This window comes from Methanoregula sp., from assembly GCF_049510175.1.
Taxonomy (GTDB): domain Archaea; phylum Halobacteriota; class Methanomicrobia; order Methanomicrobiales; family Methanospirillaceae; genus Methanoregula.
Genome location: NZ_JBEKZF010000004.1, coordinates 1 through 57,671, shown reverse-complemented (window position 1 = coordinate 57,671; position 57,671 = coordinate 1). Strand labels below are relative to the sequence as shown.

52 protein-coding genes and 2 tRNA genes (1 of these 54 running past the window's edge) are annotated in these 57,671 nt (G+C 47.2%); 27 read left to right on the top strand and 27 right to left on the bottom strand.

Translation table 11 applies throughout. The features are described 5' to 3' along the window. On the bottom strand, positions 1 to 6,996 hold the 5' portion of the coding sequence (locus ABSG49_RS07035) for a tetratricopeptide repeat protein (protein ID WP_424025413.1). 4,425 nt of this gene lie to the left of the window's left edge; 6,996 of the gene's 11,421 nt are visible here — the first part of the coding sequence; the start codon lies at positions 6,994 to 6,996; its stop codon lies beyond the left edge, outside the window. Positions 6,997 to 7,409: 413 nt separating this feature from the next. On the opposite strand from ABSG49_RS07035, the gene ABSG49_RS07030 reads away from it, so the two are divergent. Further along, entirely contained in the window at positions 7,410 to 7,586 is a 177-nt protein-coding gene (locus ABSG49_RS07030; protein WP_424025412.1) for a hypothetical protein, read from the top strand. A gap of 161 nt (positions 7,587 to 7,747) precedes the next feature. Here ABSG49_RS07030 and ABSG49_RS07025 read toward each other — a convergent pair. The 3 genes from ABSG49_RS07025 to ABSG49_RS07015 all read right to left on the bottom strand — a co-directional run bounded on the left by ABSG49_RS07025 (position 7,748) and on the right by ABSG49_RS07015 (position 9,790). Then, positions 7,748 to 7,821 (bottom strand) — tRNA-Thr (locus ABSG49_RS07025). Positions 7,822 to 7,971: 150 nt separating this feature from the next. Continuing rightward, positions 7,972 to 8,682, bottom strand: coding sequence for a sugar phosphate isomerase/epimerase family protein (locus ABSG49_RS07020; RefSeq protein ID WP_424025411.1), 711 nt, complete (start codon positions 8,680 to 8,682; stop codon positions 7,972 to 7,974). 76 nt (positions 8,683 to 8,758) lie between these two features. Then, complete coding sequence (locus ABSG49_RS07015; RefSeq protein ID WP_424025410.1) at positions 8,759 to 9,790, bottom strand: mechanosensitive ion channel family protein; 1,032 nt, start codon at positions 9,788 to 9,790, stop codon at positions 8,759 to 8,761. 46 nt (positions 9,791 to 9,836) lie between these two features. Here ABSG49_RS07015 and hypD point away from each other — a divergent pair, with 46 nt between their 5' ends. Next, positions 9,837 to 10,865 (top strand): hydrogenase formation protein HypD, encoded by a 1,029-nt coding sequence (gene hypD / locus ABSG49_RS07010; RefSeq protein WP_424025409.1) that lies wholly within the window; start codon positions 9,837 to 9,839, stop codon positions 10,863 to 10,865. Between the two features lie 57 nt (positions 10,866 to 10,922). Continuing rightward, positions 10,923 to 10,994, top strand: a tRNA-Arg gene (locus ABSG49_RS07005). A 191-nt stretch (positions 10,995 to 11,185) separates the two neighbouring features. Here ABSG49_RS07005 and ABSG49_RS07000 read toward each other — a convergent pair. Then, positions 11,186 to 11,659 (bottom strand): hypothetical protein, encoded by a 474-nt coding sequence (locus ABSG49_RS07000; protein WP_424025408.1) that lies wholly within the window; start codon positions 11,657 to 11,659, stop codon positions 11,186 to 11,188. A gap of 352 nt (positions 11,660 to 12,011) precedes the next feature. Here ABSG49_RS07000 and ABSG49_RS06995 point away from each other — a divergent pair, with 352 nt between their 5' ends. Continuing rightward, on the top strand, positions 12,012 to 12,515 hold the full coding sequence (locus ABSG49_RS06995) for a hypothetical protein (RefSeq protein ID WP_424025407.1): 504 nt from the start codon (positions 12,012 to 12,014) through the stop codon (positions 12,513 to 12,515). 109 nt (positions 12,516 to 12,624) lie between these two features. Here ABSG49_RS06995 and ABSG49_RS06990 read toward each other — a convergent pair whose 3' ends face one another. Then, positions 12,625 to 13,314, bottom strand: coding sequence for a metal-dependent hydrolase (locus ABSG49_RS06990; protein ID WP_424025406.1), 690 nt, complete (start codon positions 13,312 to 13,314; stop codon positions 12,625 to 12,627). Positions 13,315 to 13,576: 262 nt separating this feature from the next. On the opposite strand from ABSG49_RS06990, the gene ABSG49_RS06985 reads away from it, so the two are divergent. Further along, positions 13,577 to 14,506, top strand: a complete 930-nt coding sequence (locus tag ABSG49_RS06985) for an SDR family oxidoreductase (RefSeq protein ID WP_424025405.1) — start codon at positions 13,577 to 13,579, stop codon at positions 14,504 to 14,506. A gap of 381 nt (positions 14,507 to 14,887) precedes the next feature. Here ABSG49_RS06985 and ABSG49_RS06980 read toward each other — a convergent pair whose 3' ends face one another. Both ABSG49_RS06980 and ABSG49_RS06975 read right to left on the bottom strand, forming a co-directional pair. Continuing rightward, a complete protein-coding gene (locus ABSG49_RS06980; protein WP_424025404.1) occupies positions 14,888 to 15,439 on the bottom strand; it encodes a hypothetical protein in 552 nt (183 codons plus the stop codon). Next, complete coding sequence (locus ABSG49_RS06975) at positions 15,436 to 15,648, bottom strand: hypothetical protein (RefSeq protein WP_424025403.1); 213 nt, start codon at positions 15,646 to 15,648, stop codon at positions 15,436 to 15,438. The genes ABSG49_RS06980 and ABSG49_RS06975 overlap by 4 nt, the downstream gene beginning before the upstream one ends. A 629-nt stretch (positions 15,649 to 16,277) precedes the next feature. On the opposite strand from ABSG49_RS06975, the gene vapB reads away from it, so the two are divergent. Both vapB and ABSG49_RS06965 read left to right on the top strand, forming a co-directional pair. Next, positions 16,278 to 16,505, top strand: coding sequence for a type II toxin-antitoxin system VapB family antitoxin (vapB, locus tag ABSG49_RS06970; RefSeq protein WP_424025402.1), 228 nt, complete (start codon positions 16,278 to 16,280; stop codon positions 16,503 to 16,505). Then, positions 16,495 to 16,908: a type II toxin-antitoxin system VapC family toxin gene (locus ABSG49_RS06965; RefSeq protein WP_424025401.1), complete on the top strand. Its 414-nt coding sequence runs from the start codon at positions 16,495 to 16,497 to the stop codon at positions 16,906 to 16,908. Before vapB ends, ABSG49_RS06965 begins: the two co-directional genes overlap by 11 nt. A 123-nt stretch (positions 16,909 to 17,031) precedes the next feature. On the opposite strand, the gene hepT is transcribed toward ABSG49_RS06965, so the two are convergent. The 4 genes from hepT to ABSG49_RS06945 form a co-directional block, all read right to left on the bottom strand. Then, the gene (gene hepT, locus ABSG49_RS06960) at positions 17,032 to 17,424 is read right to left on the bottom strand and encodes a type VII toxin-antitoxin system HepT family RNase toxin (protein WP_424025400.1); all 393 of its coding nucleotides are present in this window, start codon (positions 17,422 to 17,424) and stop codon (positions 17,032 to 17,034) included. Between the two features lie 32 nt (positions 17,425 to 17,456). After that, entirely contained in the window at positions 17,457 to 17,879 is a 423-nt protein-coding gene (locus tag ABSG49_RS06955; RefSeq protein ID WP_424025399.1) for a nucleotidyltransferase domain-containing protein, read from the bottom strand. 339 nt (positions 17,880 to 18,218) lie between these two features. After that, positions 18,219 to 18,455: a type II toxin-antitoxin system HicB family antitoxin gene (locus ABSG49_RS06950; RefSeq protein WP_424025398.1), complete on the bottom strand. Its 237-nt coding sequence runs from the start codon at positions 18,453 to 18,455 to the stop codon at positions 18,219 to 18,221. A 254-nt stretch (positions 18,456 to 18,709) separates the two neighbouring features. Continuing rightward, positions 18,710 to 19,111 carry a hypothetical protein gene (locus ABSG49_RS06945; RefSeq protein ID WP_424025397.1) on the bottom strand — a complete coding sequence of 134 codons (402 nt, stop codon included), beginning with the start codon at positions 19,109 to 19,111 and terminating at the stop codon, positions 18,710 to 18,712. Positions 19,112 to 19,318: 207 nt separating this feature from the next. Between ABSG49_RS06945 and ABSG49_RS06940 the strand changes: the two genes are divergently transcribed. The 8 genes from ABSG49_RS06940 (at position 19,319) to ABSG49_RS06905 (ending at position 28,382) form a co-directional block, all read left to right on the top strand. Further along, complete coding sequence (locus ABSG49_RS06940; protein WP_424025396.1) at positions 19,319 to 20,569, top strand: nucleotide sugar dehydrogenase; 1,251 nt, start codon at positions 19,319 to 19,321, stop codon at positions 20,567 to 20,569. Between the two features lie 447 nt (positions 20,570 to 21,016). Further along, positions 21,017 to 22,063 carry a GDP-mannose 4,6-dehydratase gene (gmd, locus tag ABSG49_RS06935; protein WP_424025395.1) on the top strand — a complete coding sequence of 349 codons (1,047 nt, stop codon included), beginning with the start codon at positions 21,017 to 21,019 and terminating at the stop codon, positions 22,061 to 22,063. A 30-nt stretch (positions 22,064 to 22,093) separates the two neighbouring features. After that, positions 22,094 to 23,032 carry a GDP-L-fucose synthase family protein gene (locus tag ABSG49_RS06930; RefSeq protein WP_424025394.1) on the top strand — a complete coding sequence of 313 codons (939 nt, stop codon included), beginning with the start codon at positions 22,094 to 22,096 and terminating at the stop codon, positions 23,030 to 23,032. A 171-nt stretch (positions 23,033 to 23,203) separates the two neighbouring features. Then, the gene (locus ABSG49_RS06925; RefSeq protein WP_424025393.1) at positions 23,204 to 24,469 is read left to right on the top strand and encodes a UDP-glucose dehydrogenase family protein; all 1,266 of its coding nucleotides are present in this window, start codon (positions 23,204 to 23,206) and stop codon (positions 24,467 to 24,469) included. Beyond that, positions 24,470 to 25,336 carry a UTP--glucose-1-phosphate uridylyltransferase GalU gene (gene galU, locus ABSG49_RS06920; protein ID WP_424025392.1) on the top strand — a complete coding sequence of 289 codons (867 nt, stop codon included), beginning with the start codon at positions 24,470 to 24,472 and terminating at the stop codon, positions 25,334 to 25,336. Further along, entirely contained in the window at positions 25,333 to 26,268 is a 936-nt protein-coding gene (locus ABSG49_RS06915) for an NAD-dependent epimerase/dehydratase family protein (RefSeq protein WP_424025391.1), read from the top strand. Before galU ends, ABSG49_RS06915 begins: the two co-directional genes overlap by 4 nt. Next, entirely contained in the window at positions 26,238 to 27,122 is an 885-nt protein-coding gene (locus tag ABSG49_RS06910; protein ID WP_424025390.1) for an ABC transporter permease, read from the top strand. The genes ABSG49_RS06915 and ABSG49_RS06910 overlap by 31 nt, the downstream gene beginning before the upstream one ends. Further along, positions 27,123 to 28,382: an ABC transporter ATP-binding protein gene (locus ABSG49_RS06905; RefSeq protein ID WP_424025389.1), complete on the top strand. Its 1,260-nt coding sequence runs from the start codon at positions 27,123 to 27,125 to the stop codon at positions 28,380 to 28,382. Between the two features lie 44 nt (positions 28,383 to 28,426). Here ABSG49_RS06905 and ABSG49_RS06900 read toward each other — a convergent pair whose 3' ends face one another. Beyond that, on the bottom strand, positions 28,427 to 29,668 hold the full coding sequence (locus tag ABSG49_RS06900) for a CgeB family protein (protein ID WP_424025388.1): 1,242 nt from the start codon (positions 29,666 to 29,668) through the stop codon (positions 28,427 to 28,429). 163 nt (positions 29,669 to 29,831) lie between these two features. Between ABSG49_RS06900 and ABSG49_RS06895 the strand changes: the two genes are divergently transcribed. The 3 genes from ABSG49_RS06895 to ABSG49_RS06885 are packed head-to-tail and all read left to right on the top strand — an operon-like array spanning position 29,832 to position 33,026. Beyond that, positions 29,832 to 30,581, top strand: a complete 750-nt coding sequence (locus ABSG49_RS06895) for a class I SAM-dependent methyltransferase (RefSeq protein ID WP_424025387.1) — start codon at positions 29,832 to 29,834, stop codon at positions 30,579 to 30,581. 52 nt (positions 30,582 to 30,633) lie between these two features. Continuing rightward, positions 30,634 to 31,671 carry a polysaccharide deacetylase family protein gene (locus ABSG49_RS06890; protein WP_424025386.1) on the top strand — a complete coding sequence of 346 codons (1,038 nt, stop codon included), beginning with the start codon at positions 30,634 to 30,636 and terminating at the stop codon, positions 31,669 to 31,671. 14 nt (positions 31,672 to 31,685) lie between these two features. Next, positions 31,686 to 33,026 carry a glycosyltransferase gene (locus ABSG49_RS06885; RefSeq protein ID WP_424025385.1) on the top strand — a complete coding sequence of 447 codons (1,341 nt, stop codon included), beginning with the start codon at positions 31,686 to 31,688 and terminating at the stop codon, positions 33,024 to 33,026. Here the strand turns inward: ABSG49_RS06885 and ABSG49_RS06880 are convergent. Beyond that, positions 32,970 to 34,109 (bottom strand): Kelch repeat-containing protein, encoded by a 1,140-nt coding sequence (locus tag ABSG49_RS06880; protein ID WP_424025384.1) that lies wholly within the window; start codon positions 34,107 to 34,109, stop codon positions 32,970 to 32,972. The two genes, ABSG49_RS06885 and ABSG49_RS06880, sit on opposite strands and share 57 nt — an antisense overlap. 169 nt (positions 34,110 to 34,278) lie before the next feature. On the opposite strand from ABSG49_RS06880, the gene ABSG49_RS06875 reads away from it, so the two are divergent. From ABSG49_RS06875 to ABSG49_RS06850, 6 genes are all read left to right on the top strand, one after another. After that, positions 34,279 to 35,226: a glycosyltransferase family 2 protein gene (locus tag ABSG49_RS06875; protein ID WP_424025383.1), complete on the top strand. Its 948-nt coding sequence runs from the start codon at positions 34,279 to 34,281 to the stop codon at positions 35,224 to 35,226. A 54-nt stretch (positions 35,227 to 35,280) separates the two neighbouring features. Then, positions 35,281 to 35,811 carry an acyltransferase gene (locus ABSG49_RS06870; protein ID WP_424025382.1) on the top strand — a complete coding sequence of 177 codons (531 nt, stop codon included), beginning with the start codon at positions 35,281 to 35,283 and terminating at the stop codon, positions 35,809 to 35,811. 254 nt (positions 35,812 to 36,065) lie between these two features. Next, positions 36,066 to 37,664, top strand: coding sequence for a glycosyltransferase family 39 protein (locus ABSG49_RS06865; protein WP_424025381.1), 1,599 nt, complete (start codon positions 36,066 to 36,068; stop codon positions 37,662 to 37,664). 71 nt (positions 37,665 to 37,735) lie between these two features. Then, positions 37,736 to 38,620 (top strand): alpha-1,2-fucosyltransferase, encoded by an 885-nt coding sequence (locus ABSG49_RS06860; RefSeq protein ID WP_424025380.1) that lies wholly within the window; start codon positions 37,736 to 37,738, stop codon positions 38,618 to 38,620. Between the two features lie 89 nt (positions 38,621 to 38,709). Next, positions 38,710 to 39,687 carry a glycosyltransferase gene (locus ABSG49_RS06855; protein ID WP_424025379.1) on the top strand — a complete coding sequence of 326 codons (978 nt, stop codon included), beginning with the start codon at positions 38,710 to 38,712 and terminating at the stop codon, positions 39,685 to 39,687. A 109-nt stretch (positions 39,688 to 39,796) separates the two neighbouring features. Beyond that, positions 39,797 to 40,453, top strand: coding sequence for an acyltransferase (locus ABSG49_RS06850; RefSeq protein ID WP_424025378.1), 657 nt, complete (start codon positions 39,797 to 39,799; stop codon positions 40,451 to 40,453). Here the strand turns inward: ABSG49_RS06850 and ABSG49_RS06845 are convergent. The 5 genes from ABSG49_RS06845 to ABSG49_RS06825 form a co-directional block, all read right to left on the bottom strand. Further along, positions 40,411 to 41,883, bottom strand: coding sequence for a hypothetical protein (locus ABSG49_RS06845; RefSeq protein ID WP_424025377.1), 1,473 nt, complete (start codon positions 41,881 to 41,883; stop codon positions 40,411 to 40,413). The two genes, ABSG49_RS06850 and ABSG49_RS06845, sit on opposite strands and share 43 nt — an antisense overlap. Before the next feature lie 768 nt (positions 41,884 to 42,651). Then, positions 42,652 to 43,764 carry a glycosyltransferase family 4 protein gene (locus ABSG49_RS06840; protein WP_424025376.1) on the bottom strand — a complete coding sequence of 371 codons (1,113 nt, stop codon included), beginning with the start codon at positions 43,762 to 43,764 and terminating at the stop codon, positions 42,652 to 42,654. Positions 43,765 to 43,860: 96 nt separating this feature from the next. Next, the gene (locus ABSG49_RS06835) at positions 43,861 to 44,916 is read right to left on the bottom strand and encodes a glycosyltransferase family 4 protein (protein WP_424025375.1); all 1,056 of its coding nucleotides are present in this window, start codon (positions 44,914 to 44,916) and stop codon (positions 43,861 to 43,863) included. 185 nt (positions 44,917 to 45,101) lie between these two features. After that, positions 45,102 to 46,073: a glycosyltransferase gene (locus tag ABSG49_RS06830; protein ID WP_424025374.1), complete on the bottom strand. Its 972-nt coding sequence runs from the start codon at positions 46,071 to 46,073 to the stop codon at positions 45,102 to 45,104. A gap of 22 nt (positions 46,074 to 46,095) precedes the next feature. Further along, positions 46,096 to 47,871: a hypothetical protein gene (locus tag ABSG49_RS06825; protein WP_424025373.1), complete on the bottom strand. Its 1,776-nt coding sequence runs from the start codon at positions 47,869 to 47,871 to the stop codon at positions 46,096 to 46,098. On the opposite strand from ABSG49_RS06825, the gene ABSG49_RS06820 reads away from it, so the two are divergent. Further along, positions 47,870 to 48,040, top strand: a complete 171-nt coding sequence (locus ABSG49_RS06820; protein ID WP_424025372.1) for a hypothetical protein — start codon at positions 47,870 to 47,872, stop codon at positions 48,038 to 48,040. The genes ABSG49_RS06825 and ABSG49_RS06820 overlap by 2 nt on opposite strands. A gap of 161 nt (positions 48,041 to 48,201) precedes the next feature. Here ABSG49_RS06820 and ABSG49_RS06815 read toward each other — a convergent pair whose 3' ends face one another. Both ABSG49_RS06815 and ABSG49_RS06810 read right to left on the bottom strand, forming a co-directional pair. Beyond that, complete coding sequence (locus ABSG49_RS06815) at positions 48,202 to 49,773, bottom strand: glycosyltransferase family 2 protein (RefSeq protein WP_424025371.1); 1,572 nt, start codon at positions 49,771 to 49,773, stop codon at positions 48,202 to 48,204. A 261-nt stretch (positions 49,774 to 50,034) separates the two neighbouring features. Further along, complete coding sequence (locus ABSG49_RS06810; RefSeq protein ID WP_424025561.1) at positions 50,035 to 50,448, bottom strand: UDP-N-acetylglucosamine 2-epimerase; 414 nt, start codon at positions 50,446 to 50,448, stop codon at positions 50,035 to 50,037. 185 nt (positions 50,449 to 50,633) lie between these two features. Between ABSG49_RS06810 and ABSG49_RS06805 the strand changes: the two genes are divergently transcribed. After that, positions 50,634 to 50,837 (top strand): hypothetical protein, encoded by a 204-nt coding sequence (locus ABSG49_RS06805; protein WP_424025370.1) that lies wholly within the window; start codon positions 50,634 to 50,636, stop codon positions 50,835 to 50,837. 610 nt (positions 50,838 to 51,447) lie between these two features. On the opposite strand, the gene ABSG49_RS06800 is transcribed toward ABSG49_RS06805, so the two are convergent. Then, positions 51,448 to 51,885, bottom strand: coding sequence for a PIN domain-containing protein (locus tag ABSG49_RS06800; RefSeq protein ID WP_424025369.1), 438 nt, complete (start codon positions 51,883 to 51,885; stop codon positions 51,448 to 51,450). Continuing rightward, positions 51,860 to 52,114 (bottom strand): hypothetical protein, encoded by a 255-nt coding sequence (locus ABSG49_RS06795; RefSeq protein WP_424025368.1) that lies wholly within the window; start codon positions 52,112 to 52,114, stop codon positions 51,860 to 51,862. Before ABSG49_RS06795 ends, ABSG49_RS06800 begins: the two co-directional genes overlap by 26 nt. Positions 52,115 to 52,410: 296 nt before the next feature. Between ABSG49_RS06795 and ABSG49_RS06790 the strand changes: the two genes are divergently transcribed. Beyond that, positions 52,411 to 53,274: a PsbP-related protein gene (locus ABSG49_RS06790; protein ID WP_424025367.1), complete on the top strand. Its 864-nt coding sequence runs from the start codon at positions 52,411 to 52,413 to the stop codon at positions 53,272 to 53,274. Positions 53,275 to 53,547: 273 nt separating this feature from the next. Here the strand turns inward: ABSG49_RS06790 and ABSG49_RS06785 are convergent, their stop codons facing one another. From ABSG49_RS06785 to ABSG49_RS06770, 4 genes are all read right to left on the bottom strand, one after another. Continuing rightward, the gene (locus tag ABSG49_RS06785; RefSeq protein ID WP_424025366.1) at positions 53,548 to 53,694 is read right to left on the bottom strand and encodes a hypothetical protein; all 147 of its coding nucleotides are present in this window, start codon (positions 53,692 to 53,694) and stop codon (positions 53,548 to 53,550) included. A gap of 173 nt (positions 53,695 to 53,867) precedes the next feature. After that, positions 53,868 to 54,365, bottom strand: a complete 498-nt coding sequence (locus tag ABSG49_RS06780; protein ID WP_424025365.1) for a hypothetical protein — start codon at positions 54,363 to 54,365, stop codon at positions 53,868 to 53,870. A gap of 435 nt (positions 54,366 to 54,800) precedes the next feature. Further along, entirely contained in the window at positions 54,801 to 56,132 is a 1,332-nt protein-coding gene (locus tag ABSG49_RS06775; RefSeq protein ID WP_424025364.1) for a hypothetical protein, read from the bottom strand. A 103-nt stretch (positions 56,133 to 56,235) separates the two neighbouring features. Continuing rightward, a partial coding sequence (locus ABSG49_RS06770) for a hypothetical protein (protein ID WP_424025363.1) occupies positions 56,236 to 57,671 on the bottom strand: 1,436 nt, incomplete at its 5' end.

The window sequence follows — 57,671 nt, the reverse complement described above, 5'->3', positions numbered from 1 at the left end:
CCCGAGCCGGGAAAGGGCCAGCCCTTTCTCGTTCCATGCCGCCGCATCCAGAGGTGAAAGTGCAATTGTCCTGTTGAAGGCATCCAGCGCATCCTGCCACCGGCCAACCTGCATGAGGGAATTTCCCCGGTAATAATGCAGCTCGCTGGTGTTCATCCCCCCGGCAACAGCGAGATCGAATGCAGCAACAGCCTCATCATTGCGGTTAAGAATGGAGAGCACGAGCCCCTTCTGGTATGCCGCTTCTAAGAGGGCAGGCCGCAGTTCAAGCGCACGGTCAAGCGCCGGTATGGCATCCTCGTATTGTTTGAGTGCCCCCGATTCACGTGCCTTGTTATACCATGCGACCGCACAGGTGTCATCGACTGCAATTGCCTGTTCGAAAGCGGCACGTGCATCGTTGTGGAGATTCATTGCCGAGAGGCAGATTCCCTTGTAGTACCATGCCGGAGCGTTTTTCTGGTCGAGACTGATCAGTTTCTCGAACAGGGCGTGGGCATCTTCCCACCGGCTGATCCGGAGATATGCCTTCCCCCGGAAGAGCAGGGCAACGGGATTCTGGGATTTGCGTTTCAGCGATTTACCCAGGGATTCCACCGCCTCCTTATACCGGGAAAGCCGGTAAAGGGAGTATCCCTTGCAGGTGAGAAGTTCCGGATTGGCCGTATCGTTTTCCAGCGCCCGGTCGAGTTCAATCACCGCGTCCTCGTAACGGGCAAGTTTTACCAGCGCAGTGCCCCGTCCTTTATGTGCCCGCTCGTTCTCCGGGTCCAGCGCGAGCACCCCGTCAAATGCGGAAATGGCATCCTGGAACCGGTCGAGGTTCGATTGGGACTCGCCTTTCACCAGCATTGAACGGGAATCGCGTGGATCGAGAACAAGTGCCCGGTCTGCTGATGCAATTGCTGCTTCAAACTGACCCAGTTTGTGCAGGCAGATCCCCCGTTCGGCATGAACTTTTGCCGTATCATCCCCGAGTGCAATACAGCGGTCAAAGGCTTCAAGAGCTTCTTCGGTTTTGTCGAGACGGGTCAGGGCAAGGCCCTTTTCAAACAATATCTCTGCCGTATCCGGCCTGACGGAAAGAAACCCGTCGAAGGACTCGATCGCCTGCTCGTATTTTTCAAGGATGACAAGCGCCTTGCCCTTTTCCTGCCAGGCTTCGGCATTGGACGGATTGATCTCAAGGGCCCGGGTAAAGGTGACAACCGCATCGTCATACTGGTGACTGAGCATCTGGGCAAAACCTTTGTACAGGAATGCGCGTTCGCAGTCAGGGGAGATCCGGTTGACCTTCGCATAGGCAGCGATCGCCTCCTTGTACGACCCGAGATGGTCCAGTGCCCGTGCAAGACCATAGGCTGCAGGAAGATCTTTGGGGTGCACAGACAATACCCGTTCAAAGGCTGTTGCGGCCTCACGGTATCGCCCGAGGGCAGAAAGAGTCCTTCCATTCTCCAGGAAGGCATCGGCAAAGTCCGGCATGAGCCGGTTTGCCTCATCAAATACGACAGCAGCCTCCGGCAATCTCTTCAGGCGGAAGAGAGCGATACCCTTGTAATAGAAGGCCTCCCCGAATTCAGGAACCAGCTGGAGGGCCCGGTCAAAGGCCGTGATGGCCTCCTCGTCGTTTCCAAGGCTGATCAGCGCCCGGCCCTTGTAGAACCAGGTATGGGGGTTATCCGCTTCGATCTCCAGCGCATTGTTGTACGAGAGGACTGCCTCCTGGAACTGTTCGAGCGCGAAGAGGCAGAACCCCCTGATCAGCCAGGCATTGGCAATTTTCGGGTTTGTATCAAGGGTTTTTGTCAGGATCTCGATCGCATCACTGAATTTTCCCAGTTCGGCAAGGGCCAGCCCCTTGTGGTACAGTGCATCCCGGTTCGCCGGGTCAACTTCCAGGGCCTGGGAAAATGCAGATGCTGCATCGTCCTGTCGCCCGAGTGCCGCAAGTGCAAGACCTTTCTGGTACAGGGGCTCTGATTTTTGGGAGCCATTGGCGAACGCTGCATCAAATACCGCAATTGCATCCTCAAAATTCTCAAGCCGGACCAGTGCAAGTCCTTTCTGGTACAGTACTGATGTGTCTTCCGGGTTTATTTCCAGGGCAATATTGTATGAGAGGACGGCTTCATTGAACATCCCCAGTTCTGCAAGGGCAATACCTTTCTGGTAAAAAGCCGGGACATTGTTCGGGACCAGGACAAGAACCCGGTCGAATGCTTCTACCGCTTCGAGGAAACGCCCGAGACGGATCAGGGAAAGACCGCGATCATAATGGGTTTTTGCGAGGGCTGGATCGATCTCGATCGAGCGGTCAAATGCCGTGACCGCATCGCCAAACCGTTCAAGATCCGCAAGGACTACGCCTTTGCTGTGCCATGTTTCCGGAGACTCCGGACCGATGGAGATGGCAAGGTCAGCGGCTGCCAATGCGTCGTCATACCTGCCGAGATCGTGCAGGGCAGATGACTTGTAGAGTGCAGCGTCAGCGAGTTTCGGATCGGATTCGAGCGCACGGTCGAATGCATCGAGGGAATCCTGGAAGCGGCCGAGGGTATAGAGTGCGAGTCCCCGCTGGTAATGAGCCGGGGCATACCGGGGCGTGAGAGCCAGGCATCTGTCCAGTGCCTGGATTGCATTGTTCTGCTGTTCCAGCCGGATAAGGGCAAGTCCGTGGTAATAAGGGGCCATCGCACTCGCGGGATCGAGATGTTCAGCCTGGTCGAATTCGGGAAGGGACTCATCATACTGTGAAAGGTCCAGGAGTGAGAGCCCCTTGCGGTAATGAGTTTCGGCCGAATCCGGATCCAGACGGAGTGCAAGGGAATATTCCTCAATCGCCTCCCGGTGCTGGGAGAGATCGGCAAGGGCCCGCGCCTTGTAATAATGTGCCTGGAAATTGTTTGCATTTTCCGCAAGGGTCTTGTCAAAATCGTGGATGGCATCACGGTATTTTTCCAGGTTATACAGCGCGATACCTTTGCGGAGGCGTGCGTCGGTATATTTCGGTTTTAACTGGAGGGTCTTGTCAAAGGCAAAAACCGCATCGCTGTGCCGGTTCAGGTCGGCATAGGCTTTTCCCTTGTGATAGAACGCCAGGGCATTATCGGGGTCATAGATGAGCGCCCTGTCAAAGGCTTCGAGCGCTTCTTCGAACCTTTCGGATTTTTCCAGGGCGATCCCCCGGTTGAAATATCCGGGAGCATTGCTCGTGTCTTTTGCCAGGTTCCTGTCGAATGCGTCAAGGGCATCGGCATATTTCCCTGTCTTCAGCAGGGCTAAACCGAGATAATAAAAGGCTTCTGTGTAGGACGGCTCGATCCCGATTGCCCGTTCCAGGGATATGATGGCATCCGGGTATCTGCCGATTTCGATCAAGGATTTCCCCTTATTATACCATGCCGGAGCAAAATCCGGAAGGATGACGATGGTCTTCTCAAAGCTGGTGATTGCGTCCCGGTGATCGCCGAGTGTTGCGAGCGCCAGACCTTTATGGTACTGGGCTTCGCCGTTTTTCGGGTCGATCTCGAGCAGGATCTCGAAAACATGGATCGCGCCTTCGATACGGTTCACTTTTTCAAGAGCCAGTCCTTTGTAGTAGAACGCCTCGATGCTCCGCTGGTTCAATGAGATTGCACTGTCAAAGGCATCGATCGCATCCTGGTACCGGCCCATGTCATACAGTGCCCTGCCGTTCTTGATCCACCCGGCCTCGTTGTCGGGTTCAATTTTCAGTGATTTTGCATAGGCAATGAGGGCATCATCCGTTTTGCCAATCTGGTACAGCGCGTCACCTTTGCGCATCCAGATATCGCAGAGCGCCGGGTTGATGTCAAGGGCTCGTGTATAGGCGCCGATGGCGTCCGGGACCTTGCCGAGATCGTAGAGGGCATTCCCTTTCCTGACCCATCCTTCCGCAAGACCGGCATTGATCTCCAGCGCCTTTGTGTAGGCATAGATGGATTCCAGTTTCCGGGACTGGCTGAAGAGGGCGTCTCCTTTCTGCATCCAGATCTCAATGAGTGTCGGGTTAAGAGAGAGGATGCGATCATCCGTCTCGATCACTTCCGGGTAACGGCCGAGACTGAAGAGGGATCTGGCTTTGTAGATCATCGCTTCAATCAGCGAGGGATTTGCCGCAAGGCTTTTGTCAAGCAGCGGGAGTGCCTCCTCATGGCGTGATAGTGCAGCGAGGGCAATTCCCTGGTACATGTACCCATCGGTCAATGACGGGTCGAGTTGTGTTGCCTGCGAGAGCGCTGAGACCGCGTTCTCATACTGTTTGGACTGGAGATAGGCAAGTCCCCTATAATAATATGAGCTCGCATTGTCCGGATCCAGGGTCAGGGCGTTTGAAAAGGCCTTCACCGCCTCGTCATACCGTTCCCGCTGGATCAGGGCAATTCCCTTGAAGTGGTATGCCAGTGCACTGGATGGATCCAGTGAAAGGGAACTTTCAAACGCTTTTATCGCATCATCGAACCGTTCGCGACCGGCGTAGGCAATACCCAGATAATAGAGACCGGAAGCATTTTCCGGTTCAAGGGCAAGAGCACTCTCGAACGCCTTTATTGCATCATCGTATCGCTCTCTCTGTGCAAGGGCAACCCCTTTGCTATAGAGTATTTTGGGATCGTCCGGCGAGAGTTCAAGGGCCTGATCATAGGATACCACTGCCTCGAGAGGTTTACCCAGCCGGGAGAGCGCATTCCCTTTTTCAAAGAATGCCCGGGCGCATTTACGATTGATCTCAAGGGTCCTCTCAAACGAGCGGACCGCCTCTTCGTACCGTCCCAGCGCAGAAAGGGACAGCCCCTTGTAACACAAGGCATAGATATCACGCGAATCCTCGTCAAGTGCTCTGTTGAATATTGTGATTGCGTCGTCATATCTGCCAAGGGTGTACAAGGCAATACCTTTCCGCACGGCAGCATCAGTCAGCTTCGGGTTGAGCCCGAGGCATTTGTCGAAGGCAGCAATGGCATCTTCGCGTTGCCCGAGATGCGCAAGCGCAATCCCCTTGTGAAGCCACCCTTCGGTGAGGGCCGGGTTCTGTTCAAGGGCTTCATCAAATACCACGACTGCCTCCTGGTAGCGCAGCAGGTTGAACAGGGCAAGGGCCTTTTCATACAGGGCATTGGTATTCTGCGGGGACAGGGCAAGGACTGCATCAAAGGCAGTTACTGATTCCGTGAACCGGTTGAGGTGGGCAAGTGTCAGGCCACGGTGGTAGAGTGCAAGGGTATGGGTTGGATCGATCTCCGCTGCCTGTTCAAATGCAGAGATCGCGTCTTCGTACCTGCCAAGCTGGACCAGTACGAGGCCGCTCTGGTAATATGCATTGATATATTTCGGGTTGATCGCAAGGGTCTGCCTGAACGCATCGAGCGCCTGTTCGTACCGCCCGAGTCTGACGAGGGCCGCACCTTTGTCATAGAGGGCCTGGGGGTACGAGGGCCTGATTTCAAGACTCCGGTCAAACGACTCGATCGCATCCTCATACCTGCCGATTTTTGCCAGCTGCAGCCCTTTCTGGTGGAAGGCCTGTGCATTCTTCGGGTCGAAGGCAACGGTCCGTTCAAATTCCTGGACTGCATCCTCGTTTCTTCCGAGCTTGGAGAGCGCAAACCCCTTGTGATAGAGCGCATCGGAAAAGCCGGGGTTGATCCGGAGAGCACGGTCATACGCTTCTATCGCTTCGCTGAACCTGCCAAGGCTGGCATAGGAAATCCCCTCCTGGAAGGCAGCAGATGCACACCCGTTATCCAGACGGAGGGCTTCTTCGAACGATTCGATCGCTTCCTTATGCCTGCCGAGCCGTGTGAGGGCAATCCCCCGGAAATAATAGGATCCGACATGATCCTGCCCGATCTTGAGCCTGCGGGTAAAGGAATCGAGCGCTTCTTCGTACCGGCTCAGGTTGATACAGGCAACACCGCGCCGGAACCAGGCTTCGGCATTATCCGGTTCGAGTGCCAGGGTCCTGTCGAGATCAAGAACGGATTCCCGGTAATTTTTCAGCCGGAAATATGCGAGACCCCGCTGGAATATGGCCTCGGTATTTCCGGGATTTACCCCGATAGTCCTGGTGAACGCGTCTGCAGCTTCCTCGAACCGGCTGATCTGCACTTCGGCAAGTCCGAGATAATACCAGGCTTCAGGAAGTTCAGCGCTGAGCTCATTTGCCTGGTGAAGAGCGTAAATGGCATCCTCATATTTCCCGATTTTAAAGAGCGAGATCCCCTTGATGGCCCAGATATCGGCATGACCCGGTTCGTGGTGGAGGAAATTGTCGGCAGACAGGATGGCATCCTCATTCCGCTCCTGTTTGGCAAGAATGAAACTCCGGTAGTACCAGACCCAGAAATCGTCCGGATCGAGCTCGAATGCCTTGTCAAACGCCGCCAGGGCCTCGTCATATTTTCCGATATCGTAAAGCGCTATACCCTTGTTATAATATGCCCGTGAGTAGCCGGGGACGATCTCGATTGCTTTGTTGTAGGAAAAGATCGCTTCCTGGTGTCGCCCGAGATCGGCGAGAGCAATGCCCTTGTTGTAATACACTTTCGCGTGACGGGGATCCACCATCAGGGCGTGGTCATAGGCAGAGATCGCCTCCTTGAACCTGCCCAGTTCATAGAGCGCGATTCCCTTGAGGATCCAGGCTTCGGCATTGTCATATTTTATGGAGAGGAGGCGGTCACAGGCCTCGAGCGCCTCTTCGTTCCTGCCCAGCTGGGCGAGGGTGGCTGCCTTGTTGTACCAGGCATTGGGATCGGCAGGTTCGATGGCAACCGCCTGGTCGTAGGCATCGATGGCGTCTTCGAATTTTCCGAGATCGTAGAGCGCGATTCCCTTGAAGTAATGGGCTTTTGCCAGTTTGGGGTAGAGCGCAAGTCCCCGGTCGAACATGACGATGGCTTCTGGGAACCTGCCAAGATCATAAAGTTCGATCCCCTGTCGCAACAACGCTTCCGCATCACTCTTGTTCATGAATGAAATAACCTCGTTTCAGAAATTCCGAGTATGTCGTGGATTTTTCCCGTATCCTGTCCTGCTGCCGGTATTTCTCTCTTTCCTCAGGTATACAGGTTTCATAAAGGCCGCATATACCTTTTCCGGTACCTATACGTGTACAATACCAATGTATGAATACTATTTTTATACTCAATCCATATTAAGTGCGTTTGGTTAAAATCGGGGGAGGTATTACCCGTTCCCCGGATGGCGGATGACACGGGACAAACGCTCAATCCCCGTCTGTATCTTTTCTGGAGTTGCGTTGAAAAAATTGAGGCAGGGTATTGTTATGATACCCGAGCGGCAGCAGGGCGTGTGGCTGACCGTTATCACTTTCACCCTCCGTCTGGCCGGTATTATTATTTCCGGCGATCCTTTTCACTGGTATGATCAGCACCAGGGAACAGGTTCAGTGCACGGTGAATCAGGATAACCGGCACCCTGACAGGATCCGGGTAAAATTCCAGGAAGTTTTTGGCAGGGAATGCACGATGCGGGATGATGCATTGCTGCAGAAGTATACCATCACCGTCGATGGAGATCTGATAATGTACGTGCGGTGATGTGCCATTTCAGATAAAAAATAACCGGAAGGGCAGGGCATCGGAGGATATTCCCCCCATGTCCTGACATCTGTATAATAATTCCTGCCGTTTGGAATAACGCATTTTCGCGAAAGCGAATAAATGTCGCAAATCCCGGGAACAGGGGATCCGGAAAAAAGAGCCTGTGGCGAGATTCGAACTCGCGACTTCCTCCTTACCAAGGAGGTACTCTACCGGGCTGAGTCACACAGGCATGTCTGCACCCGACGAACATTTTCTGATGCGGGTTGCCTAACTACGTTGTGAGTAATCCCTATAAAACATTGCGGAGATGCATCGGAAAAAGCCCCCGTAATGCACCTTGTTGATAACCCGGTACGGATCCGGTACGATTATCCGGCCATCAGAGCGCATTCAGCCGGTCAATACTTTTTAAAACCCCGTCAAACGTTGCTACTTCGATCACCGGCTCGATACCGGATTTCCTGACAACGTTCATGACCGCAGAAAAATCGATCGTGCCGTCGCCGACCGCCCAGTGGGCGTCCGCGTCTCCTGAATTATCATGGAGATGGTAGTGCGCTGCAGGGTGTTCAAGAAACGCTGCAAGGCAGTGCATCTGGTGTGCATGGCCGACATCGAGGGCAAACGCGGCACTCCCGATAAGCGGGAGCTCTTCGGGTGTCTTGAGGAAGAAATAGTCCCAGTCCCCCATATTCTCGATAAAGAACCGGACCGAATATTCTTCTGAAAGGGTCGTCAGTTCCCGGAGAGACCGGGCCAGCTGCTGTTCAGCCTTATAACGTTCTTCCGCCCAGGCGAAATATCCCGGATGGATAACCACGCCTGCCCCGACCTCCGCACCGATCACCATACACTGTGCCATGACCTCGACACTGGCCCTGCGGATCGGTTCGAGGAGACTGGCGATATTGGTCCCCCGGCTGGGTGCATGGATGGAGAAATGGTGATTATAGGAACAGAGCAGCTCTGCAGTCTCAAGATGGTGGAGCCCTTCGTCCATGACCTCGATCCTGTCCGTGAGCGGCGCGATCTTTTCCAGCGCATCGGCAAGGGGGACCTGGTGCAGGCAGAACGTGGAGACCCCGAACATGATGAGTGGTCGTTTCCCAAGGGACTTAAACGTGTGCGTGCCGGTTGGGAGAGGAAAAAAAGCGAAGGGATTTTTCTTATTTTTTCAGCCGCACTTCCATCTGGGGGAAGGGGATATCGATACCTTCTGCAGCGAACCGTCCGGCAATTCTCGTATTGATCGCATCTTTCACGTCATCCGGCAGGTTGTATTTCCGTGCCCAGACATAGAGGATGAATTTCAGGCTTGAGTCCGCAAACTCGAGGAAAAAGGCTGTCGGTGCCGGGTCCTTGTGGAGGTAATCGGTTCTCTCTATGACATCATGGGCGATCTCCAGGAGGAGCGCCTTTACTTTTACCGGGTCGGAGCCGTACGCGACGCTGACCGGGATCGTGATCCGGAGCTTGACATCAGGCTCGGAATAATTGACAATATACGTTGACGTGATCTTGTTGTTGGGGATAGTCACGATCTGGTAATCGAGTGTCTTTAAGCGCGTGCTCCGGGGACCGATATTGATTACATCGCCGTAAAAGTTGTCGATCTTGACCCGGTCGCCGACCAGGAACGGCTTGTCCACGGTGATGATGGCCCCGCCTAAAAAGTTGGAGATGAGATCCTGTGCCGCGAGGGCAAAGGCCAGGCCGGCGATGCCCGCACCTGCAAGGAACGGGGTGATATTGATCTCCAGGTTGACGAGGATGAGCATGATCCCGGCAAACCAGATGATATACCGTGCGGCGAGTTCAAGGAGCTCGACCAGCCGGTCATCCCAGTCTCCTTCCGTCTTCTCTGCGAGCGCGTGACCGTAGATCGTAATGATGTCGTGGACGAGGGTAGCAATGATCCAGGTGCCGAGAAGGATGTAGATTGAATTCAGGATCTTATCGGAGATGATCCATGCATACTGGTCCGGGACAATACCGAAATATTTCAGCGCGATATAGACGGAAACGGCAATAATACCGACCTGGACCGGCGTCCCGATTGCCGCAACAATGATATCATCCCACTGCGTTTCGGTGGTTTCTGCAAATTTTTTCAGCCAGCGGACGATCGCACGGGCGATCCCGGCGATCACCAGCCCTATGATGACGGTGGCAATTGCAAACAGCAGACTATCATCCATACACGTACTCTTATGTGATTTCGCGGTAAATACTTTTAAGATTTTTATGGCGACGGGAAAAGAGATGACAGATCTGCTGCATGAACTGGTGGACCGTGACATGACGTTCATGCACATCTGCGGTACTCACGAAGCAGCGATCGCCAGGACCGGGCTGCGCAGCCTGCTCCCGGCGCAGCTGAAGATCGTCATGGGGCCCGGTTGCCCGGTCTGCATCACGCCGCAGGGCGAGATCGATGCCGCTCTTGATCTGGTGGAGAAGGACTGCATCATCGCGACATACGGTGACCTGCTCCGCGTACCCGGCTCCAGGGGATCGCTGGAATCGTGCGGCGGGGATGTCCGGGTTGTGCAGGGTGTCCATAAGGCGGTTGAGATTGCACAGAAGACCGACAAGGAGGTCGTCTTCATCTCGGTTGGGTTTGAAACCACCGCCCCGACCGTTGCTGCCGCCATCCTCACGACGCCTCCCAAAAATTTCTCCATCTTATCCTGCCACCGGGTTGTTCCGCCCGCGATGAAATGGCTGCTCGAGCAGGGCGAGGCGATGCTGCACGGCTTTATGCTCCCCGGGCATGTCTGCACGGTGATGGGATACGAGGAGTACGAAGTCTTCCCCGTACCCCAGGTCGTTGCCGGCTTTGAAGCCGAAGACATCCTGCTCGGCCTCCTCATGCTCGTGCGCCAGGTCAGGGAAGGGACGCACCGGGTTGACAACGCCTACCCCCGTGCGGTCAGCCGCGAAGGCAATGTCAAGGCGAAAAGGCTCATGTACGAGGTCTTCGAGCTGTCGGATGTGGAATGGCGTGGGTTCCCGGTGATTCCGGGATCCGGCCTCCGTCTGAAAAAGGAGTTCGAACAGTACGATGCCCAGAAGAAGTTCGGCATCGTCTACAAACATATCAGCAAGCACTCGGCCTGCATCTGCGACAGGGTGCTGCGGGGCATCGCGCAGCCTGCGGACTGCAAACTCTTCGGCAGGGTCTGCACCCCGCGGACCCCGGTCGGCCCGTGCATGGTGAGCCACGAGGGGGCCTGCAGGATCTGGCACCAGTACCACATGAAGAAAGCCTGATCTCCGCCATCCTTTGCCTTTATATGGGTGGGAGTGAGATTACATAAGGTAAAAGCTGCCTCGGTAGGGTAGTGGACATCCTAGAAGCCTCCGGAGCTTTTGACCCGGGTTCAAGTCCCGGCCGAGGCGTACTTCTTTTCACGTCCAAATCTCGTATCATAAAGATTCGAAAAGTTGTCTATCAGATCAATTAAAAAATCCGAGTGAAGACTGTCCTTGTCGTCTGCGATCTGGTGAACTCCTTTTCAAAATGAGAATATGACGGCCTGATCGGTAATCCCGGGTGATTTTCAAAAAAAAGGATCCTCTTTCAGTTCAAATCAGGTAAAATCAATATAAAGTCTGAGGTATTTTGCTGCCATTGCAATCACTATGATTCCAACGACAATACACAACAAACCTGCTGTGTCATAGATATTGGTCAGGATCCCTCCGAGATAGAGACCTGCCAATATGGCGCCAAATCCGATTATTGCTAATATTAGCATGGGAATAATCGTAGTTCCTGTATTCGATACGGTACTTTTAATGGTGATTTTCCCACTACTGATAAAGTGATACGCAAACATACCCATCACGAGGCCTATCGGGTATATCCAGAAGATAAACTTCGTCGGATCGGCCAATTGTGTGGTATATATCTGGATGATTGTTCCGCCGAAAAATACTGCTATAAATTCACCGAATTCTTTCGCATCAAATGTCGTAGAACGGTTAAAGAAATAGAAGCCGATCCACATGACGATAAAGCCCATGCAGAATGATCCAATCTCAGTAATCAATGTCGCATCCATCTTCTTCCTCCGGTCACCAGTTCAATGCCCACTGGTATAAAAATGCAATAATGTTCTCAACAATTTATATCTTTGCACGCTATAAAAAAGTCATAAACTGGTGACTTTTCCAGGTCTTTTAATAATGTTTATGAGACCCATCGGGCACCAGGAGTTTCGAATGGGGAATTGTTGGATAGCATCCCAGGAATAATGGGGAAGGTTTCTGATCATCCACTCATGGGATCCAAAAGCAGTCTACCATGAGAATCTGCATGATCTGGTAACAGCGGCCGGTGCACACGGGTACCCACGGGAACAAACCTTTTATCCACCAGCGGGTAACAGTACGGAAGATGGATAGTGACGGATTATGGCACGAAAAATTCTCTACCTGATACTCGGCATCGGAATCCTGTTGTTCTGCATATGCCCGGCACAGGCATTCACGGCAAAGACGCTGGATATTAATGTGCAGGGCAATGGAGATGCGATCATCACGTTCGATTATGCCCTGAGCTGGTTCGAGAACGTGGCCGTCTTTACCCATATCGCGGATCCCAATACCGAGCTGAAATCTGCCCTTGAGAACAATTACGGCAAGAATGTCGATGTCCTTGCAGCCACCGGTAACGAGGCCAAGGTCCTTGTCCACGACTTTGCAACCCGGAACACACAGGGTACTGCCGTTACCATGACAACGCCGGCCCTCTCGTTCCAGTCCGCGGAAAATGTGCTGAAGCAGTACTGGTTTGCCCCGCTCATTAATGTGGATTTCTCTCCCGATCTCACCACGGTTGATTTCCCGGACGGTTACATAGCGCAATACTATAACCAGATCGCGATCCCGCAGATCAGCCATACCATGGCATACTGAACAGCTGAATAGTATCCTTTTTTTTAGTTCAGTGCGCTCATATCGTGATTTTTTTTCAGAGCAGGGTTATTCTCTGCCTGTCATGGTATAAAAAAGGAAAAATCTCCAGCTATACCTGCCGGTGCAACCGCCAGGCTGCGTATGCCGCCAGTACCAGGACACTACCTCCCATAAAATATTCCATGGGCCCGTTCCAGCTGGCAAAGGGCAGGGTCTCCCTGACCATGGCCTTACCTAAAACAATCCCCCCGAGAATGAAGAGTACCGGCGCGCAAAGCAGTAAACTTCCTTTCAAAATTGCACGGGACTTTGTATTTTCCAGGATCTTCTGGCGGTATTTCAGATAGAGCAGGGCACACAGTCCGATCAGTACGGCAAGGACTGCTTCAGACGGGTTATTGAGTTCACCCAGGATCAGGACGTTGATGTAATCCGGGGAAAGGTGGCCCTGGAAAGGACCCAGCAGGGGGTAGAACCAGTTTGCCTGTTCCAGCCACATGGAGTCCAGTACCTGATGGGAAAGGATGCCCACGGCAATGCCGCAGACCGCCGGGTTTCTCCAGCGGTTCCAGACAACCAGTCCTGCGACCAGCACCAGCAGAAAGAACAGCAGGGTGTGGGCATAGATGCGCCCATAGCCGATACTGTAGGCAAAGATGATCTGCCCGACGGGCTTGTCGATCAGGTCCGGAAGGACAGCCCCGAAGGCACAGGGTATCACCCAGCGGCGATCGCGTACGAGATCCCCGATTACAAAACCCAGAACAATGCCCGTGAACAGGTGAAAGAAAAAATACATGCGCGATCTGTACTGTATCGTTGGTTATCTTTGGTAAAAAGGAGTGGGAAAAACCACTCCGGGGAACTCATCAGAACTTTTCTCTCTATGCGCAGAAGTTTTGACCCTTCATTAAAATCACGGTGTGTAATTTTCTGCCGATCACCGGATCGCATAAAATCCTGGCCAGATATACCTACGGTATGCCAGTATCCATTAATAATCCCGTGACCAATGATAATCCGACATATTTTATGTGCCGGATTCGAGAGAGGATGTATCGATGAAATATATTGTCACGGGGGGCGCCGGGTTCATCGGCTCCCATATTGTCGAAGAGCTTGTAAACGCAGGACACGATGTGGTGATTGTCGATAACCTGTTCTCCGGAAAGATGGAGAATATTGCACCGTTCCTTGCACGGGAGAACGTCAGGTTTGTCAAAGGCAGCATCACGGATCTCCCGCTGCTGCAGAAGAGCTTTGCCGGAGCGGACGGGATCTTCCACGAGGGGGCGATCGCTTCCGTCCCCCGTTCCATCGCCAACCCGGTCGCCACCAACGAGGCGAACGTGACCGGGACCCTGAACGTCCTCGTCGCCGCACGGGACTGCGGGGTGCGGAAGGTTTTATTCGCGTCCTCCTCTTCCGTGTATGGCAACACCCCGACTCTTCCCAAGCAGGAGGATATGTGCCCTCATCCTCTTTCACCCTATGCCGTATCGAAACTGACCGGGGAACAGTACCTCCGGATCTTTTCTGAGGTCTATGGCCTGAAGACCGTCTCCCTCCGGTATTTCAATGTCTTTGGTCCCCGGCAGGACCCCAACTCCCAGTATGCCGCCGTGATCCCGAATTTCATTACCCGGATCCTGAACCACGAGTCCCCGGTGATTTATGGCGACGGCGGACAGACCCGTGATTTCAGTTACGTGAAGGATGTCGTGCATGCAAACATCCGGGCCATGGAGAGCGATGCACAGGGCGTGTTCAATGTGGCCTACTGCCAGCGCATCGACTTAAAAGAACTCGCGGCCACGATCATGGAGCTGACCGGTATCACCGTACCCTTGACGTTCGATCCCCCCCGCGCCGGCGATGTCCGGGACTCGCTTGCCGATATTGCCCGGGCGAGACAGGCATTCGGGTATGCACCGGAGTACACGGTGAGAAGCGGCCTTGAGGAGACGATTGCCTGGTACCGGAACCGGTAATTTATTCAGCCCGGTTCAAACTTTTTAAAAATTGCCCTCGGTAGAAAACCTTAAAAATGTTTCTTACGCTCCCGGGGGCATGCAGGCATGCCCACCGCTGTGGCATCCCCGCATTGTGATGACGTCGTATTACCTGTAGGGAAAAGAACAGAATTTTCAGCTGACTCAATAACGCTGCATCGCAATGCGCCCCGAAGTCGAAGAACGCTTCGCGTTCTTCTCTTGCTTCGGGTCTGAAGACCCTCAGCATCCCCCAGCGGGGATGTCGAATCTCATCAGAGATGAGGCAGAAGAAGAACCATCAGGTTCTTCAACTCTGGTGGCGCAAGAGGGGGATGTTCTCGTACCTGAAAATGGATTTCTCCTGAGTAAAAAAGGGGTTTATTCCGTATTTACGGATCCATCTCTGCCGGCCGTCCCCTCTGTTGATTCCGGAACGAGCTCATCCCGGGGAATTTCGGGACTAACGGGCAGACCGACCACATACGGAATTTCCACGACACGGGACGGGGAGTCCCGTTGTATCGGATCATCCATGAGACGGGATGATTTGATCTCACGTACCGTATCCGGCAGGCTTTCCGGTGACTGCGCAGGAATCCCGATTTCTTCCACCGTTTCCGGTAATACGCGGTACCGGTGAAATGCCCGGGCCGGCCCCCGGACCCAGAGTTCCCGGATCAGCCCGTCCAGAAGGGTACTCTCCCTCAGCTCTTTGAGTTCCTGCGCACAGGCCCTCAGGATGTTCTCGATCCTGAACCCTGCCTGCTTCAGCCTCCTGACCCGGACAACGCTCGATGTTCCGTCCCGGTGAACCACGAAGTCGAACGGGAGCACTGCCGCGGTTACCAGCTCGATCAGCATGAACCCTGCAGCCACGGCACTGCGCTTCGCCTCGCCGATCGCAACGACCGGCCTCTTTCCCCGGCTCATCCGGCCTCACCACGCATTGGCTGGTGTGCCGGATGCGGCTGCCGGAAAAATGCCGGCGTGCCTGTTTGTTCAACATCCTGTAATGCAAGCTGCCGGTACATTCCTGTTGAACGTTTTCCCCGGCCTGCATCGGAACCGATCTCATTGCAGAGCATTCTGCTGCTGCCATTCATCTCCCGGTTCCCTGTGCTCTCTCTTGCGTTTTTCATCTCGTTCATTTCCTGCCGCGTGCCGGACGATCGTCCGGGCCGGACGGAGCGTACGCTATCCGCTGCAACAATCCGAAGAAAGTTTTCGCCGATTCCGTCCGGCCCGGCTGCCCGGCCGTGTGGCAGATACCTGTTTGCTTTTGGGATATGTGGCCTTTTCTGAATAAATAAAAAATGTACAAAAAGACGGCCGCATTACTTAGTTTTGAGAGGAATAGAAAGAATTTTGAGCGTATTTAATTTTGCAAAAATGGGATGCAGTGAGTAGATCCGGACAGGATCCTTTCATTTACCCACCGGTATTCATCAATTTTTTGCCCATAATCTCTGAAAAACCCTGTCATATCTTCATCCGGTACGGGGCGGGGTCGTTCCACAGGCTGAAACAGGTGCCCGAAAAAGGCCTTCCGGAGCACCCGTAAAGAGCGCACCATTTCCGGCACTGACGGGAAAGGTCTACCCCGGTGCTCCTGTCCATTTTCCTTACGGTGGACATCGGCACCTGATCAGGCTGTCCACCGAAATCCGGGATCGGCTAACGGAGCCCAAATCGGGCTTATTTTCTCATGCAGGGGGGCATGTCCTGCCCAAGCAGTGTGTTAATATACAATAAATGTATACAAAATATTATGTCTACAACATCAGTATACAGTATCCGGATAGACTCCCGGGTCCGGAAGATGATTGAAGAGATGCCGGACCAGGACTGGCAGGCGGAGATCCGATCACTCATCGAACAGTCGGTAAAAATGAAGCGTAAAGAACAGCTCCTCTCGAAGGCCCGCGAGAACCAGGACACACTGATCACGGGAGTGCCGGCGGCCCAGGCGATCCGGGAGGACCGGGATGCCCGATAAAATTGTACTGGACTCCTGTGTTATAGCGGCAATCTTCCTGCCGGAAACAATTACCGGCAAAGCAATCGAGGCAGCAGCGGATCATTCCTGCGTTACGGTTGACCTGGCGTATACTGAAGTGGCAAATGCTGCATGGAAACGGGCTGTGCATGCAGGCAATGATCCGGCAACCGTGAAGACCTGCCTGGATGACAGTATCGCATTTATCCGGGATACCTGCGACGTGATCCCGGCGCACGATTTGATCACTCCGTCATGGGATCTCGCATGCCACCACCGGATCACGGTCTATGATGCACTTTTTGTCGCTGCATCAATACGGTGCAGTGCTCCGCTGGTCACTGCCGATACAAGACTTGCCGGTGCCGTAAGGAAAACCTGCCCGGTTATCCTTATTGGGTAACGATACCCTGTACACCGGGTGCCCATCTTTTTCTTGTGCAATGGTGCATCATCGATGGTAATGAGGGCAACAGCTGAACGATATGATACATGGCTGCCATCACGTTTCCTCATGACGGGAAAATTATTCTGCTTTTTTATTTTCTTTGATAAACGCTTTGACAATATCCATGCATGCCTTCATGGTCTCCAGGTCATCCTGCAGAACGCGGTACACCCTGGGGATATCAAGGGTGGTGTACTCATGGACGAGGATATTCCGGAACCCGGCAAGCCGTGACAGTTCCTTTGCAAGATCTTCCGGGATGATCCGGTAGTACCCCAGCAGCTGAAATGTTTCACGGTACGTATCGGGACGGCGGGGGGTTTTCATCACGGCAATGCCGGTAGCAATGTCGACAGACGCCTGTATTGAGAGGAGCAGGGCATGGCAGACCATATACTGCGTATCTTTCTTCTGCGCCAGATCATCGAACGGGATTCTCCCGGTAACGCTCCCAGGCCCGGAGGGCGTCATCAAGCATCTGCAGCCGTGCCAGGATCCGCATTTCAGGCCCGCGCAAGGTATTCACGGTCAAAAAGATCGTACATGGATTTCATATCCAGGTGTTCAATCGTTACCTGTGTCTCAAAGTCGATCCGTTCATCATCATCCCGCACATACAGCAGTCTGCCGGTGCTGATAACCTCAAATCCAAACCAGATCGGCTGACCATTGAGGACTTTTACGTCGCATTCAGAACGAACGTCCAGCGCTTCTTCGATACGGTCTCCTGCATCTGCTGCATACATCTGGAAGAATTCTTCACCAAGCTGCCGGCCATCAACGAGAAGAGCAATATCGATATCACGAAAATCATCGCGAAGGAGAAATGACCCGTATACGTATGCAATACGCAGAGAGGGCAGGGGTGCCAGCACATCGTGCATCCGCCGGATGATAATCTCTTTCTCCATCTGCTGCTCATCCATGGGGAGATATTGGGAGGGGGCGATTAAAAAATAATTCTTTTCCGGAAAGGGGTCCCGGAACACCTCCCGGGAACCGGGCTGCGCATGCTGTGCGGGGTGGCAATTAACCTGTGAGTATCTCAATAAATTCTTCCCGCGCAAACTTTCCCTGTCTCATAATCGAGAGGATAGTTCCAACTGGCAGGATATCCCGTTTTGGGACGATTACGAGCAATTTCTGACCAGTATTATCAATCCGTATAAGGGCGGTGTGGCTTCCTTTTCCCTAGTATCGTGCTTCTGTAAAGCCTGTCTTTTTCAATTCCGATATCACATGAGCAGAGGACACCCTTGGGAGTTTCACGCCTGGACCTCAATGAGAGAAGTGAATTTGTCATGCGTTGTAAGGGAGGGTTCGATATCTGCGAGCATCCCGTATTCCCGTGCATTTTTCAGATAGAGATCGATCGCTTCACGGATATTTTCAAGTGCTTCTTTTGGTGTATCCCCGCAGCTGGCGACCTCGAGTTCAACGCATTTTGAAACATACACGCCTTCTTCTTCCCAGATGGTAACGCTCAGGTGATAATTCTTCATAGGCTGGTTTTCCCCTCCTCTTATTGATTAGTGATCCTATGTTCTTATGTAAATTGTTTCCTTCATTTTAAACAGAATCGGCTCTGTTGAATGTATCAGGGGAATACATTAACATTCCCGTGGGCTTTGGCACAGGATGTTTCCGAGCCCCCGACAGGAACCTGGTTCCTGCTCCCGGGAAAATACCGGGAGGAAACTGGCATGAATTGCCGTAATCAGCTCTGGACATCCCCCGGACTGCCTGCAGGAGTTTTTCACGCCAGGCTTCCGGGTTCGCACTTTTTCCCGCAATATGCATGATCCGCAGACAGGAATACCTGAAGTTTCTCTTCAATTTTCGGCGTGAGGTAAAAATAGCCCGGGAGGGGGGATGCATTTGACGGCTCCCTGATGGCGTCGCGGATATCCTCATCGGATATACCCTCCTGGAGATGGTTCAGGATCTCGTAAAAGAGCACGGTCCCGTTGCCGGCCTTTATCCGGCATACGCAGCCTTTCTCCCGGACTGCCCGGATAAAGTAATGCGACGATCCGACCGGTCGGTGAGGTGTGTCCAGCAGTTGTTTTCTGATGAGATCATACTGCAGTTCGGATTTGTTGATGATGAAATACTGTGGAGAGAAGACGTTTTCCGGAACCCGTTTTTCTGTCGACATTTTCCATCACTGCTCCAATGTTCGGAACCCGCGTATGAAATGAATGATCGATCGATCTATGGGGAAACCACCATTCATTGTATGAGATAATAAATTTTCTGAAAAAATATTGAAGGAGCTATTTATAGACTCCTCATCTTGATGTGCAATAGATTTTTACATGATATGAGAGAATTATTATGGTAATTTTTTGGGAGCGGTTCATTCGTGACTTTGGAAAAACTTCTCAAAAAGACCGTCTGTATCGTCGGTCTTGGGTATGTCGGTCTTCCCCTTGCCAAAGCCTTTTCCGAGCACATCCGGACGATCGGGTACCGTAGAGACCAGAAGAAAGTTGACGAACTGAAAAAAACGCCGGGTAATACCATCGAGGCAACCACAGACCCGACAAAAATAAAAGAGGCGGATTTTGTTATCATCGCCGTGCCGACACCGGTCACGAAGGCAAAGGACCCGGATATGGAAGCGGTGATCTCTGCTTCAGTAACTGTCGGGAAAAACCTGAAAAAAGGTGCAATCGTGGTCATGGAATCCACGGTCTATCCCGGCGTCACCGAGGATATCATGGTCCCGATCCTCGAGCGCGAATCCGGCATGAAATGCGGGAAAGACTTTAAGGTTGGGTACTCTCCCGAGCGGATCAATCCCGGCGATGAAGAGCACACGCTCACCAATATCTACAAGATCGTCTCCGGTATGGACCAGCAGTCTCTCGATGAATTGTCCGATCTCTACGGCCTTGTCACGAATGTCTACCGGGCACCCACGATCAAGACCGCGGAAGCGGCAAAGGTGATCGAGAATGTCCAGCGCGACCTCAACATCGCGCTCATGAACGAGCTCTCGATGATCTTCGCCCGGCTCGGCCTCGATACCGAGGAAGTCCTCAAGGCTGCTGGCACGAAATGGAACTTCCATAACTACCGCCCGGGCATGGTGGGGGGCCATTGCATCCCGGTCGATCCGTATTACCTTGTCCAGAAGGCGAAGGAAGTCGGGTATCACCCGCAGGTGATCCTTGCCGGCCGTTCCATCAACGACTCGATGCCGAAATATGTTGCCGAATTGGCAATCAAGGGACTGAACAAAGTCGGGAAGACCATCAAGGGATCCAATGTCCTCATCATGGGCCTGACCTATAAGGAGGATGTCGCCGATATCCGGGAGTCTCCGGTCGAGAAGATGGTGCATGAGCTCAAGGAGTATGATGTGAACGTATACGGGTACGATCCCCTGCTCCCGGATGCTATGATAAAGCACTTCGGTGCAAAACCGCTGCCGAAACTCGACAGGAAGATGGACGCGGTGATCATTGCCGTCGCTCACAAGCAGTTCAAAGAGATGACGGTGAAGGAGATCCGCAAGCTGATGAATGATCAGCCCGTCCTGATCGATGTGAGAGGCATGGTGGACCCGAAGATCGCGGACAAGAACGGGATGTATTACCGGAAGTTGTAAGGCGAATGGGGTATTTCAACCCCGGTAATTTTCTTTTTTTATGTATTACCAGAATTCATGGATACAGTTCTGTAGGAATCCTCTCAGAATACCGACGCTCTTGGGGGCATGCAAGCATGCCCCCGCCGCTGTGGCATCCCCATAATGGGATAGTTCTGTATTACCGGTTCATGAAATTAATTTCCGGAAAAAAGGAGGTCCATGCATCGAAATGCGCCCCGTCTCCCACCGGGAGACTGGTGGCGCAAGAGGGGGGCATCATATCCAGCGAAAACATTTTCTCCAGAGCAATTTATACTATCAGATTTTTCCGTGATCACTGTCTGACCTCATATCCATGAATTCATCATATCCTTTATATCATAAATCACGACAAGAAAAATTTTCCGTGATCTATTAAAGGAAATATTTGTATTCAAAGCCGGGAAACAGATACCTGCGTAAGCTATGGTAAAAAAAGCCTTCATTACCGGAATCACCGGACAGGACGGGTCGTATCTTGCCGAGCTTTTGCTCTCCAAGGGCTACGAAGTCCATGGCCTTATCCGGCGATCATCGACATTCAACACGAGCCGGATCGATCAGATCTATGTGGATCCCCACACCCCACATGCCAGGATGTTCCTCCATTATGGCGATCTCTCCGATTCGGAACAGATCGCAAATATCATGTACAACTTCAAGCCGGATGAAGTGTATCATCTCGGCGCCCAGAGCCATGTCCGGGTAAGTTTTGAAACACCGGAATATACCGGTAATGTGACGGCACTCGGCACCACCCGGCTCCTCGAGGCGGTCCGGCGGAGCAATAACGGGATGAAGTTTTACCAGGCCTCATCCAGCGAGATGTTCGGCTCTGCTGCCCCGCCCCAGGATGAAACAACCCTCTTCCAGCCCCGCAGCCCGTATGCCTGCGCCAAGCTCTATTCCTACTGGATGACCCGGAATTACCGTGAAGGATACCGGATGTTTGCAGCCAATGGTATCCTCTTCAACCATGAGTCACCCCGGCGCGGAGAGACATTTGTCACGCGAAAGATCACCCGGGGTATCGCCAGGATTCTCGCAAAGAAAGAAAAATACCTGTATCTCGGCAATCTCGATGCCCGCAGGGACTGGGGATTTGCACCCGAGTACGTGGAATGCATGTGGCAGATCCTCCAGCAGAAAGAAGCGGATGATTACGTCATCGGCATCGGGGAGACCCATTCCGTGAAGGAGTTCCTTGATGCAGCATTCTCATACGCTGGTCTCGATATAGATAAGCATGTCAGGATTGACCAGAAATATTTCCGGCCGACTGAAGTGGAAGTACTGATCTCGGATCCGAAGAAGGCCCGGAAGAAGCTCGGATGGAAACCAAAGATCCGGTTTGAAGACCTGGTTAAGATCATGATGGATGCCGACATGCGGGCGATTGGGCTTACACCGGTTGGTGAGGGGGATAAGATCCTGAAGAAAGCGTTCCCGAAGAAATGGTGGAAGTCGGATTGAGTGCCGGTTTAAGATGCTGGAGTTCCTGAAATGACATTCTGGGATAATAAACAGATCCTACTCACCGGCGGCGCCGGGTTTCTCGGTTCTCATATAGTTGAACAGTTGCAACAGCGAGATGTCAGGAAGGAGCAATTGTATATTCCCCGAAGCAGGGATCTTGACCTCAGAAGGTGGGAGAACTGCGTTACGGCAGTGAAGGACAAGGATATTATCATCCACCTTGCCGCAAAAGTCGGGGGTATTGGTTTCAACCAGAAATATCCCGGTGAACTTTTCTATGATAATGCCATTATGGGGATCCAGATTATCGAGGCTGCCCGACAAGAAGGGGTGGAGAAATGTGTGATCCTTGGGACCGTCTGCGCGTATCCGAAATTTACACCAGTTCCCTTCAGCGAGGATGAACTCTGGAATGGATACCCGGAAGAAACCAATGCTCCTTACGGGATTGCGAAGAAGGCACTCCTTGTCCAAGCTCAGGCATATCGCCAGCAGTACGGGTTCAACGCAATCTATCTCCTGCCGGTGAACCTCTATGGCCCCCGGGACAACTTCAACCCGGAGAGTTCCCACGTGATTCCGGCTTTAATCAAAAAATTTGTCGATGCAGTACGAGAGAAGAAGCCCTCAGTTGATGTCTGGGGCACCGGTGCCGCGTCACGGGAGTTCCTCTATGTGGAGGATGCCGCCAGGGCAATTATTCTTGCCACCGAACGGTATAACAAGCCTGACCCGATCAATCTAGGCGCAGGGAAGGAGATCTCTATCAGGGATCTTGTCACCATCATCAAAAAACAGACTGGTTTTACGGGAGAGGTCCACTGGGATACAACTAAACCTGACGGGCAGCCGCGGCGGTGTCTTGTCACATCCCGGGCGGAGAAAGAGTTCGGCTTCATTGCAAAGGTCCCCTTTGACGAGGGGCTTAAACGGACCATCACGTGGTACATAAACCAGAAAAGATAGAGAAGAGTCTTTTATTGAAACGTTAACTCCTGTATCAATGATCAAATAATCCCAATCCAATCAATCAGGAATAAATAAAATTATGTTTTAATAAATATGAGAAAACCATTACGGATTTTATATCGGATTATATCTTCATAACTAAGACAATCGGTATTCAAGGGGTTTCCCATGAAGATTTGTATTATCGGGACGGGTTATATCGGATCAGTGACCGGAGCATGTTTTGCTGAGATGGGTCACCATATTATTTTTGTGGGAAGATCCCGGAAGAAACTCGATATCATAAAATCCGGAAAGAGTCCGATTTTTGAGCCGGGTCTGGATGAATTGTTATTAAAAAACCGGGAAAAACTCGAAACTACCACGGATATTGCCGAAGCGGTCAAAAAAACAAATCTTACTTTTATCTGTGTAGGGACACCATCGCGGGAAGATGGATCCAGCGATCTCAGCCAGATTGAAGAGGTCTCGCACAGCATCGGAAAACCCCTTCGTTCTGACAAAACGCATCATACCATAGTGACGAAAAGCACAGTACTTCCTGGAACAATCGAGGAGTTTATTATTCCAATCCTCGAGAAAGAGTCCGGAAAAAAGGCATTTGTTGATTTTGGTATCGCATCCAACCCGGAATTTCTTAAAGAGGGGACTGCTATTGAGGATTTTTTCCATACTGACCGGGTCGTGATTGGAACAAATGATACAAGGACCAAAGAGATCCTCGAAGAATTATACAAACCCCTCAATGTCCCCATTTTTTCAACCACGCTCAGGACATCCGAGATGATAAAATTTGCTAGCAATGCATTCCTTGCAACAAAGATCAGCTTTGCCAATGAGATCGGGAACCTGTGCAAAGAACTTGGGATCGACAGTTATTCCGTCTTTGAAGGAGTCGGTCTTGATACCAGAATAAATCCGAAATTTTTCCGGACCGGCATTGGTTTTGGGGGATCCTGCTTCCCGAAAGACGTGTGTGCACTGATTGCCCATGCAAAATCCAAGGGGATTACGCCAAGAGTTCTCAACTCGGTCATGGCAATAAATGAGGATCAGCCCAGGCGGATGATCGCACTCCTGAAAAGGCACCTGAATCCCAAAGGGCGCACAATCGGTGTCTTGGGACTTGCATTCAAGCCTGACACCGATGATATCCGCGAGAGCAGGGCGATACCTATCATAAAAATGCTCATTAAAGCAGGTGCCCGCGTGAAAGTATATGATCCGGTTGCCATGGATAATTTCAGGCAGCAATTCCCGGATCTGGACTATACAACATCTGCAGCAGAAGTCTTGACCTCTGACGCAGTTCTCATCGTGACGGAATGGAAAGAATTTGAGTCGCTTGATTACCACGGAAAACTGGTCGTTGACGGGCGAAGGATAGAGAAAGCCCGCAAGGAAGCGAGAGTGTACGAAGGAGTCTGCTGGTAAATGACTGTAAAAAAAGCTGTTATCCCTGCCGCCGGGCTCGGGACACGCTTCCTCCCGGTGACAAAATCGATGCCAAAGGAGATGCTCCCGATCATCGACAAGCCCGTCATCCATTATGTCGTTGAAGAGGCAGTCGATTCGGGCATCGATGATATTCTCCTGATTACCGGCAGGGGTAAACGCGCCATCGAGGATTATTTTGATGATGCTCCGGAACTCATGATGCATCTTGAACGCCATGGCAAGTGCCAGCAGCTCGATGCTCTCAGGGAAATATCCCGCTTTTCCGGTATCCATTTCGTCCGGCAGCGGGAACCCAAAGGGCTCGGAGATGCAGTCCTGTGTGCTGAAAAGCACTGTAAGGATGAACCGTTTGCGGTCCTTCTCGGGGATGATATCATGAAGGATCGCACTCCCTGTACAAAACAGCTTATCGATATCTTTGATAAAACCGGATCGTCCGTTCTCGCTATCCAGGAAGTACCGACCGAACAACTGCACCGGTACGGTATCGTCAAAGGAAACGAATCCGGCGAAAACCTTCTCCTCCTTGAAGACATTATCGAAAAACCCAGCCCGGCAGAAGCCCCTTCTCATTTCGGTTCCATCGGGCGCTATGTATTCACACCCGCATTGTTCTCCTGCCTGAAACGCACAACGAAGGGAGCCGGCGGGGAGATCCAGCTCACCGATGCCATACGACTCCTTATGAAACAGGAGGATGTATATGCATACATCTACCAGGGCAAACGGTTTGACACCGGCGACAAACTCGGGTATATCGAAACGATTATCGATTATGCCCGGGAAGACAATGCGATGAAAAAGGATCTGAACCTGTTCCTCAGAAAGGTTATGAGACAATGAGAGCCCTCGTTACCGGTTGCGCAGGATTTATCGGAAGCCATCTTACTGACCGACTCCTTGCGGAAGGATACGAAGTAACCGGGATTGATTGTTTTACCGATTATTATCCAAGGAAAATCAAAGAGTCGAATATCCGTGATGCACTCCAGCACAGGAATTTTACCTTTATTGAGAATGATATCCTCGCGATGTCTGTCTACCCGGATGTCGATTTCGTGTTTCATGAAGCTGCACAGGCCGGTGTCCGGGCTTCGTGGGGCTCGAGTTTTTCGATCTATACACGGAATAACATCGAGGCAACACAACGGCTCCTGGAATATTACAAAGATCGGCCGCTGAAGAAATTTGTCTATGCTTCATCTTCGTCCGTTTACGGGGATGCCCCGCTTCCCATGCGGGAAGACATGCGACCCCAGCCGGTCTCTCCCTACGGGGTTTCGAAACTCGCTGCCGAGCACCTATGCTATCTTTACTGGAAAAATTTTGGGCTGCCGACGATATCCCTCCGGTATTTTACCGTCTATGGTCCACGACAACGACCGGATATGGCGATCAATAAATTCGTGAAAGCGATCATGGATGGCACCACCCTCACATTATATGGGGATGGCTCGCAGACACGGGATTTTACCTTCGTTTCGGATATTGTCGAAGCGAACATCCTTGCAAGCCGGTACAAAGAAGGGGGAGAGGTCTTCAATATTGGAGGAGGCAGCAGGATTACCGTAAATTCATTACTATCGGTGATTGAAAAAAGTTGCGGGAAAAAAGCGAAAGTTATCTATGAAGCACGTCAGAAAGGTGATGCACTTGATACGCTTGCGGATGTGCAGAAAGCAGGCGATAAACTGGGATGGAATCCTGCGATCTTTATTTCCACGGGAATAAAATTGTATCAAAATTGGTATTTGGAGAAGATGGCAATAAAATGACTGATGGCGAGAACTATATTGAATCCTCGAGTTTGATTCAGCCTGAGATTGATATCGAACCTCCAAAACGATGGGTTCCCATTAATTTCCGGGAGATTTGGCAATATCGTGAATTGTTATATTTTTTTACCTGGCGGGATATCAAGGTCCGGTATAAACAGACGGCATTGGGATTCGCCTGGGCGATAATCCAGCCCCTGTTTATGATGGTCATCTTCACGCTTTTCTTTGGCAATATTGCAAAGATTCCTTCCGATGGTATCCCTTACCCGATCTTCTCGTATGCTGCATTATTACCCTGGACATTGTTCTCTGAAGGGCTTACGAGATCAAGTACGGGCATTGTTTTAAATGCGAACATACTGACCAAAGTATATTTTCCCCGGCTTATTATGCCGATTTCCAGTGTATTGTCCCCCTTTGTTGACTTCTGTATCGCTTTTGTCATTCTCATTCTTATGATGATTTATTATGGAATTACACCGACGATTACCATACTTTTTCTGCCATTGTTTATCCTGCTGGCCCTTTTCACCTCCTTCGGAGTTGGATTATGGCTCTCTGCACTTAACGTAAAATACCGGGATTTCCAGTACACCATCCCGTTCCTCATCCAGATTTGGTTATTTGCATCACCGGTTGTATATCCCAGCTCCATGCTTCCCCAGCAATTCCAGATACTCTATGGCTTAAATCCCATGGCCGGAGTTATTGAAGGGTTCCGATGGGCTCTTCTCGGTACGAACCCACCGAGTTACATGATACTTGTTTCTCTGGTGATTGTTGCCCTGATTGTTATTACGGGTTTGTTCTATTTCAGAAGAATGGAACAGTACTTTGCTGATGTGATTTAAGTGTACTCGTCCGACCTTGCTATTCGCGTCTGCAACATTGGGAAGAAGTACCGCCTTGGGGGATCAGTTGAAAATTACCAGACGATTCGTGAGGTTCTCGTCAATGCAGTATCAGCACCGATAAAACGGATACGGAACCCCGAACAGATACAGGAGTTCTGGGCACTCAAAGATGTATCTTTCGATGTTCATCATGGAGAGGTTATGGGTATAATCGGGAGGAATGGTGCGGGCAAGAGCACGTTGTTAAAAATTCTCTCCCGCATTACTTCCCCGACAGAGGGACGGGCAAAAATTTTTGGCAGGGTTGGATCCCTTCTGGAAGTCGGTACCGGTTTTCACCCTGAGTTGACCGGCAGGGAAAATATTTTCCTCTCCGGGTCACTCCTCGGAATGCGAAAACGTGAGATCGAAGAGAAGTTTGATGAGATTATCAGGTTTTCTGAAATTGAAAAATTTCTCGATACACCAGTAAAAAGATATTCAAGCGGCATGTATGTCAGACTTGCATTTGCTGTTGCTGCTCATCTTGAACCTGAAATTCTCATCATCGATGAAGTCCTGGCTGTCGGGGATTTTCAGTTTCAGAAAAAGTGCCTGGGTAAAATGGGAAAAATTGCCAAGGAAGGTCGGACTGTTCTTTTTGTAAGTCATAATATGTCTGCAGTTTCTTCGTTATGCACTTCTGCCATATTGCTCGAAAACGGGAAGGTAATTTTGAATGATTCTACTGAGAAGGTAATAGAGCGATATCTGGAAAATCGTTCGGAAAAATCCAATAAATCAATATCCTTGAGGACTGACCGGGAAGGCAACGGGATAATCCGGTTTACCGATTTATGGCTGAGTGATATATCCGGAAAAAGACTGGATTCCGTATATTCCGGACAAGATATCTCCATCAATATCGCATATACATCCAGACAGAATGAACCGCTCAGGAATTTCCGTATAGCATTTGCCTTGCGAAACCAGATGAACCTGCAGATCTCTGATCTTAAAAGTGATGTTGCCGGGTACCACTGGGATACCGTTCCTCCTCAGGGGATAGTGAGTTGTAAATTACCGAAATTACCTCTGAATTCAGGCATTTATTATTTTAATGCAATATGTTTTGTCAATGAAATCATCACAGACTGGGTACGGGACGCAGGTGAGATTGTTGTTGAAGGTGGGGACTTTTTCAAGACAGGAAAATTACCCGGTAAAGAGTGGGGACCACTCCTGTTCGCACAGGAATGGGAAATAAAAGGTTTATAAATTTTCATTTGAGCGATGAAATGATCATTTCGGATAGGACGTAATTATTTTTTTGACAGTAGTTTATTAATTTCTTTGTTAATTTCCGCCATTCTGAGCTCGTATGTATGATCTTTCAATGTACGTTGCTGCCCAGCCTTTGCGATAGCTTCCCGTTCAGCAGGATTTTCCAGGAGATACTTCACTTTTTTTATGCATTCCGTAGCGTCGCGATAGGTCACTACTTCAGTATCAGGTTCAAAGAGGGTAGAAAGATTTTCTTTCCAGTCAGTGATCAGACAGGTACCAGTACCGGTAGCCTCAAATAATCGCATATTTGCTGCAAATTTTGATGAGTTTTCCCCATGATGTACATTCAATACTATTTTGGAATTCGCCATCGCAGAATAGTACTCCAGTCCGAAGATGGGCCGATGAATCCTGTCCGGATAAATCGTATTGAGTGCCGGATAATTCGGGTCCAGTACGCAATTTGCTGCTAGCCTGATGAAAGGTATTTTTTTTCTTATGTCTGTTGATATCCTAAAAAAATTCATCATTTTATTGATTTTATAACTGTAATTCAGAGCGGTCATATCAAATCCTGATAATCGTTTATCTTCAATATCTCCCCAGACAGTAATGGGTGTATTTTTCAGCAGATCATCAATCAACGCATATCGTAATGAAAAATTATCAATGCCATTGCCTAATGATCCCATAAAAGCAAAATCAATATCGGGAGTTTTTTGGCGTGTAATTTCATTTAAAAGAGTTTTTTCAAAAGCAAAAGGCATGAAATATGCATTACAACCGGCTTTTGTAAAATTTTCATAAAAACTGGGGACGCCGGTAATCATAAGATCCAGATCGTTGAAAGAAGCAAAATCGTTTGTATATGCCGTCAGTGAACCGATAATAATTACATTCTTATCGTATGCTTCCCGGATTTCATTTCTTACATCCCGGTTTATTTTATAGATATCATTAAGAAATATTATGTCTGGTTGGTACTGAATAACCTGTGAAATAATAATATCCTTGTACCAGTTATTTGTCCTGAAACTGACACTATTATCCCGTGCCCAGGCTTTCTGAAAAAATTCAACTGATGAATAGAATTGTTGTACTTCATTTCCATGTTCTTTAAGATTTCTCTCGTAAAAATCAGAAGTCGAATACCGGGTCTGGATAAATTTTTTATAAAGTTCTTCGTACGATAGAGATTCATGATCGGGGATTTTTGATAGAAATTGATAAATATAACCGGCATAAACTGGTGAAAATCTTAAAAATCTATATCCCAATGAATCATCCTCTTCGTAATAGAATAAATATGTGTTAAAAGTAATAAATCTATTTTAAATTAAAATCAAGAGGTATTTCATTTATTTTCTATATCCTGTGTCTCCAGACTTATAAGAAAGTAAATATCTATTTTAATGTTCGAAGAATATTATTGAACCTGCAATGTTAAAAAGAGATTTTGGGAAAGTCCCAAGAATCCGATCCTCAAATGCATTCCGACTCTGGTGGAACCGGGTCATGCATCTCATGTTCTGGGGATCATTCAGGAATCTTCATCCGAAGAGCCGGATTTTTGGGTATGATCGTGGGATCCAATCGATTGCCCGGTATTACATTGATAATTTTATTGATAGGAATGCTTCGGATATCCACGGTAGCGTCCTTGAAATTGGGGACAACAGATATACTTCCCAATATGGCGAGCATATAACCCGATCAGATATTCTTCATGTCAGCACAGACAATCCCCAAGCTACGATTGTAACGGATCTGACAAGGTCAGGTGAGATCTCCTCAGATAGTTTTGATTGCATTGTCATAACGCAGACATTCCAGTTCATTTATGATCCGCGATCAGCCCTTAAACAATGCTATCGTATCCTTAAACCAAGAGGTATAATGCTTGCCACATTCTCCGGGATCAGCCAGATCAGCAAATACGATATGGAACGTTGGGGGGAGTACTGGCGGTTCACTTCACGGTCAGTCAACAATCTTTTCACGGAATTTTTTCCTGAGGAAAATATTACTATTGATATTCAGGGAAATGTTCTCGCCGCAATATCTCTTCTTGAAGGGTTGGCAAGTTCAGAATTGAGTGGTAAGGAATTGGATTATCACGATCCGGCCTATGAGATAATTATCAGTGTCAGAGCGATTAAACCGGAGACAAGTCTGGATAGTGGAAAATAACGAAGAGAATTATCGCATGATTCTTCAATGTGCCTTACGGGAAAGATGAACGATGATTAAACCCATAATACAATCTTTTTACCAACGAATCAGTCAACAAAAAAATCGGTTGGGGAATATTTTTCAACCGCGGGCAGTGGTTCTCCTTTATCACCGGATCAATGAATTTCGGCCCGATCCACAATTAATATGTACATCCCCTGCACATTTTGAACAGCATTTAAAAATCATTCAGGAATATTATCATCCCATCAGTTTGGCACAGTTGGGAGAGGGAATACAAAATAAAGATCTGCCCCGCAATTCGGTAGTCATCACATTCGACGATGGTTTTGCAGATAATCTATGGAATGCCGCACCTCTTCTTGAAAAGTTTGGGATACCTGCAACCATATTTGTTACCAGTGGTTTTATAGATCAACCCGCTGAAATGATTTCCGATGTTCTTGAGCATATCTTACTGGGCATGGATACGCCCCTAAAAACTCTTGAGATTCAGGTGAACGATAAAATGATTAGATGGAACTTGGATGATCCTTCGCCACGACCGGCTACATGGAATGTACAATCAGGTTCTGATCCAAATCTCAGGCAACGTTGTTACCGTGAAATCCACCGGCTGATGCGATCATTGCAGCCGGAGGAACGACAGAATATCCTGTCGCAGTTATTTGTCTGGGCGAACTGTACAGAAAAATACCGTCCTGAACGCAGAATAATGAATTCTGAAGAGCTCAGGAATATCAGTAGAAGCGGTTTGATTGAAATCGGAGCGCATACTATCTCCCATCCAATGCTGGCAAAACAATCTTCTTCATTGCAACAACAGGAAATTTCTGGTTCCAGAGAGCAGCTTGAGAAAATTCTGGGTCATCGGGTTACCAGCTTTGCCTATCCCTATGGCGGCTCTGATGCAGTTGATGCACGGACAATCGGGTATGTTAAAGCTGCCGGTTTTCGAATAGCCTGTGACAATGTTCCTGGCACCGTTGGTTACAGAACTGATCTTTTTGGACTTCCACGATCTCTGGTAAGGGATTGGGATAACAAAACGTTTTATAAACAATTAAAGTATGCATTTCTAAAATGATGCCCGGTTAATGTATGCACATTCTTCAAGTTAGTACAAGCGATTTGGGTGGTGGTGGGGCCGAAGGAAGTGCGTGGAGATTGTTCCAGGCATATCGTACGCTGGGTCACCAAAGCTGGCTCGCAGTAGGTACGAAACGCAGCAGTGATGAGAATGTGCTGGTCCTTCCAAATAACCAGAAGATCAGTTCCTGGTCCCGGTTCTGGTGGAAAAGCGGCAATGCCCTCCTGCCTCAGCACCTGAAACAACCCGGTGTTGAAGAATTCCGCAGCCTGATCCAGAATTTTCCAGTTCATCCCGAAAGACTGGCCAGAAGCGCATTTGGCAGCGAAGATTTCGACTTTCCCGGTAGTCGCTCCCTGCTGAACCTGACACCTCACCGCCCGGATATTCTCCATTGCCATAACCTTCACGGTAATTATTTCGATCTCCGGGTCCTTCCTGAATTGAGTACACAGATACCGATTATCATTAATCTGAGGGATGCCTGGCTCCTGAGCGGACACTGTGCTCATTCATTTGACTGCGAACGATGGAAAACAGGTTGTGGAAAATGTCCGGATTTGTCAATTCCCAATAGTATCCATCGGGATGCCACGGCATATAACTGGCGGCGTAAAAAGAAGATATTTTCCCGGAGCCGGGTTTTCGTAACAACGCCGAGCCAGTGGTTGATGGACATGGTAGAGCAATCCATGCTCGCCCCCGCCATTATTGAGATGCGGGTTATCCCAAACGGTGTTGATCTCTCTATATTCCAACCCGCAGATCGCTCAAAGGTCAGGGCTGCCCTTGGCCTGCCGGAAGATGTGCATATCGTCCTGTTTGCGGCGAACGGGATCCGCGCCAATATCTGGAAGGATTACGCGACGATGAGGCGGGCTATCAAGCTTGTTTCTGAAAAAATGGCTGATGGAAAGTTGCTTTTTCTTGCATTAGGAGAAAACGCGCCGGATGAGCGGGTGGGTAATTCTATCATTCATTTTGTCCCCCACCAGAGTGATATGAGGATGGTTGCTAGATATTACCAAGCTGCCGACCTTTATATCCATGCGGCCAGGGCAGATACATTCCCTAATACTATATTGGAAGCGTTAGCCTGTGGTATACCGGTAATAGCCACTGCTGTCGGGGGAATACCGGAACAAATACATGAGGGGAAGACCGGTTTTCTCACTCCACTTGGTGATGCATCAGCGATGGCCGGGGCAATCTGGCGATTACTTGAGGATCCTGATCTTCGAAAGAAAATGGGAGACGCGGCAATAAGAGAGGTAAATGAAAAATTCAGCCTGGATTTACAAGTGAAAAGATTTTTGAGCTGGTACGAAGAGATAATTTCGAACTGGAAATAACACTACGATAGAATTTTTTTGGAAGTTTAAGGGAAATCTGGAGAACCCCATGGGTTGGAGGCGCCATGTGTCATTGCGGTAATTTGTATCGTCGTTCATCCCCCCCAGGAGGATGATGCTCCCGTCCGGCATTGCCATACTATGTTGAGAATATCTCTCGTTCCATCCGGAACTTACATTCACTAATGACCACGTTGCTCCCTCATCGGTGGATTTCCACGTATCATTAAGATAAATATTTTTTAAGGTATAACGTCCTCCCATCAGGAAAATGCTTCCATCCGGCAATACTGCATCAGATAGAGCGCGCCTTGGCAACCAACCCGAACTTGTATTTATTAACGTCCATGTTAATCCTCTATCGGTGGATTTCCAGGTTTCGTTTGAATCTTGATCGCTGGAATTTATCATACCCCCCATTATCACGATATTGCCATCGGGCAATAATGCAGTAGCAAAGTTTCGTCTTGGCGACCATCCGGGGCTTGAATTTATCTCTGTCCATGTTGCACCCTTATCGGTAGATCGCCAGACATCACTTGGAATTGGGTACCCGTGTGGCCCTACCCCACCTCCCATAATTAATATACTGCCGTCTGGCATCGCCACGCCGCCATGTCCCCATCGTGCTGACCAACCGGAATTGGTGTTTACCTGGACCCATGTTACACCTTTATCGGTGGATCTCCACGTATCATTCGCATAACCGCCTGTACCGATTGCATATCCGCCCGCTACGATTATACTCCCATCAGTTGATACGATTCCGGGAAAATTGTCTCTTCCGGACCATGTCGCATTCGCGGTTTGTTGCGTCCAGGTAACACCATTATCGGTCGACCTCCACACGTCATTAAGAAAACGGGAGATAGTGCCGTTATTTTCACCGCCCATCAGTACGATACTGCCATCCGGCATAGCCACGACGCCGGTGAGACCGCCTCTTGCCGGCCACCCGGCGCTTGAATTCAGCTCAGTCCATGCCGGGTTATTGGATTTTAATTCATTGACACAGCCAGCAGACATGAGAAGAGTAATCAATAAAACGAGAAAAAAGGAGTATTTCATCATCACTCCTTTCATTTTATAAACGAAATATTTTCTTGTTTAATAAAGAATTTGAATTACTTTTGTTTCCAGATGACCATTCACCATATAATTTGTCCAATTTTACATCGGAGATAAAAAGAGTGATTACTTAATGTATGACAACGTTAATTTTTTAATTATCTGGCTTAAAAGGTAAGTCTTCATGACGCGTAATTCCGGTTCTCAATCTTTGATTAATCAGGGAGTATCTATTGTTCTCGGGACGTACAATCGCAAAAAATTCCTCCAGTTGACTATCGACAGCGTGAGGAAGGAGATTGCCAGCTTAAAATTTCCCTGCGAAATTATTGTTATCGACGGGGGTTCAACTGACGGAACCTTGGGATGGTTGTTGAAACAGAAGGACATCATCACTATCATCCAGCATAATCATGGAGCCTGGCAAGGAAAAAAAATACAGCGGAGATCTTGGGGCTATTTTATGAATCTGGGCTTTAAGTGCGCTCAGTATAAGTATATCTGCATGCTTAGTGACGACTGTCTTGTTGTTCCGGGTGCAATACGAAATGGTTACAACCTATTTGAGGAAGAACTTACAAAGGGAAGTAACACCGGTGGTGTAGCATTTTATTGGAGAAACTGGCCTGATCAAGAACTATATTGGGTTGGGCTAACCCTTGATGGAAAAATGACAATAAACCATGGAATGTATCTGAACAAAGCACTTCAGGAAGTCGGATACCTTGATGAAAATTTTCATTTTTATTTTGCCGACGGTGATTTATGTCTCAAAATATGGTCGAAAGGTTATAAAATTATAGATTCGGGAAATTCGTATATTGAACATTATTCTCACGCAAATATCGCAGTACGGAATTCTAATATCCAACAACAGAACGAGGACTGGGCTCATTATTTACAGAAATGGCAGAATATTTTTTATGATCCGGAACAAGCGGATACCGGAAATAATATAAAAAAAGAGTTTTTTGATCCGGACAAAACATATAGAAAGTTCAAATCGTTGCATTTCTTGAATATAAGACACCATATCGTATATCATGCCCAGAAATACTTCCCACGGAAATTAATTTCTGTCATAAAAAGTATATTCAATAAAACTAAAAAGCATGTAAATATCCGAAAATAAAAACAAGTGATACTATCAAAAAAGAATCGTTTGAAATTTAAGGAGGTGAAACGTGTGCGAGCGATTGGAAATCTCATCAATGGTATCCGGTTAAAATTAAAAAGATATGAAGAAAACTCAAAAATTATCCCATACAAATTTATTCATAAAACTGCCCAGCTCGAATTAATAGATCTCATTGATGTTAAAACCAACGCGGAAATCAAGGATTATGTAATCATTAAAACATATCGTAATCCGGTGGTAATTGGAAAGAATACCCAAATCAATCCCTTCTGTGTCATTTATGGAGGTAGTGGTGGCGTTTATATTGGGGACAATGTGATGATCGCACCGCACTGCATGATCGCATCGGGAATTCATGATTACAAGCAAAAAGAAGTCCCTATGAGATTTGCCGGAAATCTTACAAAAGGCCCGATAATAATAAAAGATGATGTCTGGATAGGTGCAAATTGTACAATTGGAGATGGGATAACAATCGGTGAGGGGGCGGTTGTGTCCGCGAATAGCTTTGTGAATAAGGATGTTGAACCCTATACTATTGTGGGCGGTGTTCCGGCAAAAAAAATCGGGACTCGATAATTGATACAATAAATCGATGTGAGAGTCTCCAACAAATTTCTCCCCTTTTAACCGTGTTGTGCATCAAAAGGTGAATTATCGAACAAAAACGTTTGCTATATCTTATTGATTGTATCTGGAGGTAAAATCATTGCAACAAATCAAATAGGATTAAAATGCGGAGAATCACACTAGGGGTTTAATTGATACTTTATTTTTTTTAAAGTAAAGTCATTTAAATAGTTTGCACAAGTAGTATAGAATTAGGTGGTCTTTTGGCAATAAGTAATATTTTTATTAAAATTAACGAAGTAACAAATAAAATTTCGAAATTTATAGAAAACCATACAATCGTTGTTATTATCGCAATAATTCTATGTGGATCCTTATTGAGATTTTCCACTCTTTTTGCAATGGGATTTCCATTAGATGTTCCATTAAATGGCGGAGGTTTATATTATCAATTTTCAAAAACTATTCTGGAAAATAATTTTTCATATCCCGTGTATATTCCATTTTATACCGAAAATGGACTTCCTTTTGCATATCCGCCTTTATGTTTTTATATTATTGCCTGTTTTTCATATATAACCCACATAAAGATCATAACCCTTCATATATATTTTCCAATCATAATAAGCGCACTCACTGTCATCGCTTTTTATTTTTTAACAAAGCGTTTTTTTCACGAGAAAAATATGATTATATTTAGTACCTTTTTATATGCAATTTTATCATATGCGTTTGCGGATTTAATTGTTGGAGAAGGATTGGTAGAAAGTTTTGGGGTTTTAATTTTTCTTATCGGCTTCATCTATCTAGACAAATCATTTACAACAAATAATTTAAGATATACAATTATTTCTGGAATATTATTTGGCATTACAATTTTATTAAGTCCTGGCGGGGCATATGCATTTAGCATAGCACTAATTGTATTATTAGTTATTAAAGGTAAGAATCTTGTTGGAATAAAAAAAATTTTCTCAATTGCAATTATCGGATTTTTCATTAGTGTCCCTTGGTGGTTAAATGTAATAAAAAATCATGGATTTAACACATTATTAAATGGTTTTTTCTCCAGACAAGGAACGAATATTTTTGAACTTTTAATAAAATTAGCATTTTTTGACAATTATTTTTATGAAGCGTTTATTGCCACATTTTGTCTAATCGGTCTCTTTTATTGTCTCGTTAAAAAAGAATATTTATTACCTGTATTGTTCTTTTTTTTCGTTATTGCAGGAGAAATAACGTATATAATTCCAATTTTTGCAATATTGCTTGTAACTATTGGCTTATTTAAAGTAATTATTCCGAGCTTAAATTCAGTATCTCATAATAATGATTATTGGAGTCGAATTTGTGTAATTTTTTTTATAATTGTTATATGTTTCCATGCTTTAGGTATGAGTTATATAAACTTAAATGAACCAGGTCAATTGAAATGGGCCTTAAATAAATCAAATGTTAATGTTGAAAAAAATGATCTGGATGCAATGAAATGGATTGAGAATAATACAAATAAGTCAAGTATTTTTATTGTAATTAGTGATGATCAAATTTGGTGGTTAAATGATTGGTTTCCGGCTCTAACGCAAAGAACGACAGTGAATACTGTTTTTGGAAGTGAATGGACGAATAAATACAAATTGATGCTAAAGTTAACCGGTAAATTAAATGAATGTAATAATATTGTTGATTTGACGAATCTCACATCTCTATACTCGATTCATTTCACAGATATTTATTTCAGTAAATCTCAATCAAATCAAGATTTTATTAATAATTTAACAGAGTCAAAACAATATAAAAAAATATATGAAAACGACGGGGGTATTGTATTTGAATCAACTTCCTTTACAACGGTATAATAGGATTAGACATCTAAAAATAAACAATGATTAATAGAAATCTAAAATGAAATTTGATTTAAGGAAAATTTATGATAATTGTCCGGTTAATCGGTGGTCTTGGCAACCAGATGTTCCAGTATGCCCTTGGTCGAGTTTTATCACTAAAATGGCATAGTGATCTCTATCTCGATCTAACCCACCTTACGACTCCCCCCCCTAATATTACGCCTAGACGATATGCACTTGATAAATTCAATATAGAAGCGGATATTGCTTCTTCAGGTTTACTCAAACAAGTACCATTTTCGCAAAAAGAAATATTTCTTATAGGATTCCGAAATTTTTTTACCAGAAAAGCAATATTCCAGTATGTGAAGGAACCAACTGTAAATTTCAATAGAGGAATGCTGGACCTGCCCGATAATGTCTATCTTGAAGGGTACTGGCAGAGTGAAAAATATTTTGCAGGTATCAGTGATGTCATCAGGCAAGATTTTATCATTTTACCCAATCCTTCCGAAAGGAATCAAAAGATCCTAGATGAGATTCAAGAATGTAATTCAGTGAGTGTTCACGTACGCAGGGGGGATTACATTACCAATCCGGAAACACGCAGGATTCATTTTGTCTGTGATGAAGAGTATTATCGAAAGGCACTCGAAATAATCATGAAACAAATTAAGAATCCCCATATCTTCGTATTCTCTGATGATACTGATTGGACTGATAATCACATTATGCCGGATGCTCCGGTGACATATATCACTCATAATATTGATAAACAAAGTTATGAGGATATGCGTCTCATGATGCATTGCCGACATCATATCATCGCCAATAGTTCATTCAGTTGGTGGGGGGCATGGCTTGGCAAGAAGCCGGGGCAATTAGTGGTTGCACCGAGCAGGTGGTATAATACAAAACTCTGTAATTACTCTGATCGATTGCCATCAGATTGGATTATTACAATTTAATGAGATATTGCTACCAATTCCTTTAAAAGAAAACAGCTGACAAGGAATGAAATATATTCGCTAATAAGATCTATCCAGCGGATGGTGTTATGCCTAGCCCAAAAATTACTGTTCTCATGTCGGTATTCAACGGCGAGAAGTATCTTCGGGAAGCAGTTGAGAGTATTCTCGGCCAGACATATACAGATTTTGAATTCCTGATCATTGATGATGCTTCAATGGATAGTTCATCGGAGATTTTAAGACAATATGCGGATCCCCGGATCAGATTAATAAATAATGAAAAAAATCTGGGACTGACCAAATCGCTGAATATGGGGATAGCACTTGCAGAAGGAGAATATATTGCCAGGATGGATGCCGATGATATCAGCCTTCCTGACAGGTTCGAAAAACAGATCGCATTTTTAGAGAGGACCCCAGAAATTGCACTTCTTGGTACAAGTAATTATTTTATTGATGAGAACGGTAAAAAAACTGGAATGCAAATCGTTCGTAAGAATCCTAGTTTTGATTTACTTTGCAACGAAAATCAGTTCAATCATGGATCAATTATTGTTAAAAAATCCGTCGTCAGAAATCTTGGAGGTTATAATGAAAATTTCAGGTATGTCCAGGATTTTGAGTTATGGCTTCGCATTGCAAAAGAATTTCCGGTGCGAAATTTGGTCGAACCGCTCTATAAACTCCGCATGCATAATGAAAACATTGGGCATTTAAAATCTGAAGAATCAGCTCTGTATTTTTTGTTCGCTGTTAAATTAAACACCGGAAGAATAGATCAAAAGACGATTGATATTATAAAAAATAACGGGATTCGTTATCTTATGCCGCATCTGACCAAAAAAGAGATGGTATATTATTACGATTCTCTCGCAAATATGTACATAAGAAATGGCGATTTCAAAAAGGGAAGGGAGCAATATAAACAAATATTTCGCATATCCCCATTAAATGTTGCCAACACTTACCGGTACTTCCGGTCTTTTTTTGGGATAAGATTCATTAAAATGACCTATAATCTTTACCTATATATTTCAAATAAGGGAGCTGAACTGATTAGCTGAAGACAAAACAGATTTCCACCAAAAAAAATCTCCAAAATTTGATATTTGAGTCTTGCAAAACCTTATTGCTAATAAATTTTCAAGAAAGAAAATAAGCCGGTCGTAACAAATGAAACAACTTGCGAATCATAAAAATAAGGGTATTTTTTTTTATTTTGGTTTATTTCACTTTTTTTACAGACAAATACGAAATTATTTATTAAAAAAAATATACAGTCCTTTCTTTGGAGGACACGGAAAAAATTTTTCTTTTGATCCTGATGGTGAATATTACTATAGCAATATTTTTGTTGGCGACAATGTATCCCTTGGCAGTAGGCCTACACTCATAGCTTCTCTTTCAAAAATTCAAATCGGAAATAATGTAATATTTGGACCAGAGGTAACCATTATAGGAGGTAACCATAATACGTCGTATGTTGGTAAATTTATTGTTGATGTCACGGATTCTGATAAAAAACCTGAAAATGATCTCGGAGTAATCATTGAGGATGATGTTTGGGTCGGAGCACGTGCGATCATTTTAAATGGAGTTAAAATTGGTAGAGGATCAATCGTTGCAGCGGGAGCAGTAGTCACTCATAATTCTCCTCCATATTCTATTATTGCAGGAGTCCCGGCAAGGATAATCAAGTTTCGTTGGGATGTTAACACAATTTTACACCACGAGCAGGAATTATATCCCCCGGAAAAAAGACTTTCACGAAATGATTTAGAGAAATATCAGGACGATTTAAGGAATAGTTCATTCGATCCCGATGAATAGATCTTTTCTTGTGAATTAAGTTTAAACTCAATTAATTGCGCATTTCCGGGGCTGAATATAAAATATATTTGACCAAAGCTTAGAACTCCTTTATGATAAAATTCCCCTTTTCGATAAAAGATATACCCGGGGATCTGATCAATTTGATTTGGAGATGGAATCAAAATATGATGAAAATATTTTAAATCAATCTTGTTCAATCCTGGATAATTTTCGGTACGGAGATACGAATCAACAAAAAAATCGGAAATGATCATATCGCCATTCTGGAGAGCTATCTCGAAGAAAGAGAAGGACTGGAGGTCTTCATTATTAAAATATGTTGAAGAATAATTCGGCCATAAATCCTGTGAATCGCCGGCAACTGATACGCTGGTGAGAGATAAAACAGAGAAAACGGCAAAAAAGCAGAAGATTGCGAGCCACAATATATATCGGGACCTCTCGTTTTTCATCCGGATCTGCAATAAAAATAATATCCCTGCAGCCATGATTAAGGCCATAAACGGTGCGATATATAGGCTGAACCGGTAAAATCCTAAAATCTGATCGATCAGGTAAATGCTGTTGAGAGGTGTCGGAACAAAAAAGGGGATCATGCAAATTGAAAAGACGGCAAAAATAACGGCAAATACTGGTTTCTTCCGATAGAAGGCATAGCCAAGCCCGAACAACCCGAACAACATGAAGATCCCGATCTGAATATTATGCGTGATGTAGTAAACAATTTCGGCAATCCCTTCCTTTTTTGTCATCAAGGCATATGTGGGATCTTTGGCATTGAAGATTCCTTCAACAGTAATTGAACGGAGCCGTTCATCTGTAAGTGCACTCGCCAGGTCAAGAGAGACATACATCCAGTATGCGATGAAAATGATTACCAGTACCGCGAGAATGGAAAAATCATTGATCCGATCCTGGCAGAAGAGATAAACACAGGCAAGCATTACTGCCATTATGAGGAGAAACTGGGGCAGAGAAACCGGATGGACCGTGACCAGAAAAACAAAAACCGGAATTATCAGGAGTATGTAATGCCGACGGTATCTTTTTTCCTGTGATATCTTGAACACCAAGTACAACATGATGATAAACCCGACAAATGCCAGAGCACGGGTTATCATGTAACTTCCATAAAACACGACGATGGTAAAATTTGCATAGACCAGACAACTTAGCAACGAGATCTGTTTATTTTTTATCGTAAAGAACAGGAACAGATACACAAACCAGATGGTTCCGACAAAAATCAGGCCCATGATAAAGAACAAACTCATTTTTACATTGAGATTCGTTAGATGGGAACTCATTGCAACGAGGATGTGGTAAAGTGGAAAATTGGCATAGAGGGCATTGTAGTCTGCAGGCAGGATATGTCCCGTTAAAAAAATATAATTCGACCATGTGATATGATCCAGAGTATCTGTCATGCTGAAGAAGAGCTGATACTTGAAGGTTATCCCGTAAATTAAATTCAGTAACACCAGGCTGATCTCTGATAAGATGACAATATAATTCAATGACGATGAAAAGATCTGGAAAAAAATGATCAGGTACAGAATTGAAATTATGACGAAATAATACCAAGGTCGGGTGTCACTCCCGTACAGTACGATGATGGAAAGTGAATAGAGAAGGACAAAAACCGAGGATAACAGTTTTCTGTTAAAGCCGAACATTGCCTGTGACCGTTTCGGGTCAACGTTGTACCGATAGAGATAGGAAAGTGAAAGAACGACGAACAGGCAAGGAACAAGATAAATTGATGTCTCGAGAAAAATAGAAAGGGGGAGTTCCTTATTGATAATATAAGATAATGAATAAACACAGATTATACCGATTATGACGAGAACCTGAAAAAATTTCTCCAAGGGATATTCAAGCAGATTGAACCGCATACTTCCTCATTCATGTTGCATATTTTCGTTTTTGGTTCCTGATCAAAGAATATTTTGATATTGAGAATTCAGGTCAAGTATATCATTTGATCTCTGTTCGTATTGAATTATTTCGACTTTAAAACAATTCATTCATACGCGAAGAACTCTAAAAGGAAGATGCTTTAAATCCAACAGTTGAATTGCAAAATAAAGTGAGAACAGACAATGAAAGGTTAGAATTTAATAAATCCTATTACTTGTCGATAGGGTATTCTTTTTTGATGAGAATAAAAAGTGAAAGATAAAAGACTATCTCTATTAAAAAATGTCATTCCATCGTTCCACAGTCTTTTCAAAAGTAAAATTCTCCTCCACAAATCTTCTTCCATTCGACGCGATCTTCTCCAGGTTCGGAGAGTTCAGCGCCCGCATAATATTCTCTGCTATACATTCCGGCGAGTTATTTTTCATAATAAATCCTGTCTCGCTATCTCTTATGAAATCCGGTATCGCCCCAACCGGTGTCACAAGCACAGGTGTCCCACACGCCATTGCTTCAAGCATAATGTTGGGCAGTCCCTCGGCATAGGAGGGGAGGATAAGAAGCCGGAGCTGGTTCAGATAATAGGGAAGGTCATCATGAGAGATCCAACCAGGGAAATCCATATAGCCCGTTAGTTTTTCTGCTTGTAAAGATGCTTTAATACTCTCCTTCAATTGCCCATCACCCCCAACTAGGACTCGTAGATCCTTTTGATCTCTAAGCAAGGCAGGTAGAGCCTGGACGAAGTTCTGGACTCCTTTTTCCTCGCTCAGCCGGCCAATATAGCCGATAAGATAGGGGCGGTCAGATAGAGATACGATAATCTTGAAAGTATTAAGATCAAGGAAATGCTCTCGGGCGATAAGAATTTTATGTGCATATTGCTGTAGATTCCAGTCTTCAATAAGTGTAGGAGAATAAATTATAATATTATCAGCTAATTTTAAATTTATTTTAGAGGTTATTCTTACGATATTTACGAGGGGATCCTGTGCGAGCGATAAATTAAACACCGTTGAGCCTAAAAGCAAAATAATAACTCTTTTTTTCAATAGCGATGCAATAATTACTGGAATAATCGCATATTCCCCTTCATAAAAAATCCATGTATCAATTTTTTTTGGGAGTTTCAATATTATTAAAGAAGCTTTGATCTGACCACAGAATCCTCTGACAATTCTTAAAAAAGGATTTCCAATTTTATAGTTGATACCATATACCTTAAACCGGCGTTCTTTTTTAAATTTATTATAACCCTCATTGCCGGTAATTACTACAAAAGAATCCGAAATACTGAATAGAATTTCAATGAGATTTGATAAGGGAAGGACACTGGCACTCTCTAAAGGTACAGTAAATATTCCTATCCGCAGATTTTTTTCCGGCATGAAATCTTTCTCTCTTTATAGGAACTATTCAGGATGATATGTCTTATTATATCACATATCCGGAATAAAATATCCGGAATAAATCCGCTGGGGAAGTTATAATGCATTTTTGTATACATGTTGAATTCTCTCCTCCATAAAATCCCAGTCGTAAATAGTCTCGTATGTTCTTCTGCCGTTATTTCCCAATTGCTCTCTTAATGCAGGATTTTTAATGAACATTATAAGCGCGAGCTCGATTTCAAATTGATCATTTGCATCGACAACAATACCGCAATTATGTTTTTTTACCTTTAATGCGGCAGATGAATTCTTATTCACAATAATAGGAATCGAACACATCATTGCTTCAAATAATTTACTTCCGCAAATATACCGGTTTAAAGGCACAGACGGATCTTTCAATGCAAATGTAATGTCGGCATCATGCATCATATTAAACATTTCTTGCCGATCGGGAATCCAGCCAATATATTTCATTTTTTCTGGCATCGTAGCAGATTTATTTTTAATATCCTCGACCTGATCCCCATAGCCCGAGATAATTAAATGGACACTATCCATCTTTTCAACCAATTGGATTATGAGGTTGAGGTTCAGCATTCTTGCTTTATCGAGTACCCCCGGATAAAAAATGGTGAAAGTTTTTTTATCCGTCATCTTTTGCTGAAATTTTCTTGACATGTCCGGAGGAGAATCATAGACAATCTGAATGTTTGGATGACCGAGGCCCTTGAATTCATTAATCTGACACTCATCCACAAGAATGATGCCATCTGCAAATTTCAAAAAAAATTTATCGAAACCTAGTGAAAATATTCTGATTATCGTGGGTAATTTGATCTGATCTTCGTAAGTATCTTCAATTTCATAAATTACGACCTTTCTTCTGATCTTTGACGCAATAAGTGACGGTAGATAGGAATCGAAGTTTATGACATGAATTATATCATATTCGCAAACCATTAATTTGTACAGGACGAATAAATTCCAAATTGGTAATAATATCAGACTTTTTATGCCATATGGTCCTTTCAGATTTAATGGTTGTATTTTTAAGTGGTAATCCCCCAGGTCTGATTTTCTTTCTCGATTCCAGCATAATAGAGCTACATCATATCCAAATTTCTTTAAGGTGTCATATTCTTTCATGAGCCGTGTGTCTATATCGATGAGATTTGACTTAATCATCACAACTTTTTTGGAAAAATGAGAATGATTATTGGATTTATTCGCTCGTTGCATATTACCTTCCGATCTCTATGTAATTTATAATTAATACCATAAAAATGGGTATTCATTGTAGTTCAGAATCATTTTGTTTAGAATTTTTTAATTCAATGATCATTGTGTAGACTTTTTGATTTATTTGAAATATCAGCGATACTTGCGAAAAGTCCGACCCAGAACCCGATAGAATACATTACATGCTCGATGATGAACACGACTGGGAGGGTAAGTAAATAGATTACCCGCTTCTCTTTGATAAAAATCAGAATGTCATATGCAAATAAAATCAGGAAGTACAGTGAAATCATCGCGATGAAGAGAACCGGAATGGTGAAGAGGAAGATCAGCGTCATCAGTCCGAGGACCGGTGGGATTACCTGCAGATCCCAGAAGTGGTGTCTTCCCCGTCCATAGCCGAATGAATAGTTCCTTTCCATAAAATTGGATAATGTTAACGTTTGATCGTGCAACACGATGGCATCAGGAATGTACAATAAATTTCCTTTTTTTATCAGTCGTTCGTCCATATCGGAATCTTCACAAAGCGACAAGGTCGTGTTGTATCCGCCGGCTTCGATCAGATCACTCCTTCGGTACATGCAATTACAGCCACAAAAACTTTTAATAAAACGTGTGTCATTGAAGAAGCGATCCTGTACAGAATCCGCACTTCCGAGGTATGTGTTGAAAACCAGAAATATTGATTTTTCTAGGACACTCTCACCTATATTTTTAATTCCCCCGCCCACTCCCATGATCTTTTGCTGGTTACCTTCGCTGAAGGATTTATGAAGATTCTCCAGCCACGTTTCCGAAGGGATACAATCGGCGTCAGTGAATGCAATATAATCTCCTTTCGCATTCTCAAGACCTACCTGGCGCGCCCCCCCAACGGTTTTATATTCCTCATACAGAAGGGTTATGGGAAATTGTTGTGCATTCTCAACAGTTTTGTCAGACGAATGCCCGTCAACCATAATCACTTCAAATGGTTGGAGTGTCTGGTTGAAAACAGCTTTGAGACAATTGACAATTTTCGTCTCCTCGTTTTTAACGGGAATGACAACGGATATCCTCATACTCATGCAAACCAAGTCCAGATTATTGGTAGAGTTTCGGCGTCCTGTTAATGATGTCTATTGCCCTGTTTAGATCGAACTCGATGGTTTCAGCATACCATTCAAGGGATTTGAACCGCGGTTTGTTCTCAGCTTTGATAATTTCCATTGCTTCTGCACGGGTAAGTTTTCCTTCCCGGATCTGATGACTTCTGATGCCATCGAATTCCGTGAAGCCGGCGATGGCGAAATAAATATAGTTGTATATTGCCGCGGTTCCGTCATCGGTTCGCCACGTGGCGGGAGTGTCAGTCTCTATTTCCCAGTCAAATTTTTCCCGGATAGTCGACACGATCATCTTCTCGTCCCAAGGAATATACTGATATAAGTACACATAATCGTCTGTTAGCATGTAGCTCGAATAAAATGCGAACAGGGTATCGAACAACGAGCCGTTGATATAGGCGGGGTTCGTCAGGTAACTTTTCAGGTAATAGGTTATAAGCCGCAGTTTATTGATAAACGAAATTCCTGTCATCCGGTACTCTGCCGATCCCTTGCCCCGGTCTACCCCGCAGAACCCCAGTTTAAAAAGACCCGACGATTCTTCGCCCTCGTACCCCCCGCAAAAAACAAATAACCGGATATTGTTCTCTTTCCGGATTTTATGGAAATAATAATAAAATTCCTTGTCCCCTGCCATCAGGATGGGGACCATGCCAAGGTCTGGTTTTTTCAGCCAGGCTTCTAGATTTTTATGGATATATTCCCTTTTTTTCCTGATATCTGCAGAAACTAGGATCTGTTCGATCCCGAGCTTCCCGCATACCCGTGCCTGGTTCCTCCGGGCCAGATCCGTTACCATCCCCCAGTCATAAATAAAGGTGAGCGGATTCAGGTTGAGTTTGTTTTTAAGATAATCCAGTCCGTACGAGCTGTCCCGTCCCCCGCTGAACCCAATCAGGACATCAGGTTCACCGTCGCTACGGCGGTATTGGGAGACAAATTCTTTTAAGGCAGCCTCCCCTTTCAAGGGTTTTTTTTCATTTTCGTATTGCCGGCAATGGTTGCAGACACCCTCTTCATCAAAGTGGATGAAAGGCATCGTCTCGGGCAGGAGACATCGGGTACACCTCCGGAGGGAGGACCTGTCAGAATAGATATATTCCCAGGTTTTTAACATCCTGTCCTTTACTTCCCCGGTAAGAATAAACCGGTTGCTATCGATATCCGGGAGAGGCCCCTGTTCAGCAGAGATATCAGAGATAGGAAGTTTTGGTGATCTATGTCCTGTGAAAGTATCGGTACCCTTATCCTGCAAAGAAAATGCAGTTTTTTTCAGATCTGAAAGGTCGATGACACAGCCGGTCCCGGGCCGGATCTGTTCTATGGTATCCGGATCGAACAGACCAACATGCCGCTTGAACAATTGTTTCAGGATGAATTTTTCCGATGCGAATACAATGATGTCCCCTTTCCTGCTTGTGCAGAAATACAACGATCCGGTATTCGATGTCAGCAATACCATATTTATATCATCGAAAGTCACCGCGATGGATGCCGAACCTTCAATCAGGCCGTAGGTTTTTTTTGCTGCCTCTGTCAGGGAAAGTCCGGCAGTGCGAAAAGATTGCAGGAGACTTAAGAGTACTTCCGTATCGACATCAAATTTTTTTTCAAGAACTGGAAATGCTTTCCAGAGCAGGTAATCGTTTACGATGATCCCGTTGTGGATTCCGACGGCACCGTCTTTTATGACCGGCTGGTTATTGGTATTCAGTTCACATCTGCCATTGGTCACGAGCCGGGAGTGTCCCATGACCGCAGAGCCATTCCTGTTTCCCGAAAATGAGGATCTGAAAATACTCTTAAAAGATTTTGATCGTATTAGTGCAGAGGCAGGGATCGGTTCTTTTAATACGGTGATCGAACTTCCGGTCCTGAGAATAAGCCCCGAAGCTTCTTTCCCCCTTGACTCTGACAACTGAAACAGATGGGTGACAAGATCCTCGACAGATTGCGAAGAAATATCGGATCCCTCACTGGTTAATACACCAAAAATCCCGCACATAGAACAATCTATAAAGTATTAATTTGGGTTTACCATTATTAAAACAAAAGGTTATTGATAGTTAAATTCTCGACAATATCAAACTTCTTTTGCCAAGTCTTTCTTCACAATAATAATGAGCGCATTCAAAATAATCCCAGCAATTCCCATTAATAGTCCCAGGATCAGCAATAACGTACTTAACATTGACAGCGCAAAGGGAAATTTTGATGTATCGTAGTATTCAGAAAACGCAATAAAACTTGTAAATAATCCAACAATTACAAGAATAAATCCAGGAATCCCGAAAGCCGTTAGGGGTTTCCGGTAGCTGATTAGGTTGATGATGCGATAGAGGACAGTAAGTCCGTGAGCGACGGGATGATGTGTAGAAGTATTTTCAATATCATACCTTACTTTGATAGGAACTTCGACGATATTCAAATTATGATCACTGATCTGGATAAGGATCTCCGAACCTGCCGACATTCCGCTTCCTGATGGACTGATCGCGTCAATTGCCTTTTTCCCGTACGCACGAAAACCACTTTGGGTATCGGTCACATTCTTCACTCCGGCAACCGCAGTTGCCGTATCGAGCACCTTCATACCGACCTTGCGATATTGAGGGATGTTGTTCTTAGTTTCATCAAGAAAACGGGAGCCTATTACAACATCCGCTCCTGAAAGAAGGGGAGCAAGGACTTTCTCGATATCGGCCGGGTCGTGCTGACCATCAGAATCCATGACAACAAGGGCTTCCAGGTTCATCTCCCGTGCAGTGGAGAACATAGTTTGAATCGCAGCCCCGTACCCCTTGTTGGCGGGGTGGCTGATAACGATCGCACCCATCCGGTCCGCTATGGCTGCGGTTGCATCCGTGGATCCGTCATCCACAACGAGGACAGCATCGACATAATTCCGGGCACCTTCAATAACTTTCGCGATATACTTTTCCTCATTGAATGCAGGGAGTGCAACAACGGTCTTGATACACTCATCCCAACCAACCTTTTTTGGGATATCCTGGCGTTCGGTCACCGCGACTTCATGAATGACGAGCTTCCGTTTGATACTATGCTCAAGGAACCGCTCCTTAAAATCATAGGAGGTCATGGAAAAATTGAGGTCTTCGAGTGCTCTTCCGTTCAGGGCAATGAATCCGGAGAGCGGATCGGTAATTTTTATGGGATTTCCGGAATTTTCCGGGGCATGGACAATTTTTTGTGCAATTAATTGCCGGAGGGGGATATCGCCGTTTGCTTCAAGGTACCGGGATCCGATTACAACATCGGCATTTCCACTCAGGATAGGTGAGATCAGCCAGGGGATCTCCCGTGTCTTGTATCGCCCGTCGCCATCGATAAGGATGGCAATACCGGCACCAAGCCGATATGCCCGTTTTAAGCCTTCGATACAGGCAGCACCTTTTCCCGCAGGATGCTGGAAACGGATGAGTTCTGCCCCGGCGAGTTCAGCAACATCGGGAGTACGATCCTTGGAACCATCGTCAACAACGATAATTTTTAAAACATGGGGACGCGCCTTAAGAACAATACTTCCGAGAGTCGTGCCGTCATTGTTTGCGGGAATGACCAGGATTATGTCATAGGGTTTTTTTATTGCGCAATAGTATGGATCTGTTGACGACATACCCGGTTCGTTGTTCATGATCACGTCTCGGAGATAACTTATTGCGTGCATATCATGTATTTTAAACAGTTTATTAATAGGTATCGAACAACAGAAGTGGATATATAAACGGATCCTTGTCCGCCCCGCTCCCATCGGATTGTACTCTTCAATCCCAACAGTCTTAGACAGAAATGTAGAAGACTACTGCACGGAGATATTCCATATGTGCAGGATCCTGGCGCAAAGCAGCAGAATGTAAAAAAAGCCCGGTTCAGGCTCCGGTCTTAGCAACATGAATCATTCGATTTTTTCCTGACAGATCCCCACAATCCTCTCCCCGGCCTTCCCGTCACCATATGGGTTCTGCCACTCTTTCAGTACGGAAAGCATCCGGCCCGTTGCCTCAATAATACGCGTGGCGTCGGTACCCGCCAGCATATTTGCCCCGGCCTCGATCGTTTCCGGCCGCCCGGTATTCTCCCGTAGCGTAACACAGGAAATCTTAAGGCTACAGGCCTCTTCCTGGACTCCCCCGGAATCGGTAAGGACCAGCCGGGCGTGGGCCTCGGGTTCCAGGAACTCCATATACCCGACCGGCCCGGTGATAGTAGTTCCACCGGCGTCGATACCGAACTCCTTCATCATCTTCTGCGTGCGGGAGTGCATGGGAAAAACGACAGGAGAAACTTGCCGTACTCGGGCGGGAAGTATTCGTGGAAAAGGGGGGAGTTCATCATCCTGTACGGAATGCGACGAATCAGGAAACCAGCGGAGTTATAAACCATCATAAGGGCCGCTTAATGCAATACATGAACATTATTTATATCTTTGAATGTGCAATCAATATGCATACGTTCTGAATTATGAATATCAGCATTGGACCTCCGTATGAGGCGGTGATAAAAAGGATCATCGATAAAGGGTATGCCGGAAACCAGACCGAGGTGATCCGGCAGGCAATCCTTGCCTATGAGCGGATGCTTGAGGAGGAAGAACTCATGCTCGTCCACAGGGCCGTGACGGTTGAAGTGAGTGAGATTGAGGCTGAAAAAACTCCCACCCACTCATTTGATGAGATAAAAAAACTCCTCAAAAGCTAACCGTCCGGGAATTATGGAACTTGTTTTTTCAGATTCGGCCGGAAAAGAGCTGGCAGAGATGCCGCAGGATATGAAACCGGTATTCCTTATGCATCTTGAGAAAATACAATCCAGGCCACCCCGCAAACATATGAAACATGGCATTCCCTGTCATGTTGAAAACGTAACAAAACAAGCGAGAATAATCTACGAAATCCGTGAAGATCGAACGTATATATTACACTGCTTCACCAGTCATAAGGAGTACGAGCACTGGTACAGTTCGTACAAATAATTGCCCGGTCATTTCCCGGCATGTGCTGGCATTACCGGTAATGCAATAATTCTGACAGGGAGTATTAAAAAATCTCCAGGCTGAAAAAACCTTGTGACGATGCAGGTCCAAAGATATCGTTCCGGAACACCGTACCGGATTGCTCTGATGGGGAGCACGGGAATTAAAAAAATACTTTTTACTCTTGAGAAACGAGCATGAATAAAGAGTTCACATGCGAATGATGAAAATCGGTAAGGGCTCCCCCGGAATCGGTGAGGATGCTCCTGACACCCGGTACCCGTGATCGCGTGTTCCTAACCGAAATTTATCCCAACGGCACGGGTGAAAATAAAATTACCCGCTGGTGAACGGGTCGATAACCGTGATCCACGGGACTTTTTTAAAATGCGAATCCTCGGTATAGATCGTGCCAATATCGTGCTGTTTCATGGTTGCAGCGAGCAGGGCGTCCCAGAAGTGGAGCGCGTACTTGCTCCTGATACCGATAGCATCCTTAATCGTCCCCGGATCATAGCCGATAACCGTCCATCCGTCAAACGAGACGATATCCCGGATAAACCGTGTAACAATAGCATCCGGCACCGGGTGTTCAACTTTCTCCATCATGACGACGGAGAATTCTGCAAGGTTTTGTACCGAAACAGCGAGAGCAAGCTCGGAGCGCCAGCATCGGGAGAGAAGTCCTGTTGCCACCTCCCGCTTCTCCGGCTCTCCGGCATCGAGGGTATAACAGAGGATATTCGTATCAATAAGAGCCGGTGGCGCGGTCATAGAGATCCTTTCGTTCCTTAAAGAGATGCCTGCCAAGATGATATCCCGTTTCCAGGAGAGCAAGTGCGTCGCGTGCTATCTCCTCCTGAGTCTGCTTCAGGATCCAGCACTCCAGGGCTTCGGTTGTGGCCTTACCGAGGTACCCTTTCCGCTCTCCCATCTTCTTCTTTGCCGCCTTCCGAAAACGCTTCTCGGTATCATCATCGACGCTGATCGTAATGGTGCCCATATGAATTTACGTATGTTTTTGATTTATTTAAATAATTGGTGATGTAAATTTATGGAAGGCAACCCGGGCGATGTCATGGTGCAAATAAAGGGAGTACAGAGGACAGGATAAATATTCATGTGCTTAAAACACCACCATCAACGGGTTTTTTTGTTGTACAAATTCCAACAATCCTCTCCCCGGCATTCCCGTCACCATAAGGGAAGAAAACCGGTGACCGGATCAGGGACTTTGACAGCCGAAGAAAACCGGTCTGGGAAGAACCTAATAATACTAAGACCGAAGAATTATTACGCATGAATTCAGAACAACAGTCGATACTCATCGGGGTAATCATCCTTTTACTCATCATCAATACCACGGCAATTTTTTCACTTGCCTCAGACCGGGGCATGCTCGGTTCCGGACCGTCACCAACGCCGGCAGTCGACAAATCCACCGGAAACCCGACAGCTTCTGCCACGCTGAACCCAGCCCTGGTGAGCCCGACGGTTTCATCGAAAAATACAACCACATCGAATGCAACACCTGCCAGGTCCACCACTACCTCCGCGGGATCGGTAAAAACCAGTTCACCGGCAACTTCGAATGCAACCCGGTACCGGACCTATACGAATGAGAGCTACACCTTCTCTATCGATTACCCGGCAAACTGGACTGTGGCGGAGATGAGCCCGGCTCTCCTGAAAACAATAAACGCAACCCGCCCGAAAAGCGAGACCGGAATCCGGGTCGTGGATTTTTATTCCCCCTCGATCACCCGGTGTGATCCGTCGGACTCGGGTGACTGCGCATATATCCGGACCAGAGTAAGTGTGGATGTGGCAAATTTGCCTGCAAATATGACGTTCGATGAATATTTTGTCAACAGGACGGTAGCGATGACCGATGACAGTTCTGTTGGCATGCGACGGTCGAGTCCCGTGATCACCCTGAACAACACCAAGGCTTACAGCCTGGAATATAATAGTGGTTATGAAGGGGGGGACCAGGCGTACGTAACCAGGGTATTCGGGTTATTCAGCGGTAAGGTGTATATGATCACCTATCGCTCCAGTTTCCCGAAGTTGGACGAGGAGAACCAGTTTGAGAAGTATTCCGGTGATTTCCAGCACATGCTCAAATCGTTTGCTTATACCGGTTCATTGAGATATCTGTAAATTTTTTATGAAACGGGATTTTCACGGGGGCCTATCTTTTTCTTCCAAAATCCCGGAAGCCCGGTCTCCCTGCGATCCGTGAAAACCCCTGTCTGGCGACACGGATCGCGTGATGTGCAGGGGCCGGTCATTCGCCTCTTGGGAGAGCTGAAACCCCTCGTTGTCCGTGCGGAAATAACAGAACGGATTTCACCGGCTCTGCCCGGGAGCCTCGGCATCTGCCATAGTGATGGCGTTCCATGCGCCCGTCAGGACCCTGATGATGGCGTACCGTCAGGAATAGTGGCTGGAACCGGAGAGTGCCGGAAAATTCCCGCGCTGGCAGAGACTCTTCTTCCGGAATGCGAAAAAGGGTAAAAACCGGGCTGCAGTGCAGCGATCCGTGAAGATGCTGACGTTCCGGTGCGGATACGGTATCACCTTCTCTGTAATGAATGCCGGACAGCAGTTCCGTCCGGCCTCCTGTGCGGTACGATAATACCGGAAACAGGTTCAGCCAGTGCCTTCAGAGGGATGAATTGCCGGAATACCGGTACGGCCTGAAAAACCAGATTTCATTAAAAAAACAGATGCCGGGTAAATTGTGGAGATTCTCACCTGCTCTCGCATACGCCGGCGCAACACTGCGGCTCATCGGTTGTCCTGATATATGCTCCCGAGCACGTCTCATTGGCCTGACAGATGTTTCCACCAATGTTGCTGCAGGTGTTGGCAACGGAGGGGATCGTGGGAACCGGTGTCGGCGTTTCCGTCAGGGTCACTTCCACAAACGGGGTCCCGGTAATTACCGGTGTGAGGGGCTCAGTTTCCATCACCGTAGGCTCGCCGGTGATCACTGCTCCTGCGGCAGTTGTCGGCTCTTTAAAATTTACCAATGGACTGGTCGTGCCGGAAGGAATGACCGCGGAAGTCGGGACAGCACTCCCGATAGGAGTCATCGTTGCTGCCGGTATGGTTGTCTCGACCGTTGCAGTCGGACTATTGGTCTGTACCGGTGTGTTTTCCGCCGGCGAGGATGTGCAGCCGGCGCTGAACACCAGCGCGATCAGGACGATTACACAGATTCCTATCGGGATAATCTTGGGTTTCATGGTTGTCTCCACAGATACTATTAATATCACAGCCCCTGGTATGTGCCCGGTTACGGCACCGCCAGATGCCATCGATTCCCTGCGCTGTCATCGGTACTGTATAAAAGAATATGACGGGTTGTGAAATATAAAACGTTCTGTTTGCGGTTTTTCCGGCGTCCCGAAAAAGCGCGACCGGTTTTTCCTCTATCCCGTTTACCGGGAGAGTTGCAGCGACATCAGGTGCATTCTTTCCGGCAGAGCGCGGTACGATGCAATCCCCCGGGCAGATCTCAGGCATATCCCCCCGCCACGTGAAGAAGGTGCCTCTGGCAACCCGGGAGTTAAACAGAGTGTTCGGATACGGTCCCGGGCCGGCTGCCGGGCATCGAGAGGATGGAATGCACTAGGGCAATCCGCAAAAACGTAGTCCTGCCAAAAAACCGGGGAAAAGGATTACTGTCGTTTCCTGATCACGAGCACTGCCAGCGTGCAGATCGCGAGTGCCCCGAGAAGTGGCAGGGGATCGAGAGGCGACGATTTTGTGGGAGCTGCCGCAGGATTTTGTTCCTGCGCAATGGATGCCACCTTGGGAGTTCCTTTCAGGGTAACCGGGGCAGACGTGGATTCTCCGGCAGCGGCGGTTGTTGCCGGGATGGTGCTCTCGGGTTTGTACGCCATCAGGGCATAGGTACCGACATGATCGATGGTCGCGTCAATGGTGGTGGTCCCGGCCCGGCTGGGCACGACAACCCACTGGTCGTTCTGTAATGACGCGATGAAACAGGCATAGTCTCCGGCGGATGCCGGGACCGTGAAGGAGATGGTTGCAGGTTTTGCAAACACGAGCGAATCCGGCGCGATCGAGTACGCATCACTGACCATGAGCCATTTCTCCGGGGGGTTCACCTGACTGACCATCAGGAGCGCAGCATAGTCAATACCCTCGGTCGTCAGGGTTACCATGCGATCAGCGGATGAGAAGACGACGGGTGCAGAGGCGGTCGTTTCGGCAGCGGTCGTGGTGCCGGTGGCGGTTGGAGGGGTCGTTATTGCGGGGACGTAGGGTGATCCGGTCGTCATGGCCGCAGTTGTCGCGGTGGTCCCGACGAGGGTTTCGGACGTGGTCTCTGTTTCGGTGGGTTCCTCCGTTGTGACCACAGCGGTCGGGGTCGGTGTTGCGATCCCGTTGCCGACAATCACATCCTTGTAGAGCGCCTGCTGGCCGTTCACGAGCACAGTGAGATAGACTTCCCCATTGCTGATACCGTTGACCGTGAAGGTGATCACGGAGTTTGCCGGGCCCTTCTTGGTTCCCAGGAGGTTCATGTTCGACGTAATGACGGAAGTATCGGTACGGGCCTTTCCTCCCAGGGTCATGTAATCATAGGTTCCGCTGCTGATTTCATACGCTTTGGATATGGTAAAGTCCCCGTTTGCATCTGCAGCATTACCTACCTGGACCGTTGCATCTCCTTTTTGCACGGCAAATGCAGTGGTTTTTGTACCATGGGTAGTAGCAGAGATCGTGCCCTGGTTCAGGGCAAAGGGCATGTTGAACTGGCGGGTCTCAAACGAGAACCGGTCACCCGGTGTGACCCCGAACTTTCCGCCGATATTGAGAGAGAACGATGCGCCGTCAGGCAGGTCCGAGATGGTGAGGGTGATCTGCTGGCCCGGCTGCACGACATCGGGGCTCTCGGTGATCGAAACTGCAGATACCGCGGGTATCAGGATAGCGAGGACTGCAAGAGCTATAATGACTGAGTTGAATAACGATCGTTTCATACGGTGCGCACCTGATGAGATAGGTATGCCGGAGAACAATATAGGTTTGCCGTCAGGGTAAGACAAGGCCTTCGTTAAAACACAGTTGAAAAAAAGTTTTTGTTTAATAACTCGAGAAGGCTTTGGTCTGGTTGGTCCAGCCTGCATCTGCGGTTGTTACGTTGATTGACCAGACACCTGCAGGAGATCCTGCAGGCACGGTTACGGCACCAAGGATGCGGGTCATGTAGGCGGAATTAACCGTTGCCTGTATAACTGTTCCTCCCGTGGCGTTGGTGAAGTAAACGAAGGTACCTTTGCGCTGCTGGAAGTAGTTGCCGTTCAGGGTATACGGCACCGTAGTCCCTGCCTGGATTGTCGAAGGTATGAACCCGGTAATCTGTGCTTTTGGCAGGGGCAGGACCTTGAATGCCTTGTCCTGCGAAACCCATCCTCCATCGACCGTGGTTATATTGACCCTGTAGGAATCGTTGGCGTACACGGGGTTGGGGATGTCAACACTACCGACGACCTGGGTCGGACTGACGCTGAAGATTGTCGGCACGAGCACGGAGACGATGCTGCCACTCTTGTTCCAGAACGTCACGTTCGTTCCTTTCGTCTGGAAGTTTTTCCCTGTCACGGTGAAGGAAACGGTCGCGTTCTTATAACCGCTGACCGGGGTTATCGCCCCGAATATCGGGGCGGGATAATTCCCGATGGTAAATACATTTGCCAGGGTATTCGACATGGTACCGTCAACCGTCTGCACGTTCACGTTCCACTTACCGAGAGGAGCAGTGCTGTTGATGAACAGTGTCCCGTTGATCGAAGTCGCTGTTACGGAGTTGATCGTGACGTTCCGGTCAAAGTACGTTCCCTGCGTGAAATTCACGGTGGTCATGTCACTGCCCGTCGGGAATCCGGTCCCCGTGAGGGTGAAGTAGATCGTGGTGTTCCGGATTGCTGATACGGGTTGTATCGCCGTTATTGCCGGTGTGCTCACGTTATTGACGGTGAACGCTTTTGCCATGGTATTCGACATGGTACCGTCAACCGTCTGGACGTTCACGTTCCACTGACCGAACGGTGCAGTCTTGTTGATAGCCAGTGTACCGTTGATCGAGGTCGCTGTTACGGAGTTGATCGTGACATTCCGCTCAAAGTACGACCCCTTCGTGAAATTCACGGTGGTCATGTCACTGCCCGTCGGGAACCCGGTCCCCGTGAGGGTGAAGTAGATCGTGGTGTTCTGGAAGGCTGAAACCGGTTTGATCGCCGTTATTGCCGGTGTGCTCACGTTATTGATGATGAGTGCGCCTGCCATGGTATTCGACATGGTACCGTCAACCGTCTGGACGTTCACGTTCCACTTGCCGAAGGGTGCTGTCTTGTTGATAGCCAGTGTCCCGTTGATCGAGGTCGCAGTCACCGAGTTGATCGTGACATTCCGCTCAAAGTACGACCCCTTCGTGAAATTCACGGTGGTCATGTCACTGCCCGTCGGGAACCCGGTCCCCGTGAGGGTGAAGTAGATCGTGGTGTTCTGGAAGGCTGAAA

Excerpts from the sequence above, each read along its gene's own strand:
- ABSG49_RS07030 (WP_424025412.1), top strand. The coding sequence starts at position 7,410 with ATGATCAGCACCAGGGAACAGGTTCAGTGCACGGTGAATCAGGATAAC.
- ABSG49_RS07020 (WP_424025411.1), bottom strand. The coding sequence starts at position 8,682 with ATGTTCGGGGTCTCCACGTTCTGCCTGCACCAGGTCCCCCTTGCCGAT.
- ABSG49_RS07015 (WP_424025410.1), bottom strand. The coding sequence starts at position 9,790 with ATGGATGATAGTCTGCTGTTTGCAATTGCCACCGTCATCATAGGGCTG.
- hypD (WP_424025409.1), top strand. The coding sequence starts at position 9,837 with ATGGCGACGGGAAAAGAGATGACAGATCTGCTGCATGAACTGGTGGAC.
- ABSG49_RS07000 (WP_424025408.1), bottom strand. The coding sequence starts at position 11,659 with ATGGATGCGACATTGATTACTGAGATTGGATCATTCTGCATGGGCTTT.
- ABSG49_RS06995 (WP_424025407.1), top strand. The coding sequence starts at position 12,012 with ATGGCACGAAAAATTCTCTACCTGATACTCGGCATCGGAATCCTGTTG.
- ABSG49_RS06990 (WP_424025406.1), bottom strand. The coding sequence starts at position 13,314 with ATGTATTTTTTCTTTCACCTGTTCACGGGCATTGTTCTGGGTTTTGTA.
- ABSG49_RS06985 (WP_424025405.1), top strand. The coding sequence starts at position 13,577 with ATGAAATATATTGTCACGGGGGGCGCCGGGTTCATCGGCTCCCATATT.
- ABSG49_RS06980 (WP_424025404.1), bottom strand. The coding sequence starts at position 15,439 with ATGAGCCGGGGAAAGAGGCCGGTCGTTGCGATCGGCGAGGCGAAGCGC.
- ABSG49_RS06975 (WP_424025403.1), bottom strand. The coding sequence starts at position 15,648 with ATGAAAAACGCAAGAGAGAGCACAGGGAACCGGGAGATGAATGGCAGC.
- vapB (WP_424025402.1), top strand. The coding sequence starts at position 16,278 with ATGTCTACAACATCAGTATACAGTATCCGGATAGACTCCCGGGTCCGG.
- ABSG49_RS06965 (WP_424025401.1), top strand. The coding sequence starts at position 16,495 with ATGCCCGATAAAATTGTACTGGACTCCTGTGTTATAGCGGCAATCTTC.
- hepT (WP_424025400.1), bottom strand. The coding sequence starts at position 17,424 with ATGACGCCCTCCGGGCCTGGGAGCGTTACCGGGAGAATCCCGTTCGAT.
- ABSG49_RS06955 (WP_424025399.1), bottom strand. The coding sequence starts at position 17,879 with ATGGATGAGCAGCAGATGGAGAAAGAGATTATCATCCGGCGGATGCAC.
- ABSG49_RS06950 (WP_424025398.1), bottom strand. The coding sequence starts at position 18,455 with ATGAAGAATTATCACCTGAGCGTTACCATCTGGGAAGAAGAAGGCGTG.
- ABSG49_RS06945 (WP_424025397.1), bottom strand. The coding sequence starts at position 19,111 with ATGTCGACAGAAAAACGGGTTCCGGAAAACGTCTTCTCTCCACAGTAT.
- gmd (WP_424025395.1), top strand. The coding sequence starts at position 21,017 with ATGGTAAAAAAAGCCTTCATTACCGGAATCACCGGACAGGACGGGTCG.
- ABSG49_RS06930 (WP_424025394.1), top strand. The coding sequence starts at position 22,094 with ATGACATTCTGGGATAATAAACAGATCCTACTCACCGGCGGCGCCGGG.
- ABSG49_RS06925 (WP_424025393.1), top strand. The coding sequence starts at position 23,204 with ATGAAGATTTGTATTATCGGGACGGGTTATATCGGATCAGTGACCGGA.
- galU (WP_424025392.1), top strand. The coding sequence starts at position 24,470 with ATGACTGTAAAAAAAGCTGTTATCCCTGCCGCCGGGCTCGGGACACGC.
- ABSG49_RS06915 (WP_424025391.1), top strand. The coding sequence starts at position 25,333 with ATGAGAGCCCTCGTTACCGGTTGCGCAGGATTTATCGGAAGCCATCTT.
- ABSG49_RS06895 (WP_424025387.1), top strand. The coding sequence starts at position 29,832 with ATGTTAAAAAGAGATTTTGGGAAAGTCCCAAGAATCCGATCCTCAAAT.
- ABSG49_RS06890 (WP_424025386.1), top strand. The coding sequence starts at position 30,634 with ATGATTAAACCCATAATACAATCTTTTTACCAACGAATCAGTCAACAA.
- ABSG49_RS06885 (WP_424025385.1), top strand. The coding sequence starts at position 31,686 with ATGCACATTCTTCAAGTTAGTACAAGCGATTTGGGTGGTGGTGGGGCC.
- ABSG49_RS06880 (WP_424025384.1), bottom strand. The coding sequence starts at position 34,109 with ATGAAAGGAGTGATGATGAAATACTCCTTTTTTCTCGTTTTATTGATT.
- ABSG49_RS06875 (WP_424025383.1), top strand. The coding sequence starts at position 34,279 with ATGACGCGTAATTCCGGTTCTCAATCTTTGATTAATCAGGGAGTATCT.
- ABSG49_RS06860 (WP_424025380.1), top strand. The coding sequence starts at position 37,736 with ATGATAATTGTCCGGTTAATCGGTGGTCTTGGCAACCAGATGTTCCAG.
- ABSG49_RS06855 (WP_424025379.1), top strand. The coding sequence starts at position 38,710 with ATGCCTAGCCCAAAAATTACTGTTCTCATGTCGGTATTCAACGGCGAG.
- ABSG49_RS06850 (WP_424025378.1), top strand. The coding sequence starts at position 39,797 with ATGAAACAACTTGCGAATCATAAAAATAAGGGTATTTTTTTTTATTTT.
- ABSG49_RS06845 (WP_424025377.1), bottom strand. The coding sequence starts at position 41,883 with ATGACAGATACTCTGGATCATATCACATGGTCGAATTATATTTTTTTA.
- ABSG49_RS06840 (WP_424025376.1), bottom strand. The coding sequence starts at position 43,764 with ATGCCGGAAAAAAATCTGCGGATAGGAATATTTACTGTACCTTTAGAG.
- ABSG49_RS06835 (WP_424025375.1), bottom strand. The coding sequence starts at position 44,916 with ATGAAAGAATATGACACCTTAAAGAAATTTGGATATGATGTAGCTCTA.
- ABSG49_RS06830 (WP_424025374.1), bottom strand. The coding sequence starts at position 46,073 with ATGAGGATATCCGTTGTCATTCCCGTTAAAAACGAGGAGACGAAAATT.
- ABSG49_RS06820 (WP_424025372.1), top strand. The coding sequence starts at position 47,870 with ATGACCGCAGAGCCATTCCTGTTTCCCGAAAATGAGGATCTGAAAATA.
- ABSG49_RS06825 (WP_424025373.1), bottom strand. The coding sequence starts at position 47,871 with ATGGGACACTCCCGGCTCGTGACCAATGGCAGATGTGAACTGAATACC.
- ABSG49_RS06815 (WP_424025371.1), bottom strand. The coding sequence starts at position 49,773 with ATGAACAACGAACCGGGTATGTCGTCAACAGATCCATACTATTGCGCA.
- ABSG49_RS06800 (WP_424025369.1), bottom strand. The coding sequence starts at position 51,885 with ATGACCGCGCCACCGGCTCTTATTGATACGAATATCCTCTGTTATACC.
- ABSG49_RS06795 (WP_424025368.1), bottom strand. The coding sequence starts at position 52,114 with ATGGGCACCATTACGATCAGCGTCGATGATGATACCGAGAAGCGTTTT.
- ABSG49_RS06790 (WP_424025367.1), top strand. The coding sequence starts at position 52,411 with ATGAATTCAGAACAACAGTCGATACTCATCGGGGTAATCATCCTTTTA.
- ABSG49_RS06780 (WP_424025365.1), bottom strand. The coding sequence starts at position 54,365 with ATGAAACCCAAGATTATCCCGATAGGAATCTGTGTAATCGTCCTGATC.
- ABSG49_RS06775 (WP_424025364.1), bottom strand. The coding sequence starts at position 56,132 with ATGAAACGATCGTTATTCAACTCAGTCATTATAGCTCTTGCAGTCCTC.